At 65.7% G+C, this 55,697-nt stretch carries 59 protein-coding genes (2 of these 59 only partly in view); 43 read left to right on the top strand and 16 right to left on the bottom strand.

All coding sequences use genetic code 11. From position 1 onward, the window contains the following. The 4 genes in view from DFR52_RS03090 to tgt are tightly spaced (at most 60 nt apart) and all read left to right on the top strand, a layout consistent with a single transcriptional unit that may run on beyond the window. On the top strand, window positions 1-49 hold the end of the coding sequence (locus DFR52_RS03090; RefSeq protein ID WP_110030432.1) for a peptidylprolyl isomerase. 461 nt of this gene lie to the left of the window's left edge; only the last 49 of its 510 coding nucleotides appear in the window; the start codon falls outside the window, past its left edge; the stop codon is at window positions 47-49. A 60-nt stretch (window positions 50-109) separates the two neighbouring features. Next, entirely contained in the window at window positions 110-1,195 is a 1,086-nt protein-coding gene (gene queA / locus DFR52_RS03085) for a tRNA preQ1(34) S-adenosylmethionine ribosyltransferase-isomerase QueA (RefSeq protein WP_110030431.1), read from the top strand. After that, complete coding sequence (locus DFR52_RS03080) at window positions 1,192-1,791, top strand: histidine phosphatase family protein (protein WP_110030430.1); 600 nt, start codon at window positions 1,192-1,194, stop codon at window positions 1,789-1,791. The genes queA and DFR52_RS03080 overlap by 4 nt, the downstream gene beginning before the upstream one ends. Further along, a complete protein-coding gene (tgt, locus tag DFR52_RS03075; RefSeq protein ID WP_110030429.1) occupies window positions 1,788-2,921 on the top strand; it encodes a tRNA guanosine(34) transglycosylase Tgt in 1,134 nt (377 codons plus the stop codon). Before DFR52_RS03080 ends, tgt begins: the two co-directional genes overlap by 4 nt. Window positions 2,922-3,207: 286 nt before the next feature. On the opposite strand, the gene DFR52_RS03070 is transcribed toward tgt, so the two are convergent. Then, a complete protein-coding gene (locus DFR52_RS03070) occupies window positions 3,208-3,540 on the bottom strand; it encodes a hypothetical protein (RefSeq protein ID WP_110031099.1) in 333 nt (110 codons plus the stop codon). Between the two features lie 351 nt (window positions 3,541-3,891). Here DFR52_RS03070 and DFR52_RS03065 point away from each other — a divergent pair, with 351 nt between their 5' ends. Beyond that, complete coding sequence (locus DFR52_RS03065) at window positions 3,892-5,091, top strand: mandelate racemase/muconate lactonizing enzyme family protein (protein ID WP_110030428.1); 1,200 nt, start codon at window positions 3,892-3,894, stop codon at window positions 5,089-5,091. Between the two features lie 83 nt (window positions 5,092-5,174). Here the strand turns inward: DFR52_RS03065 and DFR52_RS03060 are convergent, their stop codons facing one another. After that, window positions 5,175-6,176, bottom strand: a complete 1,002-nt coding sequence (locus tag DFR52_RS03060) for an AraC family transcriptional regulator (protein WP_245415169.1) — start codon at window positions 6,174-6,176, stop codon at window positions 5,175-5,177. Between the two features lie 107 nt (window positions 6,177-6,283). Between DFR52_RS03060 and DFR52_RS03055 the strand changes: the two genes are divergently transcribed. After that, window positions 6,284-7,480 carry an MFS transporter gene (locus DFR52_RS03055; protein WP_110030426.1) on the top strand — a complete coding sequence of 399 codons (1,197 nt, stop codon included), beginning with the start codon at window positions 6,284-6,286 and terminating at the stop codon, window positions 7,478-7,480. A 75-nt stretch (window positions 7,481-7,555) separates the two neighbouring features. Here the strand turns inward: DFR52_RS03055 and greA are convergent, their stop codons facing one another. The 5 genes from greA to DFR52_RS03030 form a co-directional block, all read right to left on the bottom strand. Further along, entirely contained in the window at window positions 7,556-8,077 is a 522-nt protein-coding gene (gene greA, locus DFR52_RS03050; protein WP_110030425.1) for a transcription elongation factor GreA, read from the bottom strand. A gap of 269 nt (window positions 8,078-8,346) precedes the next feature. Continuing rightward, window positions 8,347-8,781, bottom strand: coding sequence for a DUF4864 domain-containing protein (locus DFR52_RS03045; RefSeq protein WP_110030424.1), 435 nt, complete (start codon window positions 8,779-8,781; stop codon window positions 8,347-8,349). Between the two features lie 190 nt (window positions 8,782-8,971). Next, entirely contained in the window at window positions 8,972-9,940 is a 969-nt protein-coding gene (locus DFR52_RS03040) for an NADPH:quinone oxidoreductase family protein (RefSeq protein WP_110030423.1), read from the bottom strand. A gap of 1 nt (window position 9,941) precedes the next feature. Then, window positions 9,942-11,168 (bottom strand): acyl-CoA dehydrogenase family protein, encoded by a 1,227-nt coding sequence (locus DFR52_RS03035; RefSeq protein WP_110031098.1) that lies wholly within the window; start codon window positions 11,166-11,168, stop codon window positions 9,942-9,944. A 52-nt stretch (window positions 11,169-11,220) separates the two neighbouring features. Next, complete coding sequence (locus DFR52_RS03030; RefSeq protein WP_158284841.1) at window positions 11,221-11,898, bottom strand: TetR/AcrR family transcriptional regulator; 678 nt, start codon at window positions 11,896-11,898, stop codon at window positions 11,221-11,223. A gap of 144 nt (window positions 11,899-12,042) precedes the next feature. Here DFR52_RS03030 and DFR52_RS03025 point away from each other — a divergent pair, with 144 nt between their 5' ends. The 8 genes from DFR52_RS03025 (at window position 12,043) to mmsB (ending at window position 19,829) form a co-directional block, all read left to right on the top strand. Then, entirely contained in the window at window positions 12,043-12,879 is an 837-nt protein-coding gene (locus DFR52_RS03025; RefSeq protein ID WP_245415168.1) for an SDR family oxidoreductase, read from the top strand. After that, entirely contained in the window at window positions 12,879-13,904 is a 1,026-nt protein-coding gene (locus tag DFR52_RS03020; RefSeq protein ID WP_110030420.1) for a phosphotransferase family protein, read from the top strand. The genes DFR52_RS03025 and DFR52_RS03020 overlap by 1 nt, the downstream gene beginning before the upstream one ends. A 2-nt stretch (window positions 13,905-13,906) precedes the next feature. Next, complete coding sequence (locus DFR52_RS03015; protein ID WP_110030419.1) at window positions 13,907-14,686, top strand: SDR family NAD(P)-dependent oxidoreductase; 780 nt, start codon at window positions 13,907-13,909, stop codon at window positions 14,684-14,686. 112 nt (window positions 14,687-14,798) lie between these two features. Continuing rightward, window positions 14,799-16,298, top strand: coding sequence for a CoA-acylating methylmalonate-semialdehyde dehydrogenase (locus DFR52_RS03010; protein WP_110030418.1), 1,500 nt, complete (start codon window positions 14,799-14,801; stop codon window positions 16,296-16,298). Window positions 16,299-16,340: 42 nt separating this feature from the next. Next, on the top strand, window positions 16,341-17,489 hold the full coding sequence (locus DFR52_RS03005; protein ID WP_110030417.1) for an acyl-CoA dehydrogenase family protein: 1,149 nt from the start codon (window positions 16,341-16,343) through the stop codon (window positions 17,487-17,489). Then, window positions 17,486-18,538 (top strand): enoyl-CoA hydratase/isomerase family protein, encoded by a 1,053-nt coding sequence (locus DFR52_RS03000; RefSeq protein ID WP_110030416.1) that lies wholly within the window; start codon window positions 17,486-17,488, stop codon window positions 18,536-18,538. The genes DFR52_RS03005 and DFR52_RS03000 overlap by 4 nt, the downstream gene beginning before the upstream one ends. A 10-nt stretch (window positions 18,539-18,548) precedes the next feature. Beyond that, window positions 18,549-18,932 (top strand): VOC family protein, encoded by a 384-nt coding sequence (locus tag DFR52_RS02995; RefSeq protein ID WP_110030415.1) that lies wholly within the window; start codon window positions 18,549-18,551, stop codon window positions 18,930-18,932. 24 nt (window positions 18,933-18,956) lie between these two features. Beyond that, a complete protein-coding gene (gene mmsB, locus DFR52_RS02990; protein ID WP_110030414.1) occupies window positions 18,957-19,829 on the top strand; it encodes a 3-hydroxyisobutyrate dehydrogenase in 873 nt (290 codons plus the stop codon). Window positions 19,830-20,161: 332 nt separating this feature from the next. Here the strand turns inward: mmsB and DFR52_RS02985 are convergent, their stop codons facing one another. Both DFR52_RS02985 and DFR52_RS02980 read right to left on the bottom strand, forming a co-directional pair. Continuing rightward, a complete protein-coding gene (locus tag DFR52_RS02985) occupies window positions 20,162-21,307 on the bottom strand; it encodes a trans-sulfuration enzyme family protein (protein WP_110030413.1) in 1,146 nt (381 codons plus the stop codon). Between the two features lie 111 nt (window positions 21,308-21,418). Further along, window positions 21,419-22,282 carry a D-alanyl-D-alanine carboxypeptidase family protein gene (locus DFR52_RS02980; protein WP_245415167.1) on the bottom strand — a complete coding sequence of 288 codons (864 nt, stop codon included), beginning with the start codon at window positions 22,280-22,282 and terminating at the stop codon, window positions 21,419-21,421. A 220-nt stretch (window positions 22,283-22,502) separates the two neighbouring features. Between DFR52_RS02980 and DFR52_RS02975 the strand changes: the two genes are divergently transcribed. The 15 genes from DFR52_RS02975 (at window position 22,503) to lipA (ending at window position 35,381) form a co-directional block, all read left to right on the top strand. After that, window positions 22,503-23,396 (top strand): VOC family protein, encoded by an 894-nt coding sequence (locus DFR52_RS02975; protein WP_110031096.1) that lies wholly within the window; start codon window positions 22,503-22,505, stop codon window positions 23,394-23,396. Further along, on the top strand, window positions 23,393-24,232 hold the full coding sequence (kdsA, locus tag DFR52_RS02970) for a 3-deoxy-8-phosphooctulonate synthase (protein WP_110030412.1): 840 nt from the start codon (window positions 23,393-23,395) through the stop codon (window positions 24,230-24,232). Before DFR52_RS02975 ends, kdsA begins: the two co-directional genes overlap by 4 nt. 167 nt (window positions 24,233-24,399) lie before the next feature. Next, the gene (eno, locus tag DFR52_RS02965) at window positions 24,400-25,674 is read left to right on the top strand and encodes a phosphopyruvate hydratase (RefSeq protein ID WP_110030411.1); all 1,275 of its coding nucleotides are present in this window, start codon (window positions 24,400-24,402) and stop codon (window positions 25,672-25,674) included. 131 nt (window positions 25,675-25,805) lie between these two features. Continuing rightward, window positions 25,806-26,114, top strand: a complete 309-nt coding sequence (locus DFR52_RS02960; RefSeq protein WP_110030410.1) for an FtsB family cell division protein — start codon at window positions 25,806-25,808, stop codon at window positions 26,112-26,114. 173 nt (window positions 26,115-26,287) lie between these two features. Further along, window positions 26,288-27,328 carry a pyruvate dehydrogenase (acetyl-transferring) E1 component subunit alpha gene (pdhA, locus tag DFR52_RS02955; protein ID WP_110030409.1) on the top strand — a complete coding sequence of 347 codons (1,041 nt, stop codon included), beginning with the start codon at window positions 26,288-26,290 and terminating at the stop codon, window positions 27,326-27,328. Window positions 27,329-27,343: 15 nt separating this feature from the next. Further along, the gene (locus tag DFR52_RS02950) at window positions 27,344-28,744 is read left to right on the top strand and encodes a pyruvate dehydrogenase complex E1 component subunit beta (RefSeq protein ID WP_110030408.1); all 1,401 of its coding nucleotides are present in this window, start codon (window positions 27,344-27,346) and stop codon (window positions 28,742-28,744) included. 14 nt (window positions 28,745-28,758) lie between these two features. Beyond that, a complete protein-coding gene (locus DFR52_RS02945) occupies window positions 28,759-30,162 on the top strand; it encodes a pyruvate dehydrogenase complex dihydrolipoamide acetyltransferase (RefSeq protein WP_110030407.1) in 1,404 nt (467 codons plus the stop codon). Between the two features lie 30 nt (window positions 30,163-30,192). After that, window positions 30,193-30,744 carry an HdeD family acid-resistance protein gene (locus tag DFR52_RS02940; protein ID WP_110030406.1) on the top strand — a complete coding sequence of 184 codons (552 nt, stop codon included), beginning with the start codon at window positions 30,193-30,195 and terminating at the stop codon, window positions 30,742-30,744. Window positions 30,745-30,828: 84 nt separating this feature from the next. Continuing rightward, a complete protein-coding gene (locus DFR52_RS02935) occupies window positions 30,829-31,080 on the top strand; it encodes a hypothetical protein (RefSeq protein WP_110030405.1) in 252 nt (83 codons plus the stop codon). A 57-nt stretch (window positions 31,081-31,137) separates the two neighbouring features. Continuing rightward, the gene (locus DFR52_RS02930) at window positions 31,138-31,776 is read left to right on the top strand and encodes an SGNH/GDSL hydrolase family protein (protein WP_110030404.1); all 639 of its coding nucleotides are present in this window, start codon (window positions 31,138-31,140) and stop codon (window positions 31,774-31,776) included. Between the two features lie 82 nt (window positions 31,777-31,858). Beyond that, the gene (locus DFR52_RS02925; RefSeq protein ID WP_110030403.1) at window positions 31,859-32,095 is read left to right on the top strand and encodes an HP1242/YdcH family protein; all 237 of its coding nucleotides are present in this window, start codon (window positions 31,859-31,861) and stop codon (window positions 32,093-32,095) included. Window positions 32,096-32,165: 70 nt separating this feature from the next. Continuing rightward, window positions 32,166-33,611, top strand: a complete 1,446-nt coding sequence (gene lpdA / locus DFR52_RS02920) for a dihydrolipoyl dehydrogenase (RefSeq protein WP_110030402.1) — start codon at window positions 32,166-32,168, stop codon at window positions 33,609-33,611. Further along, window positions 33,608-33,868 carry a hypothetical protein gene (locus tag DFR52_RS02915; RefSeq protein WP_110030401.1) on the top strand — a complete coding sequence of 87 codons (261 nt, stop codon included), beginning with the start codon at window positions 33,608-33,610 and terminating at the stop codon, window positions 33,866-33,868. The genes lpdA and DFR52_RS02915 overlap by 4 nt, the downstream gene beginning before the upstream one ends. A 147-nt stretch (window positions 33,869-34,015) precedes the next feature. After that, entirely contained in the window at window positions 34,016-34,270 is a 255-nt protein-coding gene (locus DFR52_RS02910; RefSeq protein ID WP_110030400.1) for a GlsB/YeaQ/YmgE family stress response membrane protein, read from the top strand. 127 nt (window positions 34,271-34,397) lie between these two features. Continuing rightward, on the top strand, window positions 34,398-35,381 hold the full coding sequence (lipA, locus tag DFR52_RS02905) for a lipoyl synthase (RefSeq protein WP_110031095.1): 984 nt from the start codon (window positions 34,398-34,400) through the stop codon (window positions 35,379-35,381). 3 nt (window positions 35,382-35,384) lie between these two features. Here the strand turns inward: lipA and DFR52_RS25065 are convergent, their stop codons facing one another. After that, complete coding sequence (locus tag DFR52_RS25065; protein ID WP_425351126.1) at window positions 35,385-35,504, bottom strand: hypothetical protein; 120 nt, start codon at window positions 35,502-35,504, stop codon at window positions 35,385-35,387. 41 nt (window positions 35,505-35,545) lie between these two features. Continuing rightward, entirely contained in the window at window positions 35,546-35,782 is a 237-nt protein-coding gene (locus tag DFR52_RS02895; RefSeq protein ID WP_110030398.1) for a type II toxin-antitoxin system ParD family antitoxin, read from the bottom strand. A 155-nt stretch (window positions 35,783-35,937) separates the two neighbouring features. Between DFR52_RS02895 and DFR52_RS02890 the strand changes: the two genes are divergently transcribed. Then, window positions 35,938-36,399: a type II toxin-antitoxin system RatA family toxin gene (locus DFR52_RS02890; RefSeq protein WP_110030397.1), complete on the top strand. Its 462-nt coding sequence runs from the start codon at window positions 35,938-35,940 to the stop codon at window positions 36,397-36,399. Here DFR52_RS02890 and DFR52_RS02885 read toward each other — a convergent pair. Both DFR52_RS02885 and DFR52_RS02880 read right to left on the bottom strand, forming a co-directional pair. Further along, the gene (locus DFR52_RS02885; RefSeq protein WP_110030396.1) at window positions 36,384-36,926 is read right to left on the bottom strand and encodes a CinA family protein; all 543 of its coding nucleotides are present in this window, start codon (window positions 36,924-36,926) and stop codon (window positions 36,384-36,386) included. The genes DFR52_RS02890 and DFR52_RS02885 overlap by 16 nt on opposite strands. Before the next feature lie 14 nt (window positions 36,927-36,940). Then, complete coding sequence (locus DFR52_RS02880) at window positions 36,941-38,149, bottom strand: bifunctional 2-C-methyl-D-erythritol 4-phosphate cytidylyltransferase/2-C-methyl-D-erythritol 2,4-cyclodiphosphate synthase (RefSeq protein ID WP_110030395.1); 1,209 nt, start codon at window positions 38,147-38,149, stop codon at window positions 36,941-36,943. A gap of 162 nt (window positions 38,150-38,311) precedes the next feature. Here DFR52_RS02880 and dusB point away from each other — a divergent pair, with 162 nt between their 5' ends. From dusB to hflX, 8 genes are all read left to right on the top strand, one after another. Further along, window positions 38,312-39,328 carry a tRNA dihydrouridine synthase DusB gene (dusB, locus tag DFR52_RS02875; RefSeq protein WP_110030394.1) on the top strand — a complete coding sequence of 339 codons (1,017 nt, stop codon included), beginning with the start codon at window positions 38,312-38,314 and terminating at the stop codon, window positions 39,326-39,328. Then, window positions 39,325-40,482: a two-component system sensor histidine kinase NtrB gene (locus tag DFR52_RS02870; RefSeq protein WP_110030393.1), complete on the top strand. Its 1,158-nt coding sequence runs from the start codon at window positions 39,325-39,327 to the stop codon at window positions 40,480-40,482. The genes dusB and DFR52_RS02870 overlap by 4 nt, the downstream gene beginning before the upstream one ends. Beyond that, window positions 40,479-41,930, top strand: coding sequence for a nitrogen regulation protein NR(I) (ntrC, locus tag DFR52_RS02865; RefSeq protein WP_110030392.1), 1,452 nt, complete (start codon window positions 40,479-40,481; stop codon window positions 41,928-41,930). The genes DFR52_RS02870 and ntrC overlap by 4 nt, the downstream gene beginning before the upstream one ends. Before the next feature lie 106 nt (window positions 41,931-42,036). Then, the gene (locus DFR52_RS02860; RefSeq protein ID WP_110030391.1) at window positions 42,037-44,319 is read left to right on the top strand and encodes a sensor histidine kinase NtrY-like; all 2,283 of its coding nucleotides are present in this window, start codon (window positions 42,037-42,039) and stop codon (window positions 44,317-44,319) included. Beyond that, the gene (gene ntrX, locus DFR52_RS02855; protein ID WP_110030390.1) at window positions 44,309-45,673 is read left to right on the top strand and encodes a nitrogen assimilation response regulator NtrX; all 1,365 of its coding nucleotides are present in this window, start codon (window positions 44,309-44,311) and stop codon (window positions 45,671-45,673) included. The genes DFR52_RS02860 and ntrX overlap by 11 nt, the downstream gene beginning before the upstream one ends. A gap of 60 nt (window positions 45,674-45,733) precedes the next feature. Then, a complete protein-coding gene (gene trkA, locus DFR52_RS02850; RefSeq protein ID WP_110030389.1) occupies window positions 45,734-47,110 on the top strand; it encodes a Trk system potassium transporter TrkA in 1,377 nt (458 codons plus the stop codon). A gap of 307 nt (window positions 47,111-47,417) precedes the next feature. Continuing rightward, entirely contained in the window at window positions 47,418-47,666 is a 249-nt protein-coding gene (hfq, locus tag DFR52_RS02845) for an RNA chaperone Hfq (protein ID WP_110030388.1), read from the top strand. A gap of 97 nt (window positions 47,667-47,763) precedes the next feature. Continuing rightward, window positions 47,764-49,068: a GTPase HflX gene (gene hflX / locus DFR52_RS02840; RefSeq protein WP_170132208.1), complete on the top strand. Its 1,305-nt coding sequence runs from the start codon at window positions 47,764-47,766 to the stop codon at window positions 49,066-49,068. Between the two features lie 194 nt (window positions 49,069-49,262). On the opposite strand, the gene mazG is transcribed toward hflX, so the two are convergent. Further along, window positions 49,263-50,084 (bottom strand): nucleoside triphosphate pyrophosphohydrolase, encoded by an 822-nt coding sequence (mazG, locus tag DFR52_RS02835; RefSeq protein ID WP_110030387.1) that lies wholly within the window; start codon window positions 50,082-50,084, stop codon window positions 49,263-49,265. A 166-nt stretch (window positions 50,085-50,250) separates the two neighbouring features. Further along, window positions 50,251-50,844: a deaminase gene (locus DFR52_RS02830; protein ID WP_110030386.1), complete on the bottom strand. Its 594-nt coding sequence runs from the start codon at window positions 50,842-50,844 to the stop codon at window positions 50,251-50,253. A gap of 274 nt (window positions 50,845-51,118) precedes the next feature. On the opposite strand from DFR52_RS02830, the gene cysG reads away from it, so the two are divergent. From cysG to DFR52_RS02805, 5 genes are all read left to right on the top strand, one after another. Then, window positions 51,119-52,552 (top strand): siroheme synthase CysG, encoded by a 1,434-nt coding sequence (cysG, locus tag DFR52_RS02825; RefSeq protein ID WP_110030385.1) that lies wholly within the window; start codon window positions 51,119-51,121, stop codon window positions 52,550-52,552. A 10-nt stretch (window positions 52,553-52,562) separates the two neighbouring features. Beyond that, complete coding sequence (locus tag DFR52_RS02820; protein ID WP_110030384.1) at window positions 52,563-52,871, top strand: DUF2849 domain-containing protein; 309 nt, start codon at window positions 52,563-52,565, stop codon at window positions 52,869-52,871. 7 nt (window positions 52,872-52,878) lie between these two features. Further along, the gene (locus tag DFR52_RS02815) at window positions 52,879-54,552 is read left to right on the top strand and encodes a nitrite/sulfite reductase (protein ID WP_110030383.1); all 1,674 of its coding nucleotides are present in this window, start codon (window positions 52,879-52,881) and stop codon (window positions 54,550-54,552) included. Window positions 54,553-54,565: 13 nt separating this feature from the next. Further along, window positions 54,566-55,060, top strand: coding sequence for a DUF934 domain-containing protein (locus DFR52_RS02810; RefSeq protein ID WP_110030382.1), 495 nt, complete (start codon window positions 54,566-54,568; stop codon window positions 55,058-55,060). 61 nt (window positions 55,061-55,121) lie between these two features. Further along, the gene (locus tag DFR52_RS02805) at window positions 55,122-55,454 is read left to right on the top strand and encodes a 2Fe-2S iron-sulfur cluster-binding protein (RefSeq protein ID WP_110030381.1); all 333 of its coding nucleotides are present in this window, start codon (window positions 55,122-55,124) and stop codon (window positions 55,452-55,454) included. Between the two features lie 34 nt (window positions 55,455-55,488). On the opposite strand, the gene kynU is transcribed toward DFR52_RS02805, so the two are convergent. Beyond that, on the bottom strand, window positions 55,489-55,697 hold the 3' end of the coding sequence (kynU, locus tag DFR52_RS02800; protein WP_110030380.1) for a kynureninase. 1,006 nt of this gene lie beyond the right edge of the window; the window shows 209 of its 1,215 coding nt (coding positions 1,007-1,215); its start codon lies beyond the right edge, outside the window; the stop codon is at window positions 55,489-55,491.

The raw sequence follows: 55,697 nt of genomic DNA, 5'->3' as shown, positions 1-55,697 counted from the left end.
GCCGGATCCCGACACCATCGTCTCGGTCAAGGTTGCAGCCGACGCCTGACACTGAAACCGCCGGCGCGGAGGGCAGGGTCCTTTCGCGCCGGTGTCAAGGAACTGCCCGATGCGCGTTGACCTGTTCGATTTCGACCTGCCCGACGAGCGCATCGCGCTGAGACCCGCGAGCCCGCGCGACGCCGCCCGCATGCTGCGCGTCGATGCCGGTGGCCAATTCTCCGATTTCACCGTCACCGACCTGCCCGACCTGCTCGAGCCCGGCGACGCGCTGGTGTTCAACGACACCCGCGTCATTCCGGCCCAGCTGGAGGGGTTCCGCGTGCGCGGCGAGAACCGCGCCGGCATGTCGGCGACGCTGCACATGCGCACCGGGCCCGATCGCTGGAAGGCGTTCGTGCGTCCGGCCAAGCGGGTCAGGGAGGGCGACCGCGTCGAGTTCGGCGGCACCGCCAATGCCTGTCTCGCAGGCCGGCTCGACGCCAGCATCGGCGCGCGCGGCGAGGCGGGCGAGATCGAGCTGATCTTCGATCTCTCCGGTCCGGCGCTCGACGAGGCCATCGCCGGTGTCGGGCACATTCCGCTGCCGCCCTATATCGCGTCCAAGCGCGGCGAGGACGAGCGCGACCGGCTGGACTACCAGACGATCTATGCCCGCGAGGATGGCGCCGTGGCGGCTCCCACCGCGGGCCTGCATTTCACGCCCGATCTCTTCGCCCGGCTCGAAGCCCGCGGCGTCTCGAGCCATTTCGTCACCCTGCATGTCGGCGCCGGCACCTTCCTGCCGGTCAAGGTCGATGACACCGCTGACCACAAGATGCATGCCGAGATCGGTCAGGTCAGCCCCGAGACGGCCGACGCCCTCAATGCGGTGCATGCGCGCGGCGGCCGCATCGTCTCGGTCGGCACCACGTCGCTCAGGCTCTTGGAAAGCGCCACCGGCGCGGACGGGGTGATCGCGCCCTGGACGGGGGCCACCTCGATCTTCATCACGCCCGGCTATCGGTTTCGCGCCGTCGACGTGCTGATGACCAATTTCCACCTGCCGCGCTCGACCCTGTTCATGCTGGTCTCGGCCTTTTCCGGCTACGAGACCATGGTGGTGGCCTACCGCCGGGCGATCGACACCGGCTACCGCTTCTATTCCTATGGCGATTCCTCGCTGCTGTTCCGGCCCCGGGAGTCGGCCGAATGACGGTGCGCTATCTCACCCATCCGCAGGTGCTCATCGAGCCGGACAAGCAGGTCGATCGCTGGGGCCTGAACGATGTCGGGCGCGCACGTGTCGCTTCGATCGCCAGGGCGCCGGCGCTGCGCGGCACACGCTCTGTTATCTCCAGCGCCGAGACCAAGGCGATCGAGACGGCGCAACCGATTGCCGATGCGCTCGGGCTCAAGCTGGTCGTGCGCGAGAAGATGCACGAGAACGACCGCACCGCCACCGGCTTCCTGGTGCCGGAGGAGTTCGAGGCCGTCGCCGACCGCTTCTTCGCCACGCCCGACCTGTCGGTGCGCGGATGGGAGCGCGCGGTCGACGCGCAGGCGCGGATCGTCGCCGAAGCCATGGCGGCGATTCACGAAGCGCCCGAGGGCGACGTGCTTCTGGTCGGCCACGGCGCCGTCGGCACGCTGCTGATGTGCCATGTCGGCCGCATGGCGATCCATCGCAGCCACGACCAGGCTGCCGGCGGCGGCAATGTCTTCGCCTTTGCGCGGCTCTCGCACACGCTCATCCATGGCTGGCAGCCGATGGAGAGCCTCACCCATTCCGCCGAGGCGAGCACTCCATGACCGAGACCTTCGAGTTCAAGCTGATTGCCACCGACGGCCAGGCGCGGCGCGGCGAGATTTCCATGCCGCGCGGGAGCATCCGCACCCCGGCCTTCATGCCCGTGGGCACCGGCGGCACGGTCAAGGCCATGTATATGGACCAGGTGCGCGGCACCGGCGCCGACATCATTCTCGGCAACACTTATCACCTGATGCTGCGGCCGGGCGCCGAGCGGATGGCGCGGCTCGGCGGCCTGCACCGTTTCGCCGGATGGAACCGGCCGATCCTCACCGATTCCGGCGGTTTCCAAGTGATGTCGCTGTCGGGCCTGCGCAAGCTCACCGAGCAGGGCGTCACCTTCCAGTCGCATATCGACGGCTCGCGCCACGAGATGAGCCCGGAGCGCTCGATCGAGATCCAGGGCCTGCTCGGCTCCGACATCCAGATGCAGCTCGACGAATGCGTCCGCCTGCCGGCCACGCCCACAGAGATCGAGCGGGCCATGGAGATGTCGCTGAGATGGGCCGAGCGCTGCCGCGTCGCCTTCGGCGAGCAGCCGGGCAAGGCGATGTTCGGCATCGTCCAGGGCGGCGACATTCCGACATTGCGCGAGCGTTCGGCCCATGGCCTCAAGGCGCTGGATCTGAAGGGCTATGCGGTGGGCGGCCTGGCGGTCGGCGAGCCGCAGGAGGTGATGCTCGACATGCTCGACGTCACCTGTCCGATTCTGCCTTCGGAAAAGCCGCGCTATCTGATGGGCGTGGGCACGCCCGACGACCTGCTGAAATCGGTGGGCCGCGGCATCGACATGTTCGACTGCGTCATGCCCACCCGCGCCGGGCGCCACGGCCTGGCGTTCACCCGCCACGGCAAGATCAACCTGAAGAACGCCCGCCACGCCGAGGACCACCGGCCGCTCGACGAGGAGAGTTCATGCCCGGCTGCGCGCGACTATTCCCGCGCCTATCTGCACCATCTGGTGCGCTCCAACGAGATCCTCGGCATGATGCTGGTGACCTGGAACAACCTCTCCTACTACCAGGACCTGATGTCCGGCATCCGCGCCTCGATCGAGGCGCAGCGGTTTGCGGATTTCTCCGCCGAGACGCAGGAGATGTGGGCGAGGGGCGATATTCCGCCGCTGGGGTGACCCCGCCCGACACTGAAACTGCGCCATCTGCGTTGGCGAGAATACCCCCACCCTCGATCCCTGCCCTCAAGGGGGAGGGAGGATACGCCCCGCATAGCTGGCGGCGCCGTGCCTGTGCCTGGTCGATTGACGTGACGATGCAAGCGCGATGCGCATGTTCCCCTCCCCCTTGAGGGGAGGGGTCAGGGGTGGGGGTATCCCAGGTTGCGGCGGATGCGGCGTCTGGCCGCCAAGGGAAAGGTCTAGGTGGTCACGGTGCCCCGACCCAGCCCTCTGCCTCCGATCTTCAGCCGGCGTCCAGCGTCTTCTCGCAGTGGGTCGGGCCGCCCTTGGGATCGACGCGGTCGGAGACGGCGCGGATCGAGGTGATGGTGTAGGCCTTGTTCACCGTCAGTTCGACCGTGCACGACTTTCCGCCGGTGAAGCCGCCGCGCCAGCTGTAGAAAGTCGCCCCGCCGGACGCCGGCCGGTCGGCGATCGGGGGTCCGTAGGCGGCAAAGAAGACGTCGGCGGACTTGCCGTTCCAGCGCGCCTGCAGCGGATTCGACGGCACGGCGGTGGTGTTGCAGGCGGCAAGCGCCGCGGCAAGGACGGACAGGATGGCAAGGCGGACGCGCATGGTCGACATTTCCCCGGAAATCGCTGGAATCAGTGACGGCTGCCTGCAGCCGCCGGAGTCCTCATAGCGCATTCCGCGTCAATGCAAAATGACTTCGACGGAACCGGCGGCGGCGCGCCGGCGGATGCGCGATCCCGGCCGCCGGCCAGACTGGTCTGGTGAAATTATCGTATTGGCTATGCAGATCCAGCCAATTCAACCGTAGCCTGCTGTCACAAACCGGGCGGGCCTCCTCGCCACACACAGTGCTGGCGCGGCGGTCTTTTGCGTCGTCGGGTCCAGCTCTCGACAGCGCTGGCGGACGGCCGTCGCGGCTCCCGCGGGCAGATTCACTTGTGAAAGGGACGGAACATGCAGGTTATCGACGGTCTTGAACTCTACCATGTCAGCGCGCCGCTGCCGGCGCCGTTTTCGCCGTCCTGGATTCCCGGCACGGTCCGCACCACGGTGACCTTCTATCTCGTCCGCTTCGTCACCGATGACGGCGTGGAAGGCTGGAGCGCGTTCACCGGCGCAGGCCACGAGCGCGCCGGTCTCGGCCAGACGCTGGCCGATCTGTTCCTCGGCCAGGACCCGGAAGACATCGAGAAGCTCGGCGAGCGCATCCACATCATGGCCGTCGGCGGCAATTTCAACTGGTGGCTGGAGCCAGCCTTCTGGGACATCAAGGCGAAGAATGCCGGCCTGCCGCTCTACAAGCTGCTCGGCGGCACCGATGACCGGCTCCGGCTCTACGCCTCCTCGGGCGAACTGCGCGAGCCGATGGCGCGGCGCGAAGAGGCGGAGAAGCGCTTCTCCGAAGGCTTCGACACGATGAAGATCCGCGTCCACGACTGGGACGAGGCGGTCGACATCGAGCACATTTCCGATGTCGCCACCCACATGCAGGGCCGGATGAAGATCGCGGTGGACTGCAACCAGGCCTTCCGCCTGACGGCCAATCGCGACGCGCCGCTGTGGTCGCTCGACCGCGCCAAGCGCTTCGTCGACGCGGCGGCCGACGTGGGGCTTGCCTGGGTGGAAGAACCGCTGTTCGGCGAATGGCACGAGGAGATGGCGAAACTGACGGCCTATTCCCGCGTTCCGGTGGCCGGCGGCGAACTGCACCTGATGGGCTATCACGAACTGGCGCGGATGATCAAAATGCGCTGCTACAACATCTACCAGCCCGACACGATGTGGACCGGCGGCGTCAAGCAGAGCCTGGCGATCGCAAAGCTCTGTCGCGAAGAGGGGGTGAAGTTCTCGTCGCACACCTGGACCAACGGCTTCGGCTTCATCATCAACGCGCATGTGTTCGCCGCCAGCGGTTTTGCCAGGGAGATGGTGTTCGAATACCCGCTCAACGAGCCGGGCTGGGTTCCCGAAGGCCGCGACGCGATCCTGAAATCCCCGTGGCTGCATGATCGCGGCTGGTTCGACATGCCGCAGACGCCGGGCCTCGGCATCGAGATCGACCAAGATCAGTTGAAGAAGTACGGCAAGTGCTTCTTCAAGGCCAGCCGCCGCGAGGTGCACTGGATGCCCGAGGCCCTGGTCTCAAAGTCCTGAGCGCAGGCATCCCTGCGAGGCGTTGTCCTCGGGCCATGAGCACGGATGAGGGGCGCGCCCTGCAGAGATGCCCGCCGCTCCCTTCACGCCACCCGTGACGCCTGCAGGACCGCGGCACGGCCGGGGGGATGACCCATGATGCGCTTGAAGGCTCGGGAGAAGGCGGCATGCGAGGCATAGCCGAGCTTCTGGGCCGCGGTGTCGATGGGCATGCGATCCCGGGCAATCCAGTCGGAGGCAAGCCGCATGCGCAGCTCGGTGAGATAGCGCACCGGGGTGACGCCGGTCACTTCCAGGAAACGCTCGGCGAAGACCGAGCGCGACGCACCCATCTGGCTTGCCAGTTCCGCCACCGTCCAGGCGCGGCCGGGGTCGCGGTGCAGCGCCAGCAGCACGCGGCCGAGGCGCGGATCGCGCAGGGCGGCGATCCAGCCGGTGGCGTCGCCGCAGCCGCATTCGACCCAGCCACGGACGATCGAGGCGGCAACCACATCGGCGAGGCGCGAGAGGATGCCGGCATAGCCGGCGCGGGCGTGCCTTGCCTCCCGCTCCATCGCTTCCAGCATTGGCAGGATCTCCGGATAGCGGTCAATCAGGGTGCCGACCCGCATCACCGCAGGCATCAGGCCGATCAGCGGGTGCATGCTGCCGAGCTCGAAATCCATGCAGGCCGAAAACAACACCACCCGATCGCCCGCCGCGGCATCGTCGGCGGTGCGATCCGGGCCGGCGGCCGCGGCGTCGGGCACTCGGATCTCGCTCACCATCGGGCAGAGCGGTGCCGTCTTGAAGGTCGACAGGTCGCGGCAGGCGCAGCCGGGCTCATCGGACGAGGCAATGCGGTGCAGGCCGCCACGCGGCAGCAGTGCCGCGTCGCCGGTGTGCATGGCGTGCGTCGCCCCGTCGGGGCTGGTGAGCGAGATGCTGCCGCCGGCCACAAAGAGGAATTTGCCGCGCGCATCATTCTCGCCAAAGCTCACCGAAAAGGGTGGGGCAAGTTCGATGCGGCGATAGTCGATGCCGACGAGGCGCATGCCTGAGAGCAGTTCGCTGACCAGGTCGGTGTGGATCGGGGTCTGGTTCATGATCTCAGTTCCGGACGATTGATCAATCATGCCGGAGTTTGTGGCATGGATCGTCCAGGCCGTCCAGCCTATCTGGAAGCCGACATTTCCATCAAGGATTCGACCCGATGACCTCCCACATTCAATCCGAACGCTCCCAGGCACCCGCCTGGGGCGCGGTCGCCTCGATGACGCTCGGCGTCTTCGGCCTCGTGACGGCGGAATTCCTGCCCGCGAGCCTGCTCACGCCGATTGCAACCGAACTTTCGATCAGCGAGGGCGCAGCCGGCCAGGCGGTGACGACGACGGCGCTGTTCGGCTTTCTCACCAGCCTGCTGATCACGGCGGCGGCGCGCGGCACCGACCGGCGCAGGCTGCTGATGTTCTTTTCCGTGTTGCTGATCCTCTCCAACCTGATGGTGGCGCTGGCGCCGGGCCTGCCGGCGCTGCTCGTCGGCCGGGTGCTGCTCGGCGTGGCGCTGGGCGGCTTCTGGTCGATGTCGACGGCGGTGACCATGCGACTGGTGCCGCCAGCCTCGATCCCCAGGGCGCTGTCGATCCTGATGAGCGGCGTCTCGGCCGCGACCGTGCTGGCAGCGCCCGTGGGCAGCTATCTCGGCGACCTGTTCGGCTGGCGCGCCGTCTTCCTGCTTGCCGCGGCGCTCGGCGCGGTCACGCTGTTCGTGCAGTGGCGGGCGCTGCCGGCCATGCGCCCGACCCATGTGACAAGACTCAGGACGCTGGTCGATGTGCTGGCCCGGCCCGGCATCGGGCTCGGCATGCTGGCGGTGCTGCTGGTGTTTGCCGGCCACTTCGTCTTCTTCACCTATCTGCGCGCCTATCTCGAATTGGGCAGCGGCTTTGCCATCGGCGCCATCTCGGCGATCCTGCTCGGCTTCGGCGTGGCCAATTTCATCGGCACGCTGATGGCCGGCCGCATCATCGAGAAAAGCCTTCGGCTGACGCTGGTGGCCGGACCGCTGGCGATGGCCACCCTGGCGCTGGTGCTCGCCTCCAGCGGAGGAGCGTCGCCGCTCGTCGACATCGTTGCCGTGGTGCTGTGGGGCCTGTGCTTTGGCGCCGTGCCGGTGGCCTGGTCGAGCTGGATTGCCCGCACCGTGCCCGACGAGACCGAAAGCGCCGGCGGCCTGTTTGTGGCCGCGATCAATCTCGCCATCGCACTCGGCGCGGGTCTCGGCGGAGCGATCTTCGACATAGCCGGCGGCTTCGGCACCATGGCGGCGAGCGGCCTAGTGCTGGTCGCGGCGGCGCTGAGCATTTTCGCCGGCGTACGTGTGCGGGTACCGGTGGCCGTGCCTGCCTGAAGGAAACTGGCGGGCGTTCCAACACTGGCGCCCGCCTCGCGATTTTCGCCGCGAGGCTCCGGTCTCGGCGCGGGATCAGCTACCCGCCTGACCCCGACGCCCGACCGCAGACGCCGCGCCGATCCGCACAATCTCGATCTCGGCGCCGCCGACCTCGACCACGTCGCCCACCGCCTTGCCCATCAGCGCTCGGGCCACGGGGGAGGCGAACGAGATGGTGCCGGCCCTGGGGTCGGCCTCGTCCTCGCCGACGATGCGGTAGCTCTGCTCGGCGCGCTCGTCGCGGATGTAAGTGACGGTCGAGCCGAAGGCGACCGTGTCATGGGAGGCGGGATCGGGCATCGGTTCGGCGGTGCGAAGCCGTTCGGCGAAATAACGCGCGTCGCGCAGCGGGCCGGCCGCCTGGCGGCGTTTTTCGTTGACGTCCTCGATCCCGGATGTCGCCTCGTAGGCGGCGCGCGCTTCGGCCAGCTGCGCTTCCAGCGCCCTGAGCCCGGCCTCGGTCACCAGGTTGGGGTGCTCCGAGATAGGCCGATCCGGCAGCATCGTCTCCGACGCGGTTTCCGAACTTTCTTCCTTGGTGAAGGCGACGCTCATGCAAACTCCGTTCAGGCGATCGGGCCGGCAGGAGCAATGACCGCCGTCCCTTCTCGTCCAATCATACAATGATGCCGGGCCACCACCAATGGCAACCCGAGATCGCGACAACGCGAGGCCGCCTGCTTGGTTCCGCGATGGCGGTGTTGTCCCGGGCGACCGCCGCGCGGATGGAGACGAGGGACATGGTGAGGCGCGGCATCGCCATCCTCATCCTGACGCGGTCGCGAAGCGGTCCTGGAAGGGCGAGGGTGGAGCCACCGGTGTCGTCACGTCTGCGGGATCGCGGCCTTGATCATCTGCACGCCGTTGATCTTGAGCGAGCCGTCGGGCTGGCGGATGAGCGAATAGAGCGCCGTCCAGTCCTGGCCGTCGGGGCCGTGGATGAGCACCTCCTGGACGATGCCGGAGCCGTCGTCGGCTGGCTTGGCGCGGCCGAAGGCAAAGTTGCCGGGGCGGTAGACCGGCTGGTAGCCGCGCTTGACCATGTCGAAGAAGCGGGCCTCGTCGGGGTAGATCGCCTTGATCGACGGCGAGGCGAAGGAGTAGGCGGTGGCCATGTCATCGTTGAGGAAGGCGTTGATCTGGCTCTCGATGACGACCCGGCCTTCCGCCGCGATGTCGCCGGCCCGTGCCGCGGCATTCGGCAGGGCGGCAAGCGCGAGCACGACCATCAGGGCGGGAAGGCGGAACAGAATGCGCATGCGATGTCCTCCGTTGCACCATCATAGGACGATGGGCGGGCCGGAAAAGTTTCAATCCCCGCCCGGGGGACACATTTGCGTGAGCGGGACAGGGGTTTGAAGGGAACGGGCCCCGACCGGGACCCCGGTCGAGCCGGACCTGCCGGTCCGGGCGGCGTCGGCTGCCTGCCGCAGCGAACGGCTGATGCGTTCAGGGCAGCAGGATCGGCTTGCCTATGGCACCGCGGCCGAGAACCCGGTCGAGCACCGAAGCGGCGTCGGCGAGCCGGTACTCGCCGTCAATCAGCGGCCGGATGCGGCCCTGGCCATGCCAGGCAAACAGCTCGGCCATGTTGTCCGCAAAGACCTCGGGCTCGGCGCGGGTGAAGCCGCCCCAGAAGACACCGACCACGGCGTACTCCTTCAGCAGCGCCAGATTGACGGGAAATTTCGGAATCTCGCCCGAGGCGAAGCCGATCACCAGCAGCCTGCCGTTTCGCGCCATCGCGCGGCTTGCCGCGTCGAAGGCCGAGCCACCGACCGGATCGAAGACCACGTCGGCGCCCTTGCCGCCGGTCGCCTGCCGGATCGCGTCCCTCAGATCGTCGTAGGGCAGCACGGCGTCGGCACCGGCCTTGAGGCAGGCCTGGCGCTTGTCCTCGCTCGACGCGACCGCGACAACGCGCGCGCCCATGGCCTTGCCGATCTGGATGGCGGCAATGCCGGTGGAGCCCGCGGCTCCCAGCACGACGAGCGTCTCGCCGGGCTCGAGCCGCGCCCGCTGCCTGAGGGCGTGGTGCGCGGTGCCCCAGGCGCAGAGCAGCGCGCAGGCGTCGGCATAGGGCATCGAGTCGGGGAGCGCGATCACCGAACCCGCCGGTGCAGCCATCTTCTCGGCGTAGCCGCCGAGCGTGCCGAGCGCCACCACCCGGTCTCCCGGCCTGAAGCCGGTCACCGAGGCGCCGACCGACTCGACCACGCCGGCCATCTCCATGCCCGGCACGAAGGGGAAGCCGGGCTGGAGCTGGTAGAGACCCTGCACCAGCAGGCCATCGGGAAAATTGACCCCGATGGCCGCGGCGCGGACGACCACGCCGTCATCGGCCGCCACCGGATCGGGCATGTCGGCATAATCGAGCTCGCTGATGGCGCCAAAGCCGCGGCAGATGATGGCCTTCATGTCAGATCTTTTCCTGGGTGTGGCGATTGAGTTCGGCGCGGGCCACCTGGCGGCGGTGCACCGCGTCGGGGCCGTCGGCGAGCCGCAGCGTGCGCAGATGCGTCCACTGCCGCGCCAGCGGCGTGTCCTGGGAAATCCCCTGGGCGCCGAACATCTGCACCGCCTCGTCGGTGACCTTCAGCGCCATGCGCGGGGCCACCACCTTGATCTGGCTGATCCAGGGGGCTGCGGCGCGGGCGTCTCCCTGATCCATCATCCAGGCGGCCTTGAGGCAGAGAAGCCGCGCCATCTCGATCTCCATACGGCACTCGGCGATGATGTCGAAATTGGCGCCGAGCTGCGCCAGCGGCTTGCCGAAGGCCTCGCGGCGGAGCGAGCGCTTGCACATCAGGTCCAGCGCCGTCTCCGCCTGGCCGATGGCGCGCATGCAGTGGTGGATGCGGCCCGGTCCGAGCCGGCCCTGCGAGATCTCGAAGCCGCGGCCCTCGCCGAGCACGATGGAGTCGAACGGAACCCGCACATTCTCGAAGCGGATATGGTAATGGCCGTGCGGGGCGTCGTCCTGGCCGTAGACCTGCATCGGCCTCAGACGGGTGATGCCCGCGGTGTCCGAGGGCACCAGGATCATCGAGTGGCGCTGGTGCCTGGGAGCGTCCTCGTTTCCGGTGCGGACCATGACGATGTAGATGGCGCAGCGCGGGTCGCCGGCACCCGAGGCCCACCATTTCTCGCCGTTCAGCACCCAGGAGTCGCCGTCGCGGACGCAGGAGAAGGCAATGTTGGTGGCGTCCGAGGAGGCGACGTCCGGCTCGGTCATCAGATAGGCGGAGCGGATCCGGCCCGCCAGCAACGGCTCGAGCCAGCGCTTCTGCTGCTCGGGCGTGCCGTACTTGTCGAGCACCTCCATGTTGCCGGTGTCTGGGGCGGAGCAGTTGAAGGTCTCGGCGCCGAGATGCGCCTTGCCCATCTCCTCGGCGAGATAGGCGTATTCCACGGTCGTCAGCCCGCCTTCGGCCTGGGTGCGCCAGAGGTTCCACAGGCCCTTGTCGCGGGCCTTGCGCTTGAGGCCTTCGAGGATTTCGGTCTGCCTGGCGGTATAGGCCCAGCGGTCGCCCTCGCGGCCGACTTCGGCGAGAAATTCCTCGTCGAGCGGCATGATCTCGTCCTGCACCATGGTGCGCACGGCCTCTAGAATCGGCTCGAGGCGTCTGGTGACGCCCAGATCCATGGTCTGTGGCAGCCCGTTTTTCGTCAGCATGTCTTTCTCCTCGCAGGAAGCATCAGGGCAGGTCGCCCGCATAGTTGAGAAGGCGCATGGCGTAGAGCACACACTCGTCGGCAATGGCCTCGATTTCGTCCTCACCCTGGCCATCGCGCGGCGTGAACCAGATGATCGGGCCGTTCATGCACATGAACAGCGTGTTGAGCGCGATCTTGACGGTGCGGTAGCGGATGTCGCCGGCCTCGCGCGCCCGGTCCAGGACCTCTTGGAAATGCACCGCGTAGTCGTCGCGCAGCCGCGCCAGATCGGTGAGCTCGTCATGCTCGCGGTCGCGCATGGCGCCCTGCCGCAGCATGTCGACACCCTCCCAGACCACGTTCTGGAACGGCTTGGTGCGGATCACCGAAAGGACATGCGCCTTGACCAGCGCCTTGAGCCTGTCGATCGCCGGCATGTCGGCCGCGAGAATCGGCTCGATGGCTGCGAAGTTCATCATCATGCCGGCGCGGAAGACATCGAGGAAAAGCTCCGCCTTGGAGCCGTAGTGATGGTAGATGCGGCCCTTGGTGGACCGGATCCGCGCCGCCACGTGGTCGAGGCTGGTGGCGGCGAAGCCGCGCTCCTCGAAGCACAGCGCCGCGCCCTCCATGATTTCCATGCGGGACAGCCCGGCATCGGCCTGCCGCCTGTATTTCGACGGTTGCGCCGCCGCCATCATTCCGGTCGTGGTCTGCATTGGCCGGCTCCGTCCCTGCCGCGATGTCCGGGAAATCTCTCCGCCGGCCCCTTGCGATTGCCGCGAACTTGAACATACTGTCGGGTATGTTGTCAATCGGCGCATCCGGCGTCATTGATGGAACAATGCCTGAGGAGGTTCGCCGTGAGTGATGATCGCAACACCTATCTGGCGGGGCTGTTCGGCCTCGACGGGAAAACCGCCCTGGTGACGGGAGGCGCCACCGGCATCGGCCGCATGGTCGCCACCGGCCTGGTGCGCGGCGGGGCGAGGGTGCTGATCGCATCGCGCAAGGGCGCCGACTGCGCCCGGGCGGCCGAGGAGATCAACGGCCTGGGCGGGGCGGGCAGGGCGGAAGGGTTCGCCGGCGACGTCAGCACGGAAGAGGGGCTTGCAGCCCTCGTTGCAGCACTTCACGAGCGCACGGACAAGCTCGACATCCTCGTCAACAATGCCGGCATCTCCTGGGGCGCCGATTTCGAGACATTCCCGCATTCTGCCTGGCAGAAGGTGATGAATGTCAATGTCGCGGCGCTCTTCACGCTGACCCGGGATCTCACGCCGATGCTCTCGGCCTCGGGATCGGTCGACGATCCGGCGCGGGTGATCAATCTCGGTTCGGTAATGGGCACGGTGCCGCTCGCCGACCGGGCCTACTCCTATTCGGCGTCGAAGGCGGCCGTGCACCACCTGACGCGCATCCTCGCCGAGGAATTCGCCGCGCGCCACATCACCGTCAACGCCTTTGCCCCGGGCCCGTTCCAGAGCAAGATGACGGCCTTTGCCACCGCCCGCGACGACCAGGTCGAGCGGGTCGGCTCCGGCGTGCCGCTCGGGCGCATCGGCAGACCGGATGACGTGGCCGGCGCGGCGCTGTATCTTTGCAGCCGCGCCGGATCCTACATCACCGGCGCGATCCTGCCGATCGATGGCGGAATGACGGTCCAGCATTCCGTGACCCTGTTCAAGGATGCGCATTGATGGAAATGGAACCGATCGATCTCGAGAAGCTGGCCGACGAGCTGCACGAAATCGTGCCCGGCTTCTCCGGCCTGCATGCGGTGGAAAAATTCTCCACCGGCCAGTCCAACCCGACCTTCCGGGTCGAGGCCGACAGCGGCAGCTATGTGCTGCGCGCCAAGCCGCCAGGGGTGCTGCTCAAGTCGGCCCACCAGGTCGACCGAGAATACCGGGTGATGAAGGCGCTGGGCGCGATGGGCGTGCCGGTGCCGAAGGTGCTGGCGCTCACCGGCGAGGACAGCGCCATCGGCCGGATGTATTTCGTCATGGAACTGGTCGAGGGCCGCATCTTCTGGGATCCGTCGCTTCCGGAGCTTTCGAAGGCCGAGCGCGGCGGCATCTATGATGCCATGAACGCGGCGCTCGCCAAGCTTCACAGCGTCGAGCCGGCGGAGGCGGGACTTGCCGATTTTGGCCGTCCGGGCAATTATTTCAGCCGCCAGATCAAGCGCTGGAGCGAGCAGTATCTCGCCAGCAAGACCGGCGAAAATCCGGACATCGACCGGCTGATGGCCTGGCTCGGCGAGCATGTCGCCGACGACGACGGCCGCATCTCGGTGGTGCATGGCGACTACCGGCTCGACAACATCATCTTCAATCACGACAAGCCCAGGGTCGAGGCGCTGATCGACTGGGAGCTGTCGACGCTCGGCAATCCGCTCGCCGATCTCGCCTATCAGTGCATGCAGTGGCGCCTGCCCCATGACAGCGGATTTCGCGGGCTGGGCGGGCTGGACCGCGCCGCGCTTGGCCTGCCGACGGAGGCCGACTACGTGGCGCTCTACGCGGAGCGCTCGGGGACGAAGATCGAGAACTGGTCCTTCTGCCTGGCCTTCTCGTTCTTCCGGCTGGCCGCCATCCTGCAGGGCGTCTTCAAGCGCTCGCTCGACGGCAATGCCTCCAACCCGGAGCGCGCGCGACAGATCGGCAAGGCGGTGCCGCTGCTGGTGTCGATGGCCAACGACGTCATCGACGGCAGGGCTTGAGCATGGCGGACTTCAGCGGACGCGTCGTCATCATCACCGGTGCCGCCGGCGGCTTCGGCGCAGCCGCCGCGGCACTGTTCGCCGCGGCAGGGGCGCATCTCGTGTTGAGCGACATCAGCGCGGACGGTCTCTCCGCGCTCGCCGGCGGCCTGCCGGGGGACCACGCGGTCCAGGCCGGCGACATCAGCGACCCGGCGCTGTCCGCGCAGCTGGTCCGGACCGCCATCGACCGCTTCGGCCATCTCGACATCGCGGTCAACAATGCCGGCATCGCTCATGACATGATGCCGCTGCAAAGCATCGCCGACGGGGTGGCCCGCCGGGTCATCGACATCGACCTGATGGGCGTCTTCTACGCCATGAAGGCGCAGATCCCGGCGATGAGCAGCCGCTTCAGGAAAGACGGCGTCACCGGATCGATCGTCAATGTCGCCTCGATCGCCGGCGTGGTCGGCGCCCCGATGCTCGGCGTCTATGCGGCGGCCAAGCACGGCGTCATCGGGCTGACCAAGTCGGCTGCCATCGAAAACGCGCAGCGCGGCATCCGCATCAATGCGCTGTGCCCATCCTTCGCCCGCACCCCGATGGCGACCGATTTCATCGACAGGGCCGGAGCGGAGCACCGGGCGGATGCAGAAGCCAGGCTGGTGCGGGCAATTCCGATGGGGCGCCTGGCGGAGGTCTCCGAAGTGATGGCGGGCCTTGTGTATCTCGCCGATCCGGCCAACAGTTTCGTCACCGGCCAGGCGATCCATGTCGATGGCGGATTGACCGCCTGCTGACCCCAGCCATGGGCGCGGGCTACAGCTGGCGCACAACGGATGAGCGGACCCGCGCCTTGCGCTTCAAGTTCGGAAGGCGCAAAACGGTCCCAGCAAATTGGGAGAAGCCTAAATGAACGAACTGACCCACTATATCGGCGGCAAGCACGTCAAGGGAACTTCGGGCCGCTTTGCGGACGTGTTCAATCCAGCCACCGGAGAAGTCCAGGCCCGCGTGCCGCTCGCCTCAAGCGCTGAGATGGACCAGGCCGTACAGGTCGCCGCGGCCGCCCAGCCGGCCTGGGGCGCCACCAACCCGCAGCGCCGGGCGCGGGTGATGATGAAGTTCGTTGATCTCTTGCACCGCGACATGGAAAAGCTCGCCGAGGCGCTGTCGCGCGAACACGGCAAGACCATCCCCGACGCCAAGGGTGACATCATGCGCGGCCTCGAGGTGGCGGAGTTCACCTTCGGCGCGCCGCACCTGCTCAAGGGCGAGTTCACCGAGGGTGCCGGGCCCGGCATCGACATGTACTCGCTGCGCCAGCCGCTCGGCGTGGTGGCCGGCATCACCCCGTTCAACTTTCCGGCCATGATCCCGATGTGGAAGTTCTGCCCGGCGATCGCCGCCGGCAACGCCTTCATCCTCAAGCCGTCGGAGCGCGATCCCTCCGTGCCGCTGATGCTCGCCGAATTGATGAGCGAGGCAGGCCTGCCGGACGGCATCCTGCAGGTGGTCAACGGCGACAAGGAAGCCGTCGACGCCATTCTCGACCATGACGTCATCCAGGCCATCGGCTTTGTCGGCTCGACCCCGATCGCCCAGTACATCTACGGCCGCGGCTGCTCCAACGGCAAGCGGGTGCAGTGCTTCGGCGGCGCGAAGAACCACATGATCATCATGCCCGACGCCGACATGGACCAGGCGGTCGACGCGCTGGTCGGCGCCGGTTACGGTGCGGCCGGCGAACGCTGCATGGCGATCTCGGTCGCCGTCCCCGTCGGCAAGGACACCGCCGACCGGCTGGTGGCCAAGCTCGCCCCGCGCGTGGAGGCACTCAGGATCGGCCCCTACACCGCCGGCAACGATGTCGATTTCGGCCCGCTGGTCACCCGCCAGGCCCGCGACAGGGTGCTCGGGCTGGTCAATTCCGGCGTCGAGCAGGGCGCCAAGCTGGTCGTCGACGGCCGCGACTTCAAGCTGCAGGGCTACGAGAACGGCAATTTCATGGGCGGCTGCCTGTTCGATCATGTCACACGCGACATGGACATCTACACCCAGGAGATCTTCGGCCCGGTGCTGTCCGTGGTTCGCGCGGCCAACTACGAGGAAGCGCTGAGCTACCCGATGGAGCATGAATACGGCAACGGTGCCGCCATCTACACCCGCGATGGCGACGCGGCCCGCGACTTCGTCAGCCGCATCAACATCGGCATGGTCGGCGTCAACGTGCCGATCCCGGTGCCGCTGGCCTATCACACCTTTGGCGGCTGGAAGAAATCCGGCTTCGGCGACCTCAACCAGCACGGACCGGACTCGTTCCGTTTCTACACCCGCACCAAGACGGTGACGGCGCGCTGGCCGTCGGGCATCAAGGATGGCGCGGACTTCTCCATCCCCACCATGGGGTGACGAGACCGGCAAAGTGACGGCACCGGCAGAGGAGGCGAGGCGGTGGATTTCGGACTGACCGAGGAGCAACAGGCGGTCTTCGACATGGCCCGGGAGTTCGGCGCGGAGAAAATCGCGCCGCACGCCCGGGAGTGGGAGAAGGCCGGCGGAATCCCGCGCGAGGTACTCGAGGAGGCAGCCGCACTCGGGCTTGCGGCGATCTATGTGCCGGAAGACCAGGGCGGTTCGGGGTTGACCCGGCTCGACGCGGTTCTGGTGTTCGAGGCGCTGGCCATGGCCTGTCCCTCGGTGGCGGCGTTTCTCTCGATCCACAACATGTGCACCGGCATGGTGGCGAACTACGGCTCGGACGAGCTCAAGGCGAAATACCTGCCGTCGCTGATCTCCATGGAGCGCATCGCCTCCTACTGCCTGACCGAGCCGGGCTCCGGCTCGGATGCCGCGGCGCTGCGCACCCGCGCGACGCGCTCCAACGAGGGTTACACGCTCGACGGCGCCAAGGCCTTCATCTCCGGCGGAGGATTCTCCGACCTTTATGTCGTCATGTGCCGCACCGGCGCCGACGGCCCGAAGGGCATTTCCACGCTGCTGGTCGAAAACGGCACGCAGGGGCTGAGCTTCGGCGCGCTCGAGGACAAGATGGGCTGGCGCTCGCAGCCGACGACCCAGGTGCAGTTCGACGACTGCAAGGTCGAGGCCTCGCAATTGCTGGGCGAGGAGGGCGCGGGCTTCCGCTATGCCATGGCGGGGCTCGACGGCGGCCGGCTCAACATCGCTGCCTCGGCGCTTGGCGGGGCGCAGACCGCGCTCGACAAGGCGCTCGCCTATATGGGCGAGCGGCAGGCCTTCGGCAGACCGATCGACCAGTTCCAGGCGCTGCAGTTCAAGGTCGCCGACATGGAGACCGAATTGCAGGCCGCGCGCGTGTTCCTGCGCCAGGCGGCCTGGAAGCTCGACCAGAAGGCGCCCGACGCAGGCAAGCACTGCGCCATGGCCAAGCGCTTCGTCACCGACACCGCCTTCGATGTCGCCAACCAGGCGCTGCAGCTCTTCGGCGGCTACGGCTATCTGGCCGATTACGGCATCGAGAAGATTGTCCGCGACCTGCGCGTGCACCAGATTCTCGAGGGCACCAACGAGATCATGCGGGTGATCATCAGCCGGGCGCTTCTGGCGGAGCGGGACCGGTGAACGTGGACGCGGCGACGAGCGCCGACATCCATCTCCGGGTCGAGGGGCGGGTCGGCCACGCGACGCTTGACCGGCCGCAGGCGCTCAATGCGCTCACCTACCACATGGCGCTGGCGCTGGAGCAGGCGCTCGACGGCTGGGCTGCCGATCCCGACGTCTCCATGGTGCTGATCGACGCGGCGGGGGATCGCGCCTTCTGCGCCGGCGGCGACATCCAGACGCTCTATCACACCGGCAGATCCGGCGACCTCGATTACGGCCGACGGTTCTGGGCCGATGAATATCGGCTCAACCTGAAGATTGCGCGCTATCCCAAGCCCTATGTGGCGCTGATGGACGGCATTGTCATGGGGGGAGGCGTCGGCATATCGGCGCACGGCTCGCACCGCATGGTCACCGAGCGCACCATGCTGGCGATGCCGGAATGCTCGATAGGCCTGGTCCCCGATGTCGGCGGCACGCATTTGCTGGCCGAAGCGCCGGGTTTCCTCGGCGAATATCTGGGGCTCACCGGCACGAGGCTCGTGGCTGCAGATGCAATATTGGCCGGTTTTGCCGATGTCTTCGTGCCCTCCGACCGTCTCGGCCGGGTCATCGAGACGTTGATTGAGAGCGGCGACCCCGAGAGCATCACGAGGTTTGCCGAGGATGCGCCGGAAGGCAAGCTCGGCAAGGATCTCGACCGCATCGACCGCATCTTTGCCGCCGACACGGTCGCCGACATGGTCGAACTGCTCAAACCCGATCCCGGCGGCTGGGCGCAGGCAACGCTGAAGGCCCTCAATCACGGCTCGCCGCTGTCGCTCGCCTGCACCCTGCAACTGATCCGCGACGCGCGCGCGAGCGGCGAGCTTGGGACCGCGCTCCGGCACGAATACCGCTATGTCTCGCGCTGCATGCAGCATGGCGACTTCCTGGAGGGCATCCGCGCCGCCGTCATCGACAAGGACCGGACTCCGCAATGGCGCCATCGCGGCATCGGCGCGGTCCATCCGGCCGATGTGGCCGAGATGCTGGCCGTGCCGCCCGGCGGCGACATTGAGGTTTGAGGCAAAGCGGATGGCTGGCAATCTCAAGGCGATCGCACCCGTGCTCATGGTGTCGAACATCAGCGCCAGCATCGCCTACTGGCGCGACAAGGTCGGCTTTGCGGTCGAGACCTTCGAGGCCGCGCCTCTGTTGGCAATCTTGCGGCGCGATGGCGTCGCCCTGATGCTGCAGCAGGTCGTTGCGGGCAAACCGATTGTTCCCAACTGGCGGCTCAGCGAGAAGACATCGAATGTCTTCATCTGGGTCGAGGACGCACGGGCGCTCTACGAGGAACTGGTCGAGCGCGGCGCGCTGATCGACTGGGAGCTCTACCACGCACCCTATGGCGCGCTCGAATTCGGCATCCAGGACCTGGATGACCAGGACATTGCCTTCGCGCAACTCTTGCGGTGACGGCCACAACCGGGAGGTATTTTGATGAGCAGGATCGGATTCATCGGACTGGGCAATATGGGCGCGCCGATGGCGGCCAATCTGGTCAAGGCCGGCCATCAGGTCACCGGCTTCGACGTGGCGGGCGTGACTGTCGAAGGCGTTGCCATGGCCGGCTCCGCGGCCGAGACGGCGCGCGGCCAGGATGCAGTGATCACCATGCTGCCCAATGGCGATATCCTGCGCTCGGTCTATGCCGAGATCGTCCCGGCGGGCGAGGCGGGCGCGGTATTCATCGACTGCTCCACCGTCGATGTCGATAGCGCCCGGGCGGCGCACGAGATGGCGAAAGCGGCGGGCCTGCTCTCCGTGGACGCACCGGTTTCGGGCGGCATCGGCGGTGCCGCGGCCGGCACGCTGACCTTCATGGCCGGCGGCTCGGAGGAGGCTTTCGCCAAGGCGTTGCCGCTGTTCGAGGTGATGGGCGGCAAGACTGTGCATTGCGGCGAGGCGGGCGCTGGCCAGTCGGCGAAGATCTGCAACAACATGATCCTCGGCATCTCGATGATCGGCGTCTGCGAGGCCTTCGCGCTGGCGGACAAGCTCGGCCTCGACCGCCAGAGCCTGTTCGACGTGGTCTCCACCTCGTCGGGCTCGTGCTGGTCGGTCAACACCTATTGCCCTGCACCGGGCATCGGCCCGAAAAGCCCCGCCGACAACGGCTACAAGCCTGGCTTCGCCGCCGACCTGATGCTCAAGGATCTCAAGCTCAGCCAGCAGGCGGCCGAAAGCGTCGACGCGGCCACCCCGATGGGCCAGCGCGCCACCGAACTCTATGCCGACTTCGTGGCCGGCGAGGGCAAGGGCATGGATTTCTCCGCCATGCTGCCGCACCTGATGGGCAAGGGCCGCAGATAGGGGCAGGCAGGCGCTTTGGTGCAATCGCGCGACAGAAATTGCAGCTTAGGCATATTCGGATGCATCCGGAACCCCTCTCCCTTGGTGGGAGAGGGAGCAATTTCAGCGTGTTAACGCAGTTAAGCGCGGTGATCGCCATCGACGTGTGTTCAGAATCCTCATTATTGCAATAGGGGCATGCCGCACGGAAGTTCGCAATGCGTGCGTGTCGGCTTACGCATTCGGTACGTGGTAGCTTACGGTCGCGCTCAGCTTGAGTCCGAGCAATCCCATGGACCCCGGTTGTTGCCTTATCCTTCGACGGCGTGAAATTCACCCCGTCCGCAAAAGCACTAGCCCAGTGCCTGGGCGAGATCGGCGATCAGGTCGTCGGCATCCTCGATGCCGACGGACACGCGGATGAGGTTCTGCGGGATGCCGGTGTGCGGCTCGATGGTGTAGCGGTGCTCGACCAGGCTTTCGACGCCGCCGAGCGAGGTCGCCCGGTGGAACAGGCTGAGCCTGCCCACCACCTTCAACGTGGCGGCCATGTCGCCGCGCACCAGGAAAGACATCAGGCAGCCGAAACCGCCGCTCATCTGCGTCCTGGCCACTTCGTGGCCGGGATGGCTTGGCAGCCCGGGGTAGTAGACATCCTCGACCATGGCATGGGCCGCAAGATACTCGGCAATTGCCTGCGCGTTCCGGCTCATGCGCTCGACGCGCAGGGGCAGCGTGCGCATGCCGCGCACCAGCAGCCAGGCCTCGAAGGGTCCCAGCACCGCGCCGGCGTCATGACGGTCCGCCCGGATCGCGGCCCAGATGGCGGACTCCCTGTCGGCGACGGCCAGCAGTCCCGCCAGCACGTCGGAATGGCCGTTGATGCCCTTGGTGGCGGAATGCATGACGATGTCGGCGCCGAGGTCGAGCGGCTGGCTGAGCACAGGCGTGGCAGCGGTGGAATCGACCACCAGAATGGCGCCGGCCGCCTTGGCCAGGCGGGCGGCAAGCCTGATGTCGACCGTCTTCAGCCACGGATTGGAGGGCGTCTCGATGAACACCAGGTCGGGCTTGTGCTCGGCACAGGCGGCTTGCAGCGCCGCGCCGTCGCCGGCATCGACTTCGTGCAGCCGCATCTGGCGGCGGGCGCAGAAATCCCGCACCCATTTGGTCGTACCCCAGTAGATGCCCGATTGCAGCAGCACGCTCGAGCCCTGCGGCAGCGCGCGGAAAACGGCGGCGATGGCCGCCATGCCGGACGGAAACAGCAGCGAGTCGGCTGCGTGCTCAAGTCGCGTCAGGATCGATTCGGCGAGCCGCACGATGTCCGAATTGTCGCGCGAATAGATGTTGTCGGGCCGCACCAGCGCATAGTCCTCGTCGCGGACAAAGGTCGTCGAGGGCTGGATCGGCGGCACCACGCCGCCGCTGGGATGATCGATGGCGCCGCCGGCCTGGGCTGCAATGGTGGAGGAGGCGAGGTGCTTGTCATCGGTCATCGTCGGTCTTTCGCAATCGAAGGCATATTTTCGGGCGAGATGCACGAGACGGCCGCGGCGGGACGCCGCGTCGCCGGAGCGGAAGCGTCATTGCGGCCCCGCGGAGGGAGTTCACTTCGCGCGGATGATGGCGGCCGCGATCAGTTCGGCCATGCGCGCGTCGCGGATCTTGGCGGTATCCTCGCCCATGACGACCCCGACCACGGAGTGACCGCCGCGCTGCACGGACGTGGTCAGGTTGAAACCCGAGGCACGCGTGTAGCCTGTCTTGATCCCGTCGGCGCCGGGAATCATGTCCATCGCCCGGTTGTGGCCCTTGATCTGGCGGCCGGCGATGCTCATTTCGCGCTGGCTGAAATAGCCGTAATACTGCGGGAAATTGCGTCGGAGCGCGATTGCGAGCCGCGCCATGTCGGTCGCCGTCGTCACCTGGCCCGGATCGGGCAGGCCCGACGCATTGCGGAAGGTCGTGCTGCTCATGCCCAGAGACCGGGCCCGCGCCGTCATCATCTCGGCAAAGCGCTGTTCCGATCCGGCGGCGAGATATTCGCCGACCGCGGTGGCAACGTCGTTGCCGGACTTGACCACAAGGGCGCGGATGGCGGTGTCGACCGGGATCGTCTGGCCGGGTTTCAGTCCGATCTTCGAGGGCGGCTGCCGTGCCGCATTCGCCGAAATCGGAATCAGCGAGTCGCGGTTGACGCGGCCCTGCTGCATCGCCTCGAAAAGCATGAACAGCGTCATCATCTTGGTCAGCGACGCCGGATAGCGGGGCGCGTTGGCATTGGAGGAGTAGAGTGCCTCTCCGGTTTTGACATCGACGACGATGGCCGCGTATTTGGTCGGGACCGGTGCCACCTGGTTGGCGCGCAGATCGAGCGATTCCGTGGTCGAACACGCGCTGACGGCGAACAGGACTGACGCCAGGACAAGGCCCAGGACAGTGCGGCTGGTGACAAATGGCTTGAGTTGCAAGGATCATCTTCCCGGACTGAGGTCAGCACCGGCATAAAACGACCGCCGGGATTGTGCAAGGGCGGGCAGGAGATGATGGGAAGACTTGCACAAGCTTCGCCGCGCCGCGCGGCTCCGCCGCGCCGCGGGCCATCGGCCCGGTTGCGCCGGCTCGGGTCTTGCTGGTATGGGCAGGCATTCGGGCGCGCCGGTGGTGGCGCGCCGCAAGGAGGCCTGTTCCATGCCGTCACCGCGCACACCCCGCCCGCTTGACCATGTCGTGCTGCCGGTTCCCGACCTCGCCATGGCTCGCGCCCGGCATGCAGCGCTCGGCTTCACCGTGGCGCCGGATGCGCTGCACCCGTTCGGCACGGAGAATGCCTGCGTGTTCTTCGCCGACAACTCCTATCTCGAGCCGCTGGCCGTCGCCGGCCGCGAGGACTGCGAAGCGGCGGCGATCGCTGGCAATGTCTTCGTCGCCCGTGATCAGGCCTACCGCTTCCGCCAGGGCGACAACGGCTTCAGCGCCTTCGTTGCCGGATCGTCCGATGCGGCGGCCGATGACGCGCATTTTCGCGCCCTCGGCATGTCGGGCGGCGAGATTCTGGAGTTTTCACGGCCGATGCGGTCGCCGGACGGCGTCGAAAGCAACGCCAGCTTCAGGCTCGCCTTTGCCGCAGACCTGCGCTCGCCGGATTTCTTCGGCTTCACCGTGCAGCGGCTCAACGTGCCGGCGGTCGACCGCACGGCGCTGACCGCGCACGACAACGGGGTCGCGGGCATCGCCGAGCTGGTGCTGTCGGAGCCCAATCCGACCGATTTCCAGTATTTCGTCCAGGAGCTGTGCAACAACCGCGAGGTCGACGCGCATTCCTTCGGCATGACCATCGAGCTGGCGGAGACGCGGGTGACGGTGCTCAATCCCGCCGGCATGCAGGCCTGGTACGGCCGCAAAGCCTCGACCCATTCCCGCGGCCTGCGCGGCCGCGCCATCGTTTATCGCGTCGGCGACCTTGCCGCCACGAGATCGATGCTCGAGGGCCGCGGTGTCGCGACAAGAACCATCGCCGGGCGGCTGCTCGTCGACGAGGCGCCGGGGCAGGGCGCCATTTACGCATTCGAGGAAATCCGATGAACCACCCCGCCAACTCCACCGTCACCGTCGGCAACGCGGTATTCGCCAATTCCGGGCCGCTCACCCTGATCGCCGGCCCCTGCCAGTTCGAATCCCGCGACCATGCCTTCGACATGGCGGGCGCGCTCAAGGAATTGTGCGCCGGCCTCGGCCTGGGGCTCGTCTACAAGTCGAGCTACGACAAGGCCAACCGCACCTCGCTCACCAGCACCCGCGGCGCCGGGCTAGACGCGGCCATGCCTGTGTTCGACGATCTGCGCAGTCAGCTTGGTTTGCCGGTGCTCACCGACATCCATTCCGAGGAGCACTGCGCCATTGTCGCTCCGCATGTCGACGTGCTGCAGATCCCGGCCTTCCTGTGCCGGCAGACCGATCTTCTGGTTGCCGCTGCAAGGACCGGCAAGGTGATCAACGTTAAGAAGGGCCAGTTCCTGGCGCCGTGGGACATGAAGAACGTGCTGGGCAAGATCACCGGCTCGGGCAACCCGAATGTGCTTCTCACCGAACGCGGCGCCTCTTTCGGCTACAACACACTGGTCTCCGACATGCGCGCCCTGCCGATCATGGCGGAGACGGGCGCGCCGGTGATCTTCGACGCCACCCATTCGGTGCAGCAGCCCGGCGGCCAGGGAGCCACTTCGGGCGGCGAGCGCCGCTTTGTCGAAACGCTCGCCCGCGCCGCCGTCGCAGTGGGCATTGCCGGCGTCTTCATCGAAACCCACCAGGACCCCGACAACTCCACCTCGTCGGACGGCCCCAACATGATCCCGCTCAAGGACCTGCCGAGGCTCCTGGAAACGCTGATGGCGTTCGACGCGGTGGCCAAGCGCGGTTGAGCGGCCAGTCCGGGGCTGCATTCTCCACGCTTGGGCAAACCGCGTGTATTGTGAAATATTCGTGAAACGACAGCGCGGATCCGGTGAAGAATTGATTTTCCGGACCGTTGCGTTATGACGGCGCAACGCCGATCGGCGCCTGTCCCAAACGATAAAGGAACTGAGCCATGACCGCCATCATCGACATCGTCGGCCGGGAAATTCTCGACAGCCGCGGCAATCCGACGGTTGAGGTCGATGTTCACCTGGAAGACGGCTCCATGGGCCGCGCCGCGGTGCCCTCGGGCGCCTCCACAGGCGCGCATGAAGCGGTCGAACTGCGCGACGGCGGCTCACGCTATCTCGGCAAGGGCGTGATGAATGCGGTGGCCGCGGTCAACGGCACGCTGCGAGACGCCATCTGCGGCATCGACGCCGAAAGCCAGATCGCCATCGACAAGCTGATGATCGAGCTCGACGGCACCGCCAACAAGAGCAAGCTCGGCGCCAACGCCATTCTCGGCGTCTCGCTGGCCGTCGCCAAGGCCGCGGCCCAGGCGTCGGGCCTGCCGCTTTACCGCTATGTCGGCGGCGCCCACGCTCGCCTGCTGCCCGTCCCGATGATGAACATCATCAATGGCGGCGCACATGCCGACAACCCGATCGATTTTCAGGAGTTCATGATCCTGCCGGTGGGCGCGGAATCGCTGCGCGACGCCGTCCGCATGGGCTCGGAAGTGTTCCACACGCTGAAGAAGGAGCTTTCCCACGGCGGCCACAACACCAATGTCGGCGACGAGGGCGGCTTCGCGCCGAATCTCGAAAGCGCGTCCGCGGCACTCGACTTCATCATGAAGTCGATCGAGAAGGCCGGTTATCGTCCGGGCGAGGACATGTATGTCGGGCTGGATTGCGCAGCCACCGAGTTCTTCAAGGACGGCAAATATGTGCTCGAAGGCGAAGGCCGGACGCTGGAGCCCGCGGAAATGGCGGAGTATCTGGCCAGCCTGCAGGGCAAGTACCCGATCATCTCCATCGAGGACGGCATGGCCGAGGATGACTGGGACGGCTGGAAGTCGCTCACCGAGATGATCGGATCGAAGTGCCAACTGGTCGGCGACGATCTCTTCGTCACCAATTCGGCGCGGCTGCGCGACGGCATCAAGATGGGGGTCGCAAACTCCATCCTCGTCAAGGTCAACCAGATCGGCACGCTGACCGAAACACTCGATGCGGTCGAGACCGCGCACAAGGCAGGCTACACCGCGGTGATGTCGCACCGTTCGGGCGAAACCGAAGATTCGATCATCGCCGACCTCGCCGTCGCCACCAACTGCGGACAGATCAAGACCGGCTCGCTTGCCCGCTCCGACCGGACAGCAAAATACAACCAGCTCATGCGCATCGAGGAAGAACTCGGCGTGGAGACGGCCTTCGCCGGCCGCTCGATCCTGCGCGGCTGAGACCGCTTACATCCGTCACCTGAAAACGGCGCCTCCGGGCGCCGTTTTTTGTGGTTTTGACACCGAGCGATAACGCTCCCTTAAGCATGTGCATGCGATAGAACATGTCTGCACTGTAAGGCGTTTTTCGAATGCGGACACGATTCAAGCGACGGCAACGGTTTGGGCGATTCATCATTCCGGCACTCTCTGTGGCGTGTCTGAGCTATTTCGGCTTCCATGTCTGGCACGGCTCCTTCGGGCTCAATTCAGCTTCCGCGCTGGAGGTACGACGTGTGGAGCTTGCCCAGCGTCTTGACGAAGTCAGCGAACAGCGCGAGACTCTCGAACGTCGGGTCAAGCTCATGAGCGACGGCTCGATCGAAGCGGACATGCTCGATGAACGCGCCCGGTTGATGCTTGACGTGATCAGGGAAGACGAAATCGTCTATTTCAACTGAATCCGTGACTTAACCGGATTCAACCGAATCCGTGACTTAACCGGAATTCGGTTAATACGTAAATTATCTATATATTTCAATAGGATGGAAAGCAGGGGAGCTATGCGTTTCTGCTATTGCTGCGCTCTGTGAATTTGCCTATGGTCAATTAACATGACCACTGGGAGGATGACATGGCTCCACGCAAGAGTTCAGGCGCCGCGGCCCGCAAACCCGCAGCAGCTAAGAAGTCCGGCCTCGCCGGCGGGATCACCGATTTCGACAAGGCCGACGAGATCAAGGCCTATGGCGAGATGCTGATGATCCGGCGTTTCGAGGAAAAGGCCGGCCAGCTCTACGGCATGGGCTTCATCGGCGGGTTCTGCCATCTTTATATCGGACAGGAAGCGGTCGTCGTCGGCATGCAGATGGCGCTGAAAGATGGCGACCAGGTCATCACCGGGTACCGCGACCACGGCCACATGCTGGCCTGCGGCATGGAAGCCCGCGGCGTGATGGCCGAGCTGACCGGGCGCCGCAGCGGCTATTCGCACGGCAAGGGTGGCTCCATGCACATGTTCTCCAAGGAGAAGAATTTCTACGGCGGTCACGGCATCGTCGGCGGCCAGGTGTCGCTGGGCACGGGCCTTGCCTTCGCCAACAAGTACCGCGGCAATGACAATGTCAGCCTCGCCTATTTCGGCGACGGCGCCGCCAACCAGGGCCAGGTCTACGAGAGCTTCAACATGGCAGCGCTCTGGAAGCTGCCGGTGGTCTACATCATCGAGAACAACCGCTATGCCATGGGCACCTCGACGGCGCGCTCCTCGGCGCAGTCGAACTTCTCGCTGCGTGGCAATTCCTTCGGCATTCCCGGCCATCAGGTCGACGGCATGGACGTGCGCGCGGTGCATGCCGCGGCCGTCGAGGCCGTCGCCCACTGCCGCTCCGGCAAGGGCCCGATCATCCTCGAAATGCTGACCTACCGCTACCGCGGCCACTCGATGTCGGATCCTGCCAAGTACCGCTCCAAGGACGAAGTCCAGAAGATGCGCTCCGAGCATGACCCGATCGAGCAGGTCAAGGCCCGCATTCTCGAACTCAAGCATGCCTCCGAGGATGACCTGAAGGCCATCGACAAGAAGGTGCGCGATGTGGTGGCGGACGCGGCGGATTTCGCCCAGGCCGACAAGGAGCCGGATGCATCCGAGCTCTACACCGACATTCTGCTTTAAGGGGAGGGAACCACCATGCCGATCGATATCCTGATGCCCGCGCTTTCCCCGACCATGGAAGAAGGCACGCTGTCCAAATGGCTCAAGAAGGAGGGCGACAAGGTCGCCTCCGGCGATGTACTGGCCGAAATTGAAACCGACAAGGCAACCATGGAAGTGGAAGCCATCGACGAGGGCGTGCTCGGCAAGATCGTCGTTCCCGCCGGCACCGAGAACGTCAAGGTCAACGCCGTCATCGCCGTGATCCTTGAAGAGGGCGAGAGCGCCTCCGATATCGGGTCCTCCAAGCCTGCTGCCGAGGCCGCTCAGAAGCCGGAAGCCGAAGCGCCCAAAGAAAAGAAATCCGACGCGGCGGCACCAGTACCCGCGGCACCCAAGGCGCCGGTGGCGAATGAAGCCGCCTCCGATCCGTCGATTCCGGAGGGCACCGAGATGGTGCCGACGACCGTGCGCGAAGCATTGCGCGACGCCATGGCCGAGGAAATGCGCGCCGACGACAAGGTGTTCGTCATGGGCGAGGAGGTCGCCGAATACCAGGGCGCCTACAAGATCACGCAGGGCCTGCTTGCCGAGTTCGGCGCCAGGCGGGTCGTCGACACGCCGATCACCGAGCATGGTTTTGCCGGACTGGGTGTCGGCGCGGCCATGGCCGGCCTGAGGCCGATCGTCGAATTCATGACCTTCAACTTCGCCATGCAGGCCATCGACCAGATCATCAACTCGGCGGCCAAGACGCTCTACATGTCGGGCGGCCAGATGGGCGCGCCGATCGTCTTCCGCGGTCCCAACGGCGCTGCCGCCCGCGTCGGCGCCCAGCATTCGCAGTGCTATGCCTCGTGGTACAGTGCCATTCCCGGCCTCAAGGTGGTGATGCCCTATTCGGCCGCCGATGCCAAGGGCCTGCTCAAGGCGGCCATCCGCGACCCGAACCCGGTCATCTTCCTCGAGAACGAAATCCTCTACGGCCAGACCTTCGACGTGCCCAAGATGGATGATTTCGTGCTGCCGATCGGCAAGGCGCGGATCCACAAGACCGGCAAGGACGCGACCATCGTCTCCTTCGGCATCGGCATGACCTATGCCATCAAGGCGATCGAGGAACTCTCCAAGATGGGCATCGACGTCGAGCTCATCGACCTGCGCACCATCCGGCCGATGGACCTGCCGACGGTGATCGAGAGCGTCAAGAAGACCGGCCGCCTGGTCACCGTGGAAGAGGGCTATCCGCAAAACTCCGTCGGCACCGAAATCGCCACGCGGGTGATGCAGCAGGCCTTCGACTATCTCGACGCGCCGATCATCACCATCGCCGGCAAGGACGTGCCAATGCCCTACGCCGCCAATCTCGAAAAACTGGCGCTGCCGAATGTCGGGGAAGTCATCGACGCTGTCAAAGCCGTCACCTACACTGCCTGAGGGAGGACTGTCAGATGCCTATCAACATCACCATGCCTGCCCTGTCGCCGACCATGGAGGAGGGCAATCTCTCCAAATGGCTGGTCAAGGAGGGTGACAAGGTCGGCCCCGGCGACATCATCGCCGAGATCGAGACCGACAAGGCGACCATGGAAGTGGAAGCCGTCGATGAAGGCACCGTGGCGAAGATCGTCGTTGCCGCCGGCACCGAAGGCGTCAAGGTCAATGCGCTGATCGCCATTCTCGCCGCCGAGGGCGAAAGCGTCGAGGATGCGGCCAAGGGTGGAGATGCCGCGCCCAAGGCGAAGGCTGCGGAAGCTCCGACGCCCGAGGCTCCTGTCTCCCCCCCTGCGGGGGAGATGTCGGCAAAGCCAGAGGGGAGCAAGCCTGCTTCATCGCCGACACCCCCCGGTGACGCCCCGTTGCGCGACAAGCCCGTTGACGCAGGCCAGTCTGCCGGTCCGGTGCCGGTCAAGGACGGCGAACGCGTCTTCGCTTCGCCGCTCGCCCGCCGCATCGCGAAGGAAGCCGGCGTTTCGGTGTCCGCGATTTCCGGCTCCGGCCCGCATGGCCGGGTGATCAAGGCAGATGTCGAAAAGGCCATCGCAGGCGGCACCGGCAAGGCTCAGCCATCGGCCGCGGCTCCCGCCCCGGGCCCTGTCGCGGCAGCCCCCGCCGGCATGTCCGACGATGCCGTGCTGAAACTGTTCGAGGAAGGCTCCTACGAACTGGTCAAGCATGACGGCATGCGCAAGACCATTGCCCGCCGGCTGCAGGAATCCAAGCAGACGATTCCGCATTTCTACGTCTCCGTCGACTGCGAGCTCGACGCGCTGCTGGCGCTGCGCTCCGACCTCAACAAGGCCGCTCCCGTGCGCGCCGACAAGCCGGTCTACAAGCTCTCCGTCAACGACATGGTGATCAAGGCCCTGGCGCTGGCGCTGCGCGACGTGCCCGACGCCAACGTCTCCTGGACTGCGGAGAACATGGTCAAGCACAAGCACGCAGATGTCGGCGTCGCCGTGTCGATCCCCGGCGGCCTGATCACCCCGATCATCCGCGCCGCCGAAGCCAAGACGCTGTCGGCCATCTCCAACGAGATGAAGGACATGGGCAAGCGCGCCAAGGAAAAGAAACTCAAGCCCGAGGAATACCAGGGCGGCACCACGGCTGTGTCCAACATGGGCATGATGGGGGTGAAGAATTTCGCCGCCGTCGTCAATCCGCCGCATGCCACCATCCTCGCCATCGGCGCCGGCGAGCAGCGCCCGGTGGTGAAGAACGGCGAACTGGCGATCGCCACCGTGATGAGCGTCACCTTGTCGACCGACCACCGCGCCGTCGACGGCGCGCTCGGCGCCGAACTGCTGGCAGCCTTCAAGGGCTACATCGAAAATCCGATGGGGATGCTGGTCTAGAACTGCGGACGATCAACACTGGAGAACCGAATGGCCGATCATGGCATGAACGAGACTTTCGGCAAAACCTGGACCTGGATGGCGGTACTGGCGGTGATCTGCATCATCGGCGGATTTGCGGCGCTGTTTAATCCCTTCGGCGCCACCATCCTCGCCGTGGTGCTGGCCGGCTGGGTGTTTCTTATCCAGGGTGTTGTCCAGGTGATCCACGCCTTCCGCGTCCGCGACTGGCCGGGCTTCCTGTGGTCGCTCGGCCTCGGCGTGCTGTCGCTGCTGGTGGGTTTCGTGCTGGTCGCCGATCCGCTGGCAGGCTCGGTTTCGCTGACGCTGCTGGTCGCGGTGCTCTTCCTGATGACCGGCGTGGCCAAGACCATGTTCGCGCTGTCGCTCAGGCCCGCGGGCAACTGGGGCTGGATTCTCGCCTCCGGCCTGATTTCGGCTCTGCTCGGCATCATGATCCTGGTCGGCCTGCCATCGTCGGCTGCCACCATTCTCGGCCTGCTGCTCGGCATCGAACTGGTGTCGAACGGCGTGCTATTCCTGTTCGTCGCCATGGGCCTGCGCCAGCTGGGGCATCGCTAGGAAACAGTACCCCGCGCCACAGGATGACTTTGCATGCCCGCTTCCCCATATTGGGGGATCAGATGTCAATCGAAGGAGGATGGCATGGCAGAACCCGAAGATATGATCATTCCGATGCTCAGGGAAATCCGGGTCGAGCTCGGCGATCTACGGCGGGAAGTAAGGGATGGCTTTGCGGCGAACGACAGGCGCTTCAGCGATGTCGAGGTCCGCTTAAAGAACCTGAACAACGCGATGACTGCCGACACGATGATGAGCAAATTGGTGACCGGCGACTTCGAGGAGAGAATTGGTGCGCTGGAAAAGAAGGTCGACGACCTGATGAACAGATCCTGATGTTGATGACGGCGGGTTGCATGAGTTCGTTCAAAATCCAGGAAGTGGCCTGACGCAATGAAAACAGTGCTTTGCTACGGAGACAGCCTGACCTGGGGATATGACCCGGTGGAGCGCGGCCGGCATGATCTGGCCGACCGTTGGCCTTCGGCGCTGGCAGCCGCCCTTGGCGAGGGCGTCCACGTCATCGCAGACGGGCTCAACGGCCGCACCACGGCGTTCGACGACTACACCGCCGATTGCGACCGCAACGGCGTGCGCACCCTGCCGACCGCTCTGCATGCGCATGCGCCGCTCGATCTGGTCGTTCTCATGCTCGGCTCCAACGACATGAAGCCGATGCTGGCGGGCACGGCAATCGCCGCGGCCAAGGGCATGCGGCGGCTGGTGGAGCTGGTGCAGACCCACAGCTGGCCGATGCCTTACGAGACGCCGCAGGTGCTGGTGGTCTCGCCGCCGCCGCTGGTGCCCACGGCCGATCCGGATTTCGCCGCCATGTTCGCCGGAGGCGTGCCGGAAGCCGACATGCTGGCCTCCTTCTATGCCGATCTCGCCGACGAGACCGGGGCTGCCTTTTTCGATGCGGGCTCGGTGGCCAGATGTTCGGCCATCGACGGTGTGCACCTCGACGCGGAGAACACGCGCGCCATCGGTCGCGGCATCGCGCCGGTGGCGAGGTTGCTGCTGGGGCTTTAGTCTGCAGGATTGACCAGGGTCAAGGAGGAGGAACGGAGGAGGGGGCATAGAGGGGCATCAACCAACCAACAGGAGATGCACCATGTCCAACACACCGCACGAACTGGCGGAGGAATTCCCGGAACACGTCGACACGATGCATCAGCTGAAAACGGAGAACGCGCATTTCGCGCGCCTGTTTGATGCCTATCACGAGACCAACCGGGCCATCCACCGCGCCGAAACCGATGTCGAGCCGACCGACGACTTCCACATGGAGGAACTGCGCAAGCAGCGTCTGTTGCTCAAGGATGAAATCTACGGGATGCTGACGGCCTAGGGCCCGATACGCGCCCCGTGACCATGGCAGGGCGGACCAACCGTCCGCCCTGACTGAAAGGAGACGAGGCGTGGCTTCCAATTACGACGTGATCATCATCGGTTCCGGCCCCGGCGGCTACATCGCCGCCATCCGCGCGGCCCAGCTGGGCCTGAAAACCGCCATTGTCGAGCGCGAGCATCTGGCCGGCATCTGCTCCAACTGGGGCTGCATCCCGACCAAGGCGCTCTTGCGCTCCGCTGAAATCCTCCATTACGCCCAGCACCCCGAAGCCTATGGCATCAGGATCGACGGCAAGGCGACGCCGGATCTGGCGGCCATCGTCAAACGCTCGCGCGGCATTGCCGAGCGCATGAACGGCGGCGTCGGCTTCCTGATGAAGAAGAACAAGGTCGACATCATCTGGGGCGAGGCGAAACTCACCAAGCCGGGTGAGATCGTCGTCTCCAAGACCACCAAGAAGATCGTCGAGCCGCAGGGCCCGATCCCCAAGACCACGCTGGGCGAGGGCACCTACACCGCCAAGCACATCATTGTCGCCACCGGCGCCCGGCCGCGCGCCATTCCCGGCATCGAGCCCGACGGCAAGCTGATCTGGACCTATTTCGAGGCAATGAAGCCCGCCGAGATGCCGAAATCGCTGCTGGTCATGGGCTCGGGCGCCATCGGCATCGAATTCGCCTCCTTCTACCGCACCATGGGCGTCGAGGTCACCGTCGTCGAGCTGATGAGCCGGGTCATGCCGGTCGAGGACGCCGAGATCTCCGCCTTCGCCAAAAAACAGTTCGAAAAGCAGGGCATGAAGATCATCCTCGAGGCCAAGGTGGCGAAGGTCGAGAAATCCGCCAATTCGGTCACCGCCCATATCGAGATGAAGGACGGCAAGATCGAGAAGATCACCGCCGACCGGATGATCTCCGCCGTCGGAGTGCAGGCCAATATCGAGAACATCGGGCTTGAGGCCATCGGCGTGAAGACCGACCGCGGCTTCATCGCCATCGACGGCTACGGCAAGACCAATGTCGCCGGCATCTACGCCATCGGCGATGTCGCCGGCCCGCCGCTGCTCGCCCACAAGGCCGAGCACGAGGCCGTCATCTGCGTCGAGAAGATCGCCGGCCTGCCCAATGTCCATCCGATGGACAAGAATCTCATTCCGGGCTGCACCTACTGCAACCCGCAGGTGGCAAGCGTCGGTCTGACCGAGGCCAAGGCCAAGGAGCAGGGCCGTGACATCCGCGTCGGACGTTTCCCCTTCGTCGCCAACGGCAAGGCCATCGCGCTCGGCGAGGACCAGGGCATGGTCAAGACCATCTTCGACAAGAAGACCGGGGAACTCATCGGCGCCCACATGGTCGGAGCGGAAGTCACGGAGCTGATCCAGGGCTTCGTCGTCGCCATGAATCTCGAGACCACCGAAGCCGAGCTGATGCACACCATCTTCCCTCATCCGACGCTGTCGGAGATGATGAAGGAAAGCGTGCTCGACGCCTACGGCCAGGCGCTCAACGCGTGAGCCGGGTTCCCGGCAGGTGGCTGCCGCGCACCGTGGCAATGCCGGTGATGGCGGGGGCAGCGTTCGGCGCGCTGGCGGGCCTTGCAGCCATCCGCGGCCGCGGCTCGGTGGACCTGGGGTCGCTACGGCTTGAAGGCCTCGTCGGCGTCCTCGCCGTGACCGCAATCCTGGGCGGGATCGGGCTGCTGCTGGGTCTCATCTTCTGGCTGATCCAGAGGGCGCTCACCGCCGCCGCGGACGGTGGGCGGGGCAGATGAGCCGGGCAATGGCGCCACCCGCATCGCCCGTTCCCGCGCCGGGACTGCATGACCGGGGACAGGCCGAACCCAAAGGTGAAAATCGGGAACTTTTGCGCCGCACGGGCGTTTCAAGTTTGCTAATTTTCACACTTCAGGGAGATCATTATGGATCTGAACGGCGTAGGTTTTCTGGGCGCAATCATTGTCGGCGGCGTGGCCGGTTGGCTGGCGGAACGCTTCATGCGCTCCAACATGGGCCTGCTGATGAACATCATCCTCGGCATTGTCGGCGCAGCGCTGCTCAACTTTCTCCTCGGCGTGCTGGGCATCTACACCGGCACGGGATTGCTGGTGTATCTGATCGTCGGCTTCGTCGGTGCCTGCATTCTCATTGCCTTGGCGCGCGCCATCCGAAGATAGGCGGCACGCCGCAGCCATGCATTATCGGTCGGGCCGCCTTGCAACAGACGGCCTGACTTTCCATGTCGATCCGTCTATACATTGAAAAAGCCGGTCCCACCGTCCGGCCCAATCGACAGGAACGATGATGGTCACCATTCTCGACAGAACCCGCCTTGCTGAGGGCATCGAGCCCAAGCGCGTCCGGCATCCGGAAAAGCAGGCCCGTCCAGACACCGAGATGAAGCGCAAGCCGGAATGGATACGGGTGCGCGCGCCGACATCGAAGGGCTACCAGGAAACCCGGGCCATCGTGAAGGAGAACAATCTCGTCACGGTCTGCGAGGAAGCCGGCTGCCCCAATATAGGCGAGTGCTGGGACAAGAAGCACGCCACCTTCATGATCATGGGCGAGATCTGCACCCGCGCCTGCGCCTTCTGCAACGTCTCGACCGGCAAGCCCAACGCGCTCGATATGCTTGAGCCCGAGAATGTCGCCAAGGCCGTCAAGCAGATGGGGCTGATGCATGTGGTCATCACCTCGGTCGACCGAGACGATCTCGAGGATGGCGGCGCCGAGCATTTCGAAAAGGTGATATGGGCGATCCGGGCCGCATCGCCTCAGACCACCATCGAGATCCTGACGCCGGATTTCCTCCGCAAGCCGGGCGCCCTCGAGCGCGTGGTCGCCGCCAAGCCCGACGTCTTCAACCACAATCTCGAAACCGTGGCCTCGAACTATCTCACCGTGCGTCCCGGCGCCCGCTATTTCCACTCGATGCGGCTGTTGCAGCGGGTCAAGGAACTCGATCCGACGATGTTCACCAAATCGGGAATCATGGTGGGGCTGGGCGAGAAGCGCAACGAAGTGCTGCAGCTGATGGACGATCTGCGTTCGGCGGATGTGGATTTCATGACCATCGGCCAGTATCTCCAGCCCACCCGCAAGCACCACGAGGTGGTCTCCTTCGTCACCCCGGAAGAGTTCAAGAGCTACGAAAAGATCGCCTACACCAAGGGCTTCCTGATGGTGGCGTCGAGCCCGCTGACCCGCTCCTCGCACCATGCCGGCGACGATTTCGCAAGGCTGCAGGCCAACCGTGCCAGGAAGGTGCTGGCTGCGGCGGAGTAGGGATCAGGATCCGGGAGAGATCAGCGCGGTCCAGTTTTCGCGCTGGTGTCTGATCCGGATGATTGTCGCGGAGCCGTCGGCTTGCTCCAGATAGATGATCATGTGAGCGCCGAAAGGATGCACGCGAATCGGCGGCGCGTCTGGTCAGCCGGTACGGCACCGACCTATTCGGCGGCTTTGTGTATCGAGGTCAGGATGCCTTCCATGGTCTCGTCGCCCGCTCCGCTCCGCAGGCCTTCGTCGACCACGGCCTGCAGTTCCGCGATGCGCGACCTGCGCTCCTGATCCTTGCGGATAACGTCGCGGATATAGTCTTCTGCGTCCAGGTAACGTCCGGTGCGTCCCTGCTCCTCGACCCACTGCTTCATGGCGTCGGGCACGGAAATGTTCAGCGTTGCCATCCCCGTCTCCTTTGGCGTGATTTTTGCACCACACGGCGCCCGTGTCAAAACACCGCGACCATCATCCGGTCGCCGTCTAGGTGGCATCTCGCCAATATACCGGCTCCGTCCGCTCGCAGCTTGATCTTCGCCGCCTTGCCGATTAATTGCCTTCCATGCCCAAGTTCGAAACCACCCGTACCGTCTCCCATTCGCCGCGCCAGATGTTCGACCTGGTCGCCGATGTCGAGCGCTATCCGGAGTTCCTGCCGCTGTGCGAGGCGCTGTCGGTCCGCTTGCGCAAGCAGCGCGACGACAAGACGCTGCTCGTCGCCGACATGACGGTGGGGTACAAGGCGATCCGCGAGACCTTTGCCAGCCAGGTCCTGCTGCAGCCCGAAGAACTGGTCATCGACGTCAAATATCTCGACGGCCCGTTCCGCTATCTCGACAATCGCTGGAGCTTCGAGCCGCATGGCGAGGGCGGCTGTGCGGTCAAGTTCTTCATCGACTATGAATTCAAGAGCCGCATGCTCGGCATGGTGATGGGCGGCATGTTCGACCGCGCTTTCCGCATGTTCGCCGAGGCCTTCGAAAAGCGCGCCGACACGATCTATTCGGCTCAGCCGTCGGCCTGACCGGAAAGCTCGAGCCGGCTCAACAACCCGTCGAGCGCCGCGCGCACGGTGGCGGCCCGGATCATGTCGCGGCTCCACTCGGGACTGAATCTGAGTTCCATCACGCTGGTGAGGTCGCCGGGACCGGTGAGGCCCATCCACACCAGCCCCACCGGCTTGCCGGGCGTGCCGCCGCCCGGACCCGCAACGCCGGTGACCGAGACGGCAAAGCTGGCCCGCGACCGCCGCCGCGCGCCGAGCACCATTTCGGAGGCGGTCCGCGCCGAGACCGCGCCGTATTTGCCCAGCGTCTCCTGCCTGACGCCCAGCATGTCCTGCTTGGCCTCGTTGGAATAGGTGACGAAGCCGCGGTCGAACACGTTCGATGAGCCGGCGATGTCGGTGATGGCAGCGGCGATCAGTCCGCCGGTGCAGGATTCGGCCGTGGCGATCATGGCGCCGGCGGCGGTGAATTCGGCGACGATCTGCTCGGCAAGGTCGCGGCAGTCCTCGCGGATGGCCTCCAGGCTGTTCTCGTTGTCATTCATGGCGCTCTCCCGGCTCAGCTTGTCTTCGGCGCGAAGACGACGGTGGCGGTGGCGATCGCGGCGATGCCTTCGTTGCGGCCGACGAAGCCGATCCTCTCATTGGTGGTGGCCTTGACCGAGCAGCGCTCCAGATCCAGTCCGAGAATTTCACTGAGCTGCCGGCGCATGTCCAGCCTGTGCGGGCCGATCTTCGGCGCTTCGGCAATCAGCGATACGTCGGCGTTCATGATCGTGCCGCCGGCCTCGCGAACGATGCGGGCGGCGTGCGCAAGGAAGATCGAGGAGGCAGCACCGCGCCACTGCGGGTCGGACGGCGGGAAATGGTCGCCGATGTCGCCGGCGCCGCAGGTGGCGAGCAACGCGTCGGTCAGCGCATGCAGCGCCACGTCGGCGTCGGAGTGGCCGTCGAGTGTGAGATGGTGCGGAATGCGGACGCCGCACAAAGTCACCTGGTCGCCCGGCACCAGCCGGTGCACGTCGTAGCCGTTGCCTGTGCGCACGTCGGGCAGGGCTGACGCTGAGAATTTCCGGTCGGCCATGGCGATGTCCTCGGCGGTTGTGAGCTTGACATTGGCGGTCGTGCCGGGCGTCAGCGTCACTGCCATGCCGGCCCATTCGGCTATGGCGCAGTCATCGGTGAAATCGCCGACGCCGGCCGCGGCAGCGGCGCGGTGGGCGGCCAGGATGCGCCTGAACTCGAAGCCTTGCGGGGTCTGCGCGCCGTAGAGCCCGGCTCGCGCGACGGTTTCTGTGACCTGGTTGTCTGCGCCGGCGCGTTTGAGCGTGTCGGCGACGGGCACGGCGGGCAGGGCGGCTTCGGCGCCGGCCTGAAGGGCGCCGAGAACGCCATCAATGACCGCATGATCGACGAACGGGCGAACTGCGTCCTGGATCAGCACCCAGCGCGGCCCATGTTCAGACAGCGCGGCGAGGCCGGCGAGGCAGGATTGCTGCCGCGTGGCGCCGCCATGCACGGTGACTACCCGCGAGGCGGAGCCCACATGGCCGAGCGCCTCGGCGAACAGCGCCTCGTCGTCGGGATGAATGACGGCCACCAGCATCCTGCAGCCGCGATGGGCGAGGAACCGCGCCAGCGTGCGCGCGATCACCGGGACACCGCCGATCGTCCGGTACTGTTTCGGCCCCGACGTCGTTGCCGAGCCGGCGCGCTCGCCGCGGCCGGCGGCCACCATCACCACGGCGAAATCGGCTTCAGTCGCCATGCTTTGTCCTCATTTTCGCGCCACGTCGGCCGCTTGTGTAGAAGGTTCATGCGCCTGCGAAAAGACCGTCTCGAAAATAGCTGCGGGCGGCTCCAGATTTGGCTTGGCAACGGGCATCGAACTGGCTAAAAAACGTGCAAACAAGGTCGATGCACGAAACAAATGCAATTTGATTCAAACACACAGGCGGAGCCGATGATGATCGGGCCGGTGGCGATCCGCAACAGGATCTTCCTGGCGCCGATGTCCGGCGTCACCGATCTGCCGTTTCGACAGCTCGCCTGGGAATGCGGCGCCGGCCTGGTGGTGACCGAAATGGTGGCCAGCCGCGAACTGGCCACCGACAACCGCGAATCGTGGGCGCGGTTGCGCTCCGACGGCATTTCCCCGCACATGGTGCAGCTTGCCGGGCGCGAGGCCTACTGGATGGCCGAGGCGGCCAGGATTGCCGAAGGCGAGGGCGCCGCCATCATCGACATCAACATGGGCTGTCCCGCCAAGAAGGTGACCGGAGGCTATTCCGGTTCGGCGCTGATGCGCGATCCGGAGCGGGCCCTGTCGCTGATCGAGGCCACGGTCAACGCCGTCTCGGTGCCGGTGACGCTGAAGATGCGGCTCGGCTGGGACGAATCCTCGCTCAATGCCGCCGACATCGCCATCGCCGCGGTCAATGCCGGGGTGCGGATGATCACCGTCCACGGCCGCACCCGCTGCCAGTTCTACACCGGCTCCGCCGACTGGGACGCGATTGCCCGGGTGCGCGAGGTCGTGTCGGTCCCCTTCGTCGCCAACGGCGACATCACCAGCGGCGCCGACGTGGCGGAATGCCTGGCGCGCACCGGCGCCGATGCCGTGATGATCGGCCGCGCGAGCCAGGGCATGCCGTGGCTTTGCGGCGAACTTGCCGGCAGCGAGCTGGCTCCGGCAGCGGGCGCTGCACGTCACAGCATCGCGCTGCGCCACTACGCGATGATGATCGAGCATTACGGCGCCGACATCGGCGTCCGTCATGCCCGCAAGCACCTCGGCTGGTATCTCCAGTCGCTGGCGCCGAAGACGCCGGCGGAGGTCAGGGCCTCGCTGATGCAGAGCCGCGATGCGGGCGAGGTGACCCGCCTGTTTGCCGGTGCGCTGGCCGCGGCCACCGAGCCTTCCTCCGACATGGACACCGCCGCATGACCGAAACCCCCGTCAATCCGCCGCTGACCCTGGCCGAAGGCACCGAGTCCGCGGTGCTCAATGCCATCCAGCACCCGGTCATCATGGTCGACGCCGAAGGCAAGGTCTGCTTTGCCAACTGGGCGGCCGAGGCCTTTTTCGCCGCCAGCGCCGCCCATCTGGCGCGCAGCCCGCTGGAAAACTTCATTCCCTTCGGCAGTCCGCTGCTGCAGCTCATCGAGCAGGTGCGCGGCCGCAGCGCCGCCGTCAACGAATACCGCGTGGATCTGAGTTCGCCGCGACTGGGCAGCGACAAGCTGGTCGACCTCTATGTGGCACCGGTCGCCGGCCAGCCCGGCAATGTCGTGGTGGTGTTCCAGGAGCGCTCGATGGCCGACAAGATCGACCGCCAGCTCACCCATCGCACGGCCGCCCGCTCGGTCACCGGGCTGGCGTCAATGCTGGCGCACGAGATCAAGAACCCGCTGTCGGGCATCCGCGGCGCGGCGCAGCTTCTGGAAATGTCCGTGGGCGACGAGGACCGGTCGCTGGCCCGGCTGATCCGCGACGAGACCGACCGCATCGTCTCGCTGGTCGACCGCATGGAGATCTTCTCCGACGAGCGTCCTGTGGACCGTGTCTCGGTCAACATCCATTCCGTGCTCGACCACGTCAAGGCCATCGCCAAGGCGGGATTCGCCCGCAACATCAAGATCTCCGAGCTCTATGATCCCTCCCTCCCGTCCGTCTATGCCAATCGCGACCAGCTGGTGCAGGTGTTCCTCAATCTGGTCAAGAACGCCGCCGAGTCGGTGGGTGACGATCCCAACGGCGAGATCCTGCTGACTACCGCCTACCGGCCCGGCATTCGCCTCTCGGTGGCGGGCACCCGCGAAAAGGTGTCGCTGCCGCTCGAGTTCTGCGTCCAGGACAACGGGCCGGGCGTGCCGCCGGATCTGGTGCCGCATCTCTTCGACCCGTTCATCACCACCAAGACCAACGGGTCCGGCCTCGGACTGGCGCTGGTGGCCAAGATCGTCGGCGGCCACGGCGGCATCGTCGAATGCGACAGCCAGGCGCGCAAGACCACATTCCGCATCCTGATGCCCGCTTCGCCGGATGCCAAACCCATCAAGCCGCTCGCGGCCGGTAGCAAAAAAGGAGCGGTGTCATGACCAGCGCAACCATTCTCGTCGCCGATGACGACGCCGCAATCCGCACCGTGCTCAACCAGGCGCTGACCCGCGCCGGCTACGAGGTGCGGATCACCTCCAACGCCGCCACCCTGTGGCGCTGGGTTTCTGCGGGCGAGGGCGACCTGGTGATCACCGATGTGGTGATGCCGGACGAGAACGCCTTCGACATGCTGCCGCGCATCCGCCGCGCCCGGCCCGAACTCCCGGTCCTGGTGATGAGCGCCCAGAACACCTTCATGACCGCCATCCGCGCCTCGGAGGGAGGGGCCTACGACTATCTCCCCAAACCCTTCGACCTCACCGAGATGCTCAACATCATCCGCCGGGCGCTGTCGGAGCCGCGCAAGGTGCCCCAATCGGCCGCCGACGAAACCAGCGAAGGCATGCCGCTGGTCGGCCGATCGGCCGCCATGCAGGAGATCTACCGGGTGCTGGCCCGGCTGATGCAGACGGACCTGACGCTGATGATCACCGGCGAATCCGGCACCGGCAAGGAACTGGTGGCACGCGCGCTGCACGACTACGGCAAGCGCCGCAATGGTCCCTTCGTCGCCATCAACATGGCCGCCATTCCCCGCGATCTGATCGAGTCCGAGCTTTTCGGCCACGAAAAGGGCTCGTTCACCGGCGCCCAGAGCAGATCCACCGGCAGGTTCGAGCAGGCGGAGGGCGGGACCCTCTTCCTCGACGAGATCGGCGACATGCCGATGGATGCCCAGACCCGGCTGCTGCGGGTGCTCCAGCAGGGCGAATACACCACCGTCGGCGGCCGCACGCCGATCAAGTCCGATGTCCGCATCGTCGCCGCCTCCAACAAGGATCTCAAGGTGCTGATCAATCAGGGCCTGTTCCGGGAGGATCTCTACTACCGGCTCAACGTGGTCCCGCTCCGGCTGCCGCCGCTGAGGGATCGCGCCGAGGACGTGCCCGATCTGGTGCGCCACTTCGTCCGCCAGGCCGTACGCGAGGGGCTCGACGCCAAGCGCTTCGACACCGAGGCGCTTGACCTGCTCAAGGCCTATCCCTGGCCGGGCAATGTGCGCGAACTGGAAAACGTCGTCCGCCGGGTCATGGCGCTCTATCCCCAGGACGAGATCGCCAGCGACATCATCGACAACGAACTCAGGATCGAATCACCCGAGCCATCGTCGCGCAGCGGAACGTCGGGGAGTCCGACCAGCATCAGCCAGGCGGTCGAGGAAAACATGCGGCGCTACTTTTCCGGTTTCGGCGAGGACCTGCCGCCGCCGGGACTCTACCAGCGCGTGCTCGAGGAGGTCGAGCATCCGCTCATCCTCGCAGCGCTCACCGCAACGCGGGGAAACCAGATCAAGGCAGCGGATCTGCTGGGTCTCAACCGCAACACGCTGCGCAAGAAGATCCGTGAGCTCGGCGTGACTGTCTATCGCTCGCCACGACCGGTCTGAGGCCGCCTGCCTTGACAGTTCGCCTCAAAGCGTTGCATTTTCGCCACATTCTGTTGCATGATCGCAACTGACGAAAACCGACAATCTTTGGAGCGTGACGGCCTCAATGCCAATTGACGCAAATCCGGCTGTGGACGACCTGGGTGATCCGTCCGTGCTGACGGAAAGCATCAGCAGCCGGAATCGGTTCGCGCTGCCGGGAATCGCGCTGGTGGCATGCGCCTTTGTCAGCGCCCTGGTGTCCTTCGCCATCCTGCTCGGGCTGACCCCGGTCATTCCCGACGATGCGGTGGTGCTGTCGGCCGTCGGCGTCAATCTGGTCTTCGTGCTGGGGCTGCTCACACTGGTGTTCCTGGAATTCCGGCGCTTGCACAATGCGCGCAAGCGCGGCAAGGCCGCCGCCCGGCTGCACATCCGCATCGTGGCGCTGTTCTCGATCGTCGCCATCATGCCGGCCATTCTCGTCGCCATCGTCGCCTCCGTGACGCTCGATGTCGGGCTGGACCGCTGGTTCTCGCTTCGCACCAAGGCCATCGTCAATTCGTCGCTCTCGGTGGCCGAGGCCTATGTGCTGGAGAATGCCCGCTTCCTGCAGGGCCAGACCGTGTCGATGGCGAACGATCTCGACAACGCCCGCACCCTCTACAGCCTCGACCGCACGGGGTTCACCAACTTCCTCACCCGGCAGGCGGTCGGCCGCGGCCTGCTCGGCGCATTCCTGGTGCGGGCCGACGGCAGCGTGATCCTCAATGCGGACATTCCCACCGAACGGCCGCTGCCGGCGATTCCCGCCGACGCGCTCCGGGATGCCTCCAACGGCAAGCCGACTCTGATTCCGCCCGGCGTCACCAATCTGGTCGGTGCGGTGATCCCGCTGCAGGACATCCCGAATGCCTTTCTCTACACGGTCCGCGTGGTCGATCCCGAGGTGATGCGGTCGATGCGGCTGATGGAGGATGCGACCAAGGAGTACCAGACGCTGGAGCAGGGGCGGGCGCCGCTGCAGCTCGCCTTCGGGATTCTCTACATAGGGTTCGCGCTGATCGTGCTGCTTGCAGCCATCTGGACCGCCATCGCGGTCGCCGACCGGCTCGTGCGTCCGATCAGGATCCTGATCAACGCGTCGGACCGGGTGGCGCAGGGCAACCTTGATATCGCAGTCCCCGTGCATGCGTCGGACGGCGACGTCGGGTCGCTCGCCAAGACCTTCAACAACATGATCGTCCAGATCCGCACCCAGCGTGACGAAATCCTGTCGGCGAAGGACCAGATCGACGACCGACGCCGCTTCACCGAGGCGGTGCTCTCGGGCGTGTCCGCCGGGGTGGTCGGTATAGACCACCACGCCCGGGTCACCATTGCCAACCGCTCCGCCTCCGCCATCCTGACCGACGCCGCGCAGGAGATCATCGGCGAACCGTTCTGCGAGATTGCGCCGGAATTCACCACCGTCATCGCCGAGGCAGCAATGCGCCCGCGCAGCGACACACGCTCGCAGATCATTCTCAAGCGCGGCGGCAAGGAGCGGACGCTCGACGTCAAGGTCACGCGCGAGGAGACCCATGACGGGCACGAATCCTTCGTCGTCACCATCGACGACATCACCGACCTGCTGATCGCCCAGCGCTCGACGGCCTGGGCCGACGTGGCCCGCCGCATCGCCCACGAGATCAAGAATCCGCTCACGCCGATCCAGCTCTCCGCCGAGCGGATCCGGCGCCGCTACGGCAAGCAGATTCCCGACAACGACCGCGAAGTCTTCGACCAGTGCACCGACACCATCATCCGCCAGGTCGAGGACATCGGCCGCATGGTCGACGAATTCTCCTCCTTTGCCCGCGTGCCCAAGCCCGTGAAGGTGCGCTGCGACCTGCGCGACATCCTGAAGGATGCGGTCTTCCTGCGCGAGGTCGGGCGACAGGACATCGAGTTCGTGCGCGAATTCGGTGAGACGCCGCTGGAAGGCCACTACGATCCGCGCATGCTCGGCCAGGCGTTCGGCAACCTGATCAAGAACGCCACCGAAGCCATCGATTCGGTAACGCCCGGCGACGACCGCGACGGCAAGCGGATCACCATCAGGGCAGGGGCGTCGCCGGACGGACACGACCATGTCATCGACATCATCGACAACGGCCGCGGTCTGCCGGCGGAGAACCGTCACAGGCTGCTCGAGCCCTACATGACCATGCGCGAGAAGGGCACCGGACTGGGACTGGCCATCGTCAAGAAGATCATCGACGACCACGGCGGCGTCCTGCAACTGCGCGACGCGCCGGCCGACATTGACGGCGGCCGTGGCGCCATGATCAGCGTCAGGCTGCCGTTGCAGCCTGTCGAGAATTCGACCGAAAACCTGGAAGCGAAGGAGCCGGTCAATGGCATCTGATATTCTCGTCGTCGACGACGAAAAGGACATCCGCGACATCATCTCCGGCATCCTCTCGGATGAAGGCCATGAAACGCGCACCGCCCATGACAGCGACAGCGCGCTGCAGGCAATCTCCGATCGCGTGCCGCGGCTGGTCTTCCTCGACATCTGGATGCAGGGCAGCCGCCTTGACGGTCTCGCCCTGCTCGATGAGATCAAGTCGCGATACCCGGAACTGCCGGTGGTGATGATATCCGGCCACGGCAACATCGAGACCGCCGTCTCGGCCATACGCCGCGGCGCCTACGACTTCATCGAGAAGCCGTTCAAGGCGGACCGGCTGGTGCTGATCGCCGAGCGGGCGCTGGAAACCTCCAACCTCAAGCGCGAGGTCAGCGACCTGAAGCGCCGCTCCGGCGATCCGGTCGAACTCATCGGGACATCGGTCGCCGTGTCGCAGCTCAAGCAGGTCATCGAGAAGGTGGCGCCGACCAACAGCCGGGTGATGATCCTCGGTCCATCCGGCTGCGGCAAGGAACTCGTGGCGCGGCTGATCCACCGCAAGAGCAGTCGGGCCGGAGGTCCGTTCGTGGTGCTCAATGCGGCAGCCATCACGCCCGAGCGCATGGAAGTCGCCCTGTTCGGCACCGAGAGCACATCGAGCCATGAGCGCAAGGTCGGCGCGCTCGAGGAGGCGCATGGCGGCATCCTCTATCTCGACGAGGTGGCAGACATGCCGCGCGGCACCCAGAGCAAGATTCTCAGGGTGCTCGTCGACCAGCAGTTCGAGAGGGTCGGCGGGACCAAGCGGGTCAAGGTGGATGTCCGCATCATCTCGTCGACGGCGATAAACCTGGAGGATCTGATCTCGGCGGGCGACTTCCGCGAGGATCTCTACCACCGGCTGGCGGTGGTGCCGGTCAAGGTGCCGTCGCTGATGGAGCGGCGCGAGGACATTCCGTTCCTGGTCGACACCTTCATGCGCCAGATTTCCGAGCAGGCCGGCATCCGCAACCGCCGCATCGGGGAGGACGCGCTCGCCGTCATCCAGGCCCACACCTGGCCCGGAAACATCCGCCAGCTTCGCAACTACATGGAACGGCTGATGATTCTCGCCCGCACCGACGGTCCTGATTCGATCATCAGCGCCGACATGCTGCCCGATGACGTTTCCGACATGCTGCCCAAGACCGGTGCCGGAGATTCCAATCTGATCATGACCATCCCGCTGCGCGAGGCGCGGGAAATGTTCGAGCGCGATTATCTGATTGCCCAGATCAACCGGTTCGGCGGCAACATCTCGAGGACGGCCGAATTTGTCGGCATGGAACGCTCCGCTTTGCATCGCAAATTGAAATCGCTCGGCGTATAAGCGCCTGACGCACTCAAGGGGACGGGGCAGCCATGCCGCCGCCCCAGGCCGGGGACAGGGATGAAAGTCATTATTTGCGGCGCAGGCCGCGTCGGTTACGGGATCGCCGAGAAGCTGGCTGCCGAGGAGAACGATGTGTCGGTGATCGACACTTCGGCGGTGCTGGTGCAGGGCATCCGCGACACGCTCGATGTCCGCGGCTATGTCGGCCACGGCGCCCAACCGGACGTGCTGGCCGCCGCCGGTGCCGAACAGGCCGACATGATCATCGCCGTCACGCTCTATGACGAGGTCAACATGGTCGCCTGCCAGGTGGCCCATTCGCTGTTCAACGTCCCCACCAAGATCGCCCGCATCCGCGCCCAGTCCTATCTCAGACCGCACTGGGCCGACCTGTTCTCGCGCGACCACATGCCCATCGACGTCATCATTTCGCCCGAGGTCGAGGTCGGCGAGATGGTGCTGCGCCGCATCGCGCTGCCGGGCGCGACCGACGTGGTCCGCTTTGCCGACGACAAGGTGGCGATGGTGGCCATCGAATGCCTGGAAGACTGTCCGGTGGTCAACACGCCGCTCGAGCAACTGAGCGAGCTGTTCCCCGACCTGATGGCCACAGTGGTCGGCATCTGGCGCGACGAGAAGCTGTTCGTGCCGCATTCCTCCGACCAGCTGTCCACCGGGGACCTCGCCTATGTGATCTGCGAACACGACCATGTGCGCCGGACGCTGAGCCTGTTCGGCCATGAGGAGCAGGAGGCCGGCCGCATCGTCATCGCCGGCGGCGGCAATATCGGCTATTATGTCGCCAGCGTCATCGAGGAACGGCAACCGCGCACCCGGGTCAAGATCATCGAGAACCACCGCGGCAGGGCTGTCGAGATCGCAGACTCGCTCAAGCGCACGGTCATCATCAACGGCTCGTCTCTCGACCAGGACATCCTCGTCGAGGCCGATATCCAGGATGCGGACCTGATGGTCGCGCTGACCAATGACGACCAGGTCAACATCCTCTCCTCGGTCATGGCCAAGCGCCTGGGATGCAAGGCCAATCTGGTGCTGATCAACAATCCGTCCTATCAGAGCTTCACCAAGACCATGGGCATCGACGCCCACATCAATCCGCGTGCGGTGACCATTTCGCGGATTCTCCAGCATGTCCGCCGGGGTCGCATCCGCTCGGTCTACAGCGTGCAGAAGGGGGCCGCGGAAGTCATCGAGGCCGAGGCGCTGGAAACCTCGCCGCTGGTCGGAAAGCCGCTGCGCGAACTCGACCTGCCGAAGGGGGTGCGCATCGGCGCCGTCTATCGCGACAAGCAGGTGCTGCGGCCGGACGGCGACACCCGGATCAAGGCCAAGGACCGGGTGGTGATGTTCGCCTCGCTCGACGCCGTGCGCCATGTCGAGCAGATGTTCCGCGTCAGCCTCGAATTCTTCTGACCGGGCGAGTGCCGCCGCGTCCCACCGGACCGGACGGCCTGCCTGTCTGTGAGGGCATGCATTTGCACAAACGCAATTGCCTGTTTACAATTGCAGAAATGAGTGGTCAGCTATTTCCGATCCCGGATAGGCGACGAGAATCGCGGCGCCGGCAGCCGGAATCAAATTCCATCCGATGGTTGTCGTTGCGATAGGCCGAGATGCCTGTTAGGGATGGTTTGCGACGTGTGTCCTGGCGACTTTCGCGTCAGGTGAATGGCAACGTGTCCCGTTTGACGGGCAATAAGAAGACGGAAAGACAGGCGCAATGGCGGAGCGTTCACAGAATTTGCAGGACCTGTTTCTGAACACGGTTCGCAAGCAGAAGATATCCTTGACCATCTTTCTGATCAACGGCGTCAAACTGACCGGCGTCGTCACCTCGTTTGACAATTTCTGCGTGCTGCTGCGCCGCGATGGCCATTCCCAGCTTGTCTACAAGCATGCGATTTCGACCATCATGCCGAGCCAGCCCGTGCAGATGTTCGAAAACGAGGACGCGCCGAGCGCGGAATAACAGGACAACGCACATAGAAACCGTACATAGCTCTGGAAATTTCAACGACCCGGATTCCAAGTCCGTCGTCACGCGCGCCATCGTTCTGATTCCGGCCATGCGCACGCGCAATGCCGCGCCGGGAAGCGGCCCGGAGGGCGGCAATGTGGTCAAGCGGCCCGACGCCCACCGCATGGGCGAGGCCATCGGCCTGGCGGGCGCCATCGAGCTCGAGGTCGCAGAGGCGCTGATCGTGCCGATCTCGGCGCCGCGGCCCTCGACCCTGTTCGGCAAGGGCAAGATGCTGGAGATCAAGGCGCTCATCGATGCAAGCGAGTCGGAGCTCGTCATCGTCGACCATCCGCTCACCCCGGTTCAGCAGCGCAATCTGGAGGAACAGTGGAAGGTGAAGGTCATCGACCGCACCGGTCTGATCCTCGAAATCTTCGGCCGCCGCGCCTCCACCAAGGAAGGCGTGCTGCAGGTCGAACTTGCCCATCTCAATTACCAGAAAGGCCGGCTGGTGCGCAGCTGGACCCACCTTGAACGCCAGCGCGGCGGCGGCGGCTTCATGGGCGGTCCCGGCGAAACCCAGATCGAGGCCGACCGGCGCCTGCTGCAGGAACGCATCATCAAGCTCGAGCGCGAGCTCGAGCAGGTCCGCCGCACACGCCAGCTGCACCGCGCCAAGCGCAAGAAGGTGCCGCACCCCATCGTGGCGCTGGTGGGCTACACCAATGCCGGCAAATCGACGCTGTTCAACCGCGTCACCGGCGCCGAGGTGCTGGCCGAGGACATGCTGTTTGCCACGCTCGATCCGACGCTCAGGCGCATGAAGCTGCCGCACGGCAACACGGTGATCCTGTCGGACACGGTGGGATTCATCTCCAACCTGCCGACCCATCTGGTCGCGGCCTTCCGCGCGACGCTCGAAGAGGTGGTGGAAGCCGACCTGATCCTGCATGTGCGCGACATGTCCGACCCGGACCGCGCGTCGCAGGCCGGCGACGTCGAGGCGATCCTGAAGAGCCTCGGGCTGAGCGAAGGCGACGGCCGCAAACTGATCGAGGTCTGGAACAAGATCGACCTGCTGCCCGAGGAGGCGGCGGAGGATCTCAAGGCGAAGGCCGAGAACTCCGAGAACGCCATTGCGGTCTCGTCGGTCACCGGCGAGGGGATCGACGTGCTGCTCACGCGCATCGAGGCGATCGTCTCAGGCAAGCTCATTGCCCGCCAGGTGCGCGTCGGTCCGAGCCAGATGAAGCTCGTGCCGTGGATCTACCAGCGCGGACGCGTCAGCGGACGCGAGGACATGGAAGACGGCTCGGTGATGATCGAGGCGGAATTCACCCACGCCGATTCCGAGGAGCTCGACCGCCGAATGGGCAACGGCCCGAAGCCTGCGGACGACTGGGAAGAGTGAGGGCGGGGACGGGCTGGCGCCGGCCCATTCTCCCCCCTTGCGGGGGAGATGTCGGCGCCAGCCGACAGAGGGGGTAAGCCGCCACGCACGCAGCCCATCGGTCGAGCGGCGGTATGCCCCCCTCTGTCACCTTCGGTGACATCTCCCCCGCAAGGGGGAGAGTGGTGCGCGCGGCAGCTTCAATTTCGGCGTCGCTATTCGTTCATCTTCGCCGCCTGCCACAGCGCTTCCATCTCATCCAGCGTTGCCTCACCGGGCGTCTTGCCCACCTTCACCAGTCCGACCTCGACCTCAGCGAAGCGGCGGCGGAATTTGGTGTTGGTGGCGCGCAGAGCCATTTCAGGGTCGGCCTTGAGGTGACGGGCGAGATTGGCGACGGCGAAGATGACGTCGCCCAATTCCTCTTTGGCGTGGGCGTCGTCGCCGGCGGCGATGGCCTGGCGCAACTCGCCGATCTCCTCCTCGATCTTGTCGAGCACCGGGCCGGCGGCGCCCCAGTCGAAGCCGACGCGGCTGGCCGCCTCCTGCAGCTTCAGCGCCTCCATCAATGCGGGGAAGGCGCGCGGCACGGAATCGAGCTGGCCGGAGGGTTCCGCCGTCGAAAGCCCTCTGGCGGCACGACGCTCGGCGCGCTCGCGCTTCTCCTCCGCCTTGATCAGCGCCCACTGGTGCTTGACCGCTTCCGGCGTATCGGCGTGCGTGCGGGCGAAGACATGCGGATGGCGGCGGATCATCTTGGTGGTGATGGCGTCGACCACGTCGCCGAAGGAGAAGGCGCCTGCCTCCTCCGCCATCCGGGCGTGGAAGACCACCTGCAAGAGCAGGTCGCCTAGCTCGTCGCGGAGGTCGTCGAGGTCGTCGCGCTCGATGGCGTCGGCCACCTCATAGGCCTCCTCGATGGTGTAGGGCTTGATCGAGGCGAAATCCTGCCTGATGTCCCAGGGGCAGCCGGTGTCGGGGTCGCGAAGCGCGGCCATGATTTCGAGAAGGCGGGTGATGTCGCGCGATGGGGTCATGGCCCAAGCCTACTCCGCCGCGACGCGTGCGGCGAGGCGCGGGCGGCCGCCGCGGCGATTGTCCACAGGCTTGTGGAGCGTCACCTGTGACGGAGCAGATCCGGCGGCGGTCTTGCGGATCCGGCCGACATAAACGCAGCGGGCCGGACAGACGATCGCCGACGCCTCAGCTCAGCGGAATGGCGTTGTCCGACTTGCCCGCCTGGTAGATGGCGGAGAGTTCGGAGTAGCGGTCGCGAATGCGGCCGGCCTGCTCGATGAGCGGCGCCGCCTCCGCGTCGGGCAGGGCGGCGATGAGCCCGAACAGGCCCCTGGCGCTCCAGAAGGCGTTGTCGTGGCGGTAGCCGCCGGGCTCCAGCCCGAAGACTTCCTTGAGAATCCTGAGGTCGTGCGGAATGGCAAAACTGTCGCGCGAATCCTCGTGGCTGAAGAAATAGAAGAAATTGTCGAAACCCGCCCAGGTGATCGCCGACATGCACATGGTGCAGGGCTCGTGAGTGGAGAGAAAGATGAGATCCCGCGTGTCGGGGCGATCTTTCTTCTCGTAGAAGCGCTTGAGGGCGTGGACCTCGCCGTGCCAGAGCGGATTTTCCTGTTCGTTGTTGGTTTCGGCCAGCACCAGCGACAGATCCGACTTGTCGAGAATGGCGGCGCCAAACACCTTGTTGCCTTGGCCCACCCCGATTGTGGTCAGCGGCAGGATGTCCTGCTCGATGACGTCGAGGAAACGGGCGGCTTGGCGGGCGTCGGGCTGGGGCACGTTGGGATCCTTCGGTTTTGCTCAAGGTAGTTCCGCGGCCGGCGGCTGTAAATGCGCGCCGGCACAGCCGGGCGGTTCTATCTGTGTAATGGCGCCCCCGCGCAAACTGTTTCCGGATCCCGCCGCCGCCGGTCACCAAGCCGGTTTCACATTCTCCGTTTGCCGCCGCTTTGAGGAAAACAATATCCGACCCGGGCTTTCGGCAAATATCTGTTCCTTCAAAGTTTGCGCCGCAGCCTCGACAATGGCCACCAGACTGGAAAGGCAGGACTCGATGCGACAGCCGACTTCAAAACTGACCACATTTCCTGCCTTTTTCAAGGTCGGGGGGCGCAAGGTCGCTGTGTTCGGCAACGGCGCCGAAGCGGCAGCCAAGGCGCGGCTTGTCGCCAATACCTCGGCCGAGATCCATGTCTATGCCGATCAGCCGGAAGCCGAACTCATCGAAGCTGTTCGCAAGCACGATCTGCTGCTTGTCCGCTCCGCGTTCGCCGACGCGCATCTCGATGATGCGGTGATGGTGTTTGCCGCCACCGGCGACGCCGCGACCGACCGCGCCATCGTGGCGGCGGCGCGCGTGCGCAGGATTCCGGCCAATGCCGTCGACCAGCCCGACGAATGCGATTTCTTCACTCCGGCGCTGGTCAACCGCGCCCCCGTCGCCGTCGCCATCGGCACCGAGGGGGCAGGGCCGGTGCTGGCGCAGATGATCCGCGCCCGCGTCGACCAGATGCTCTCGCCCTCGCTCGGCACGCTGGCATCGCTCGCCGCCAGCTATCGCGGGGCCGTCGACAGGCTGTTGCCGCGCGGAGTCGCCCGGCGCATCTTCTGGCGCCGCTTCTTCGAGGCGGATGTCGCCAGCCACGTCGCCAGCGGCGATCTCACCCAGGCCCGCCGCGCCGCCACCCGCATGCTGCGCGGCCGCGAGCCGGTGCCCGGCCATGTCTGGCTGGTGGGTGCCGGTCCGGGTGCAGAGGACCTGCTGACGCTGCGGGCCCAGCGCGCAATGATGGAAGCCGACGCCATCGTCCATGACGCGCTGGTGACCGAGGAAATCGTCAACATGGGCCGCCGCGACGCCGAACGCTTTGCCGTCGGCAAGCGCAAGGGCTGCCACTCCAAGAGCCAGAAGGAGATTGATGCGCTGCTGGTAAAGCTCGCCGGCGAAGGCAAGCGCGTCGTCCGCCTGAAGTCGGGCGATCCGCTGATCTTCGGCCGCGCCGCCGAGGAAATGTCGGCCCTGCGCGACGCCGGCATCTCGTTCGAGATCGTGCCGGGTATCACCTCTGCCTTTGCCGCCGCCGCCGATTTCCAGCTGCCGCTGACCCTGCGCGGCGTGGCCTCCTCGCTGGTGTTCACCACCGGCCATGACCTGACCGGCGCGACGCTGCCCGACTGGGCGAAGCTTGCCGTCTCCGGCGCCACCATCGCCATCTATATGGGCCGCAGCGTCGCCGCCACCGTCGCCCATCGCCTGATCGAGGCCGGGCTCGGCGTCGAGACCACGGTTGCCGTGGTCGAGAACGCGTCCCGCGACGGGCGCCGCCTGTTCCATGGCACGCTGGCAGACCTGCCGCTGCTTGAGGCCGCCGACGAGCTGACCGGCCCCGTCATGGTGCTGATCGGCGACGCCGTCGCCGATGCCGAACTTGCCCATTCCACCCCGCTTGCGCAGGCCTTTGCCGCCAGGCAGACCATTGCCGCCTGAGGAGTTCGAGATGACAGCCAAAGTACTGACCGCCAACCGCCTCACCGATGGCATTTCCGTCTGGCTGAGCGCCTCCGGCAACTGGGAGACCCGGCTTTCGGAGAGCTTTGTCGCCCGCCATGACGAGGCCGTGGCCGCTCTGGTCGCCGCCGGCGACAAGGCGCTGGCCGACAACCGCGTCGTCGATGTCAATATCATCGATGTCGAGGAGACCGCCACCGGCATCCGCGCCCTTCGCCTGCGCGAGCGCATCCGTGCCGACGGCCCTTCGATCGATTACGCGCCTGCCCATTCTGTTGCGTCCTCCCGGGCGGCTTGAGGTTTCCATGTACCGCTATGATGAATTCGACCATGATTTCGTTCGCGACCGCGTCGCCCAGTTCACCGACCAGGTGGAGCGGCGGCTCAAGGGCGATATTTCCGAGGATGCCTTCAAGCCGCTCCGGCTGATGAACGGCGTCTATCTGCAGTTGCATGCCTACATGCTGCGCGTCGCCGTGCCCTATGGCACGCTGTCGTCGCGGCAGATGCGCAAGCTCGCCCATATCGCGCGCACCTATGACCGCGGCTATGGCCACTTCACCACGCGGCAGAACATCCAGTACAACTGGCCGAAGCTGTCCGACATCCCGGCGATCCTGAGCGAGCTCGCCGAAGTCGAGATGCATGCCATCCAGACCTCGGGCAACTGCATCCGCAATGTGACGGCCGATCATTTCGCAGGCGCCGCCGCCGACGAGGTGGCCGATCCGCGCCCCTACGCCGAGATTCTCAGGCAGTGGTCCTCGGTGCATCCGGAATTCTCCTTCCTGCCGCGCAAGTTCAAGATCGCCATCACCGCGGCCGAGCGCGACCGCGCGGCCATCCAGGTGCACGACATCGGCCTGCAGCTGAAGCGCAACGAGGCCGGCGAGACCGGCTTTGCGGTCTATGTCGGCGGCGGGCAGGGGCGCACCCCGATGGTCGCGAAGCTCCTCAACCCGTTCCTGCCGGAAGAGCATCTGCTGTCCTATGTGACGGCGATCATGCGCGTCTACAATCTGCATGGCCGGCGCGACAACAAGTACAAGGCGCGCATCAAGATCCTGGTTCACGAGACCGGCATCGACAACCTCGCCGCCCAGGTCGAGGCCGAATGGGAGCATCTGCGCGCCGGAGAACTGAAGCTGCCCGACGCTGACATCGCCGCCATCACCAGCTATTTCGCGCCGCCCGAGCTCAGCGACCGCGCCGAGGGCTGGGCGCAGCTCGCCGCCTGGAAGAGGACCGACGAGGAGTTCTCCGGCTGGGTCGGCCGCAATGTCGCGCCGCACCGCCACCCCGACTACGCCATGGTGACGATCTCCTTGAAGCCGATCGGCGGCATTCCCGGCGACGCCTCGGCCGACCAGATGGACGCGGTGGCGGCCCTTGCCGACGAATTCGGCTTCGGGGAGATCCGCGTCACCCATGAGCAGAACCTGGTGCTGCCGCATGTGGCGCTGGCCGATCTCGAGCCGCTGTGGCGCGGGCTCAAGGCAGAGGGGCTGGAGACGGCCAATTCCGGCCTGATCACCGACATCATCGCCTGCCCGGGTCTCGATTATTGCGCGCTGGCCAATGCCCGCTCGATTCCGGTCGCCCAGGAAATCTCCAACCGCTTCGCAGACGCGAGGCGCCAGGAGGAGATCGGCGAACTGAAGATCAAGATCTCCGGCTGCATCAACGCCTGCGGCCACCACCATGTCGGCCATATCGGCATTCTCGGCGTCGAGAAGAAGGGCGCCGAGCTCTACCAGATCACGCTTGGCGGCTCGGCCGACGAGAACACCTCGATCGGGGAGATCATCGGCCGAGGCTTCGAGCCGGAGCGGCTGACCGACGCCATCGAGGTGATCGTCGACACCTATCTCGCCGAGCGCACCGGACGAGAGGAGCCGTTCATCGACTGCTACCGACGTGTGGGCGCAGCCCCGTTCAAGCTGGCGCTTTATGGCGGCAGCGAAGTCGAAGCCGCCTGAGCAAAGGACCATCATGACCCGCATCTGGACCACCTCCGGTTTCCTTGACAACGACCCCTGGGACCTCAGCACCGACGGCAGCGGCGAGGGCGCCAGGGTGCTGTCGCTCGACGAGGCGCTGGAACTCGCCGCCGGCAGCAACGAGCCGATCGCCGTCCGTATCGAACCCGCCGATGACGTGACGCGGCTCGCCCCGGTCGTCGACCGCGTCGTTTTCGTTGCGGTGAATTTCCCGGCCTTCAGCGACGGCCGGGCTTTCTCGCATGCGAGTCTTCTGCGCGATCGGCTTGGCTACACCGGCGAGATCCGCGCCATTGGCGGCGTGCTGCTCGACCAGGTGCCGTTCATGCTGCGCGTCGGCATCGATAGCGTCGCCACCAGCCATGGACCGACCATCGAACGGTTGGCTGAAAACAATCTTCCCGGCATAAAGCTGCATTATCAACCGGCTGCAGCGGAATCCTCACCTGTTGCAGGATATTCGTGGAGGCGCAGATCCGCGCCCTGATCGAGACCATCCACCTCTCCCGGCCAATGCCGGCTTCCCGACGTCAAGCGAAGGCAGACCTATGCAGATCCATGTGACAGACCGCCAGGGCAAGCGCCACAGCCTGGAAGCCCTGGAAGGCTTCCGGGTGATGGAGATCATTCGCGACTGGGATCTCGACATCAAGGCCGAATGCGGCGGCGCCTGCGCCTGCGCCACCTGCCATGTCTATGTCAGCGAGGAATGGGCGCACAAGCTGGCGGCGATGCGCGATGAGGAAGAGGACATGCTCGACAGCGCGTTCTCGGTGGAGACGAATTCGCGCCTGTCCTGCCAGATCCTGATGACGGAGGAACTCGACGGGCTGGAAATCGAACTCGCGCCCGGCACCGAAAAAGACCGCGTCGCCGCCTGATCGGCTGCCGGACCCGGCTTCAGCCAAACCGGCCTCAGGTGACCCGGCCGCGCAGCCGGTATTCCGACCGGTCCCAGAGCCTGCCGTCCATCACCTCCGCCAGGATCGCCGCCGCGCTTTTCACATCCTCGGGCCGGACATAAAGCGGTGCGAAGCCGAAGCGCAGCACGTCGGGCGCCCGGAAATCTCCGATCACGCCGCGGGCGACCAGCGCCTGCATGATGGCAAACCCTTCCTCGTGCC

The organism is Hoeflea marina (assembly GCF_003182275.1).
In the GTDB taxonomy this organism is placed as follows: Bacteria; Pseudomonadota; Alphaproteobacteria; order Rhizobiales; family Rhizobiaceae; genus Hoeflea; species Hoeflea marina.
This window is presented reverse-complemented; position numbering and strand designations above follow the sequence as displayed.

Coding starts and splice junctions, on each gene's coding strand:
- queA (WP_110030431.1), top strand. CDS start 110: ATGCGCGTTGACCTGTTCGATTTCGACCTGCCCGACGAGCGCATCGCG.
- DFR52_RS03080 (WP_110030430.1), top strand. CDS start 1,192: ATGACGGTGCGCTATCTCACCCATCCGCAGGTGCTCATCGAGCCGGAC.
- tgt (WP_110030429.1), top strand. CDS start 1,788: ATGACCGAGACCTTCGAGTTCAAGCTGATTGCCACCGACGGCCAGGCG.
- DFR52_RS03070 (WP_110031099.1), bottom strand. CDS start 3,540: ATGCGCGTCCGCCTTGCCATCCTGTCCGTCCTTGCCGCGGCGCTTGCC.
- DFR52_RS03065 (WP_110030428.1), top strand. CDS start 3,892: ATGCAGGTTATCGACGGTCTTGAACTCTACCATGTCAGCGCGCCGCTG.
- DFR52_RS03060 (WP_245415169.1), bottom strand. CDS start 6,176: ATGAACCAGACCCCGATCCACACCGACCTGGTCAGCGAACTGCTCTCA.
- DFR52_RS03055 (WP_110030426.1), top strand. CDS start 6,284: ATGACCTCCCACATTCAATCCGAACGCTCCCAGGCACCCGCCTGGGGC.
- greA (WP_110030425.1), bottom strand. CDS start 8,077: ATGAGCGTCGCCTTCACCAAGGAAGAAAGTTCGGAAACCGCGTCGGAG.
- DFR52_RS03045 (WP_110030424.1), bottom strand. CDS start 8,781: ATGCGCATTCTGTTCCGCCTTCCCGCCCTGATGGTCGTGCTCGCGCTT.
- DFR52_RS03040 (WP_110030423.1), bottom strand. CDS start 9,940: ATGAAGGCCATCATCTGCCGCGGCTTTGGCGCCATCAGCGAGCTCGAT.
- DFR52_RS03035 (WP_110031098.1), bottom strand. CDS start 11,168: ATGGATCTGGGCGTCACCAGACGCCTCGAGCCGATTCTAGAGGCCGTG.
- DFR52_RS03030 (WP_158284841.1), bottom strand. CDS start 11,898: ATGCAGACCACGACCGGAATGATGGCGGCGGCGCAACCGTCGAAATAC.
- DFR52_RS03020 (WP_110030420.1), top strand. CDS start 12,879: ATGGAAATGGAACCGATCGATCTCGAGAAGCTGGCCGACGAGCTGCAC.
- DFR52_RS03015 (WP_110030419.1), top strand. CDS start 13,907: ATGGCGGACTTCAGCGGACGCGTCGTCATCATCACCGGTGCCGCCGGC.
- DFR52_RS03010 (WP_110030418.1), top strand. CDS start 14,799: ATGAACGAACTGACCCACTATATCGGCGGCAAGCACGTCAAGGGAACT.
- DFR52_RS02995 (WP_110030415.1), top strand. CDS start 18,549: ATGGCTGGCAATCTCAAGGCGATCGCACCCGTGCTCATGGTGTCGAAC.
- mmsB (WP_110030414.1), top strand. CDS start 18,957: ATGAGCAGGATCGGATTCATCGGACTGGGCAATATGGGCGCGCCGATG.
- DFR52_RS02985 (WP_110030413.1), bottom strand. CDS start 21,307: ATGACCGATGACAAGCACCTCGCCTCCTCCACCATTGCAGCCCAGGCC.
- DFR52_RS02975 (WP_110031096.1), top strand. CDS start 22,503: ATGCCGTCACCGCGCACACCCCGCCCGCTTGACCATGTCGTGCTGCCG.
- kdsA (WP_110030412.1), top strand. CDS start 23,393: ATGAACCACCCCGCCAACTCCACCGTCACCGTCGGCAACGCGGTATTC.
- eno (WP_110030411.1), top strand. CDS start 24,400: ATGACCGCCATCATCGACATCGTCGGCCGGGAAATTCTCGACAGCCGC.
- DFR52_RS02960 (WP_110030410.1), top strand. CDS start 25,806: ATGCGGACACGATTCAAGCGACGGCAACGGTTTGGGCGATTCATCATT.
- pdhA (WP_110030409.1), top strand. CDS start 26,288: ATGGCTCCACGCAAGAGTTCAGGCGCCGCGGCCCGCAAACCCGCAGCA.
- DFR52_RS02950 (WP_110030408.1), top strand. CDS start 27,344: ATGCCGATCGATATCCTGATGCCCGCGCTTTCCCCGACCATGGAAGAA.
- DFR52_RS02945 (WP_110030407.1), top strand. CDS start 28,759: ATGCCTATCAACATCACCATGCCTGCCCTGTCGCCGACCATGGAGGAG.
- DFR52_RS02940 (WP_110030406.1), top strand. CDS start 30,193: ATGGCCGATCATGGCATGAACGAGACTTTCGGCAAAACCTGGACCTGG.
- DFR52_RS02935 (WP_110030405.1), top strand. CDS start 30,829: ATGGCAGAACCCGAAGATATGATCATTCCGATGCTCAGGGAAATCCGG.
- DFR52_RS02930 (WP_110030404.1), top strand. CDS start 31,138: ATGAAAACAGTGCTTTGCTACGGAGACAGCCTGACCTGGGGATATGAC.
- DFR52_RS02925 (WP_110030403.1), top strand. CDS start 31,859: ATGTCCAACACACCGCACGAACTGGCGGAGGAATTCCCGGAACACGTC.
- DFR52_RS02910 (WP_110030400.1), top strand. CDS start 34,016: ATGGATCTGAACGGCGTAGGTTTTCTGGGCGCAATCATTGTCGGCGGC.
- lipA (WP_110031095.1), top strand. CDS start 34,398: ATGGTCACCATTCTCGACAGAACCCGCCTTGCTGAGGGCATCGAGCCC.
- DFR52_RS02895 (WP_110030398.1), bottom strand. CDS start 35,782: ATGGCAACGCTGAACATTTCCGTGCCCGACGCCATGAAGCAGTGGGTC.
- DFR52_RS02890 (WP_110030397.1), top strand. CDS start 35,938: ATGCCCAAGTTCGAAACCACCCGTACCGTCTCCCATTCGCCGCGCCAG.
- DFR52_RS02885 (WP_110030396.1), bottom strand. CDS start 36,926: ATGAATGACAACGAGAACAGCCTGGAGGCCATCCGCGAGGACTGCCGC.
- DFR52_RS02880 (WP_110030395.1), bottom strand. CDS start 38,149: ATGGCGACTGAAGCCGATTTCGCCGTGGTGATGGTGGCCGCCGGCCGC.
- dusB (WP_110030394.1), top strand. CDS start 38,312: ATGCAATTTGATTCAAACACACAGGCGGAGCCGATGATGATCGGGCCG.
- DFR52_RS02870 (WP_110030393.1), top strand. CDS start 39,325: ATGACCGAAACCCCCGTCAATCCGCCGCTGACCCTGGCCGAAGGCACC.
- ntrC (WP_110030392.1), top strand. CDS start 40,479: ATGACCAGCGCAACCATTCTCGTCGCCGATGACGACGCCGCAATCCGC.
- DFR52_RS02860 (WP_110030391.1), top strand. CDS start 42,037: ATGCCAATTGACGCAAATCCGGCTGTGGACGACCTGGGTGATCCGTCC.
- ntrX (WP_110030390.1), top strand. CDS start 44,309: ATGGCATCTGATATTCTCGTCGTCGACGACGAAAAGGACATCCGCGAC.
- trkA (WP_110030389.1), top strand. CDS start 45,734: ATGAAAGTCATTATTTGCGGCGCAGGCCGCGTCGGTTACGGGATCGCC.
- hfq (WP_110030388.1), top strand. CDS start 47,418: ATGGCGGAGCGTTCACAGAATTTGCAGGACCTGTTTCTGAACACGGTT.
- hflX (WP_170132208.1), top strand. CDS start 47,764: ATGCGCACGCGCAATGCCGCGCCGGGAAGCGGCCCGGAGGGCGGCAAT.
- mazG (WP_110030387.1), bottom strand. CDS start 50,084: ATGACCCCATCGCGCGACATCACCCGCCTTCTCGAAATCATGGCCGCG.
- cysG (WP_110030385.1), top strand. CDS start 51,119: ATGCGACAGCCGACTTCAAAACTGACCACATTTCCTGCCTTTTTCAAG.
- DFR52_RS02820 (WP_110030384.1), top strand. CDS start 52,563: ATGACAGCCAAAGTACTGACCGCCAACCGCCTCACCGATGGCATTTCC.
- DFR52_RS02815 (WP_110030383.1), top strand. CDS start 52,879: ATGTACCGCTATGATGAATTCGACCATGATTTCGTTCGCGACCGCGTC.
- DFR52_RS02810 (WP_110030382.1), top strand. CDS start 54,566: ATGACCCGCATCTGGACCACCTCCGGTTTCCTTGACAACGACCCCTGG.
- DFR52_RS02805 (WP_110030381.1), top strand. CDS start 55,122: ATGCAGATCCATGTGACAGACCGCCAGGGCAAGCGCCACAGCCTGGAA.